This window comes from Kitasatospora sp. NPDC004615, from assembly GCF_042873545.1.
GTDB lineage: Bacteria > Actinomycetota > Actinomycetes > Streptomycetales > Streptomycetaceae > Kitasatospora.
On record NZ_JBIALQ010000003.1, the window covers coordinates 662,320 to 717,823 of the forward strand.

A 55,504-nucleotide genomic window follows, 5' to 3' on the forward strand; every position below is an offset into this window, starting at 1 on the left:
TGGGTCCGGCTGGACGGCCGGGGCAACCGGAACGGCGCGGACGGGCACTTCGCCACCACCCCCGCCACCGAGCGCCCCGCCTGGGCCAACGACCCGGCGCTCGGCCGGTACCACTACTCCACGCTGTACGCCGCCCCGCCGCCGGTGCTGCTGGACGGCCTGCGCCGGGCCCGGCCGGGCGCCGCCGGGTTCGGCTACCTGCCGCTCGAACTCCCGGGCGTGGCATAGCGGTTGGCGGTGCGCAGCGCGGCGAGCTTCGGGGCGCGGCTCTTCGGCGAGTCCAGGCCGAAGCTCCGCGCGTCGCCCAGCTCCTCGCGGACGAAGGTCTCGACGGCGTCGATGGTGGCGCGCAGCGCGGCGTCCATCGGCACGAACAACTGGTGCACCAGCTCCCGCTGTTCGGGGTCGTACTCCCAGAAGCCGACGATCCGGCCGCGGTCCACCACCAGGTGGGTCGACGGGTCGGCCTCGCTGCCGAAGCTCCGCCCCGTCCGGGACGCCGGGGCGTGGCGGTTGGCGTCCCGTTCGTCGATCAGCCGCGGCAGGTCGCGGTGCAGCAGGTGCAGGCCGTCGATGCTTGCCACCAGGGCGTACGCGGGCTGCTCCGGGACGGTGAACTCGTGGAACTCGTCGGCGAGTTCGGCCGGCATCAGCAGCATTTCGGAGCCGGGAAGCTCGACCAGGTGCAGCGGGGCCAGCGCGGCCTTCGCGGTGGCGGCGTTGAAGCCGGAGAACCAGCGGAAGTGCCGCACCGAGGCGGGCGCCGCCCAGGAGAAGTAGCGCCGGGCCAGGTCGGCGGCCTCGCCGTGCACCGCCTGGTCCCAGCGCAGATAGCCGTACCGCTGCTGGTCCAGGCGCCCGTTGACCGGCACCCGGCGGATCATCCCGCGCGACTGCAACAGGCCCAGCGCCAGCGGCAGCGTGGTCGACACGCCGCGCTTGCGGCCCGTCTTGTCCAGCGGGCGGGCCGCCGGGCCGGCCAGGGTGCGGATCTGCTGCGGGCCCAACGGCTCGGTGTCGGACAGCAGTTCGGACACCGTCAGGCAGAGCTGCTCGACCTCGTCCCTGGTCACCCCGAGATGGCGCACCGCCGCCGCGATCTCCGACTCCGCGACGCCCGCGCCCGCCGCCAGCCCCAGCGCGAAGTCCTCCGCCGGCAGCACGTACGTACAGCCCCGGGCCGCGGGCAACTCCTGCACCTCCGCGGCCGCGAGCGCCGCGTCCACCGCCGCCCGGCCCAGCCCCGCCCGCGCGAACAGCCCCAGGTACGGCGCCGCACCGCCCACCGAACGGGCCCACCCCGTCGCCGCCAGCACCTGCGCCGGGGACGCCCCTTGGTGCAGCCCGCCGTCCAGCCACTGCCGGTGCGCCCACCAGGCCCGGAGCTTCGCCGCCGGGATCTCGCCGTTCGCCATGCGCCCAGTATCGGCACGGGGCGTTGCTGGGCGGAGCACCCTCGGCCGTGTCGGAAATCGCTCGCGCGTACGGGGCGTTGCTGGGCGGAGCACCCTCGGCCGTGTCGGAAATCGCTCGCGCGTACGGGTCGTTCGGGGCGAGACTGCCGGGACGGCTCTTGTTGAGGTGATCTCCCGTGCACGTCCTGCTCTCCGGCATCGTCGGCTCCACCGCGTACGGCCTGGCCCACGCCGGCTCCGACCTCGACCGGCTCGGCCTGTTCGCCGCGCCCACCGTCGCCTTCCACGGCCTGCACCGGCCCGCCGAGTCGCACGTCACCACCGCCCCGGACCGCACCCTGCACGAGGCAGCCAAATGGTGCCGTCTCGCCCTCTCCGGCAACCCCACCGCCACCGAACTGGTCTGGCTGCCCGAAGAGTTGTACGAAGTCCGGACGCCGCTCGGGGAGGAACTTATCGGCCTCCGGGAGACCTTCCTGAGCGGCCCGGCGGTGCGCTCTGCTTACCTCGGCTACGCCCGGCAGCAGTTCCGCAAACTCGCCGCCCGCGACCGCACCGACCCGGCGGGCGCCGCCCGCGCCGCCAAGCACGCCCGGCACCTGGTCCGCCTGGTCCGCCAGGGCGTCACCCTGCACGAGACCGGCCACCTGGAGATCCGCCTCCCCGACCCGGACCGGGTCCGCGCCCTCGGCGAGCAGTACGCGCAGCGCCCCGAGGACGCCACCGCCCTGCTCGCCGACGCCGAAGCCCGCTTCGACCGCCCCGGCGTACTTCCCACCACACCCGACGAACGCCCCGCCGAGAGCTGGCTCCGCAAGGTCCGCGCCGCCCACCTGCCCACCACCTGACCGCCCGTCGGCCCCGCCCCGTCCCGCCGCCGACCCGCCCGGTAATCCGCTGGCCAACTCCCGCCGGGCACCAGGTAGGATCACCCCGGCAGGTGCTGTCCCACGAGGCCCACGCCTGCCGCCGGGCCGCTAGCTCAATTGGCAGAGCTGCGGACTTTTAATCCGTAGGTTCAGGGTTCGAGCCCCTGGCGGCCCACTTGGAAGGACGGGGTAACACCCCTTCTGACCTGCAGCGCAGTACCCCGGATGGTGTTTTTTGGCGGGGTGCTGCTGCGCTTCGGAGGGGCGCGTGCGCGTGCGCGGGATGGTTGACATGCTGTCAGAACGTGCCCTGCTTGTCCGTCGCCGAGAGGGCGGTGCGCAGCACCTGATCAGGCGTGCGGCAGTGGGTCGGCGCGAAGAGCGGTCGAAGACTCGATCAGTCCTGAGCGCTCCGATTGCAGCAGGACTTCGTCGAACGTGACGGGCGGGTTGCGGCGGCTGTCCGCAATCTCGCGGGCACACGAGTACACGACGCGCCCGTCCATGTCGATCAAGTCCATGACGAAGTCGTCGGGGGACTTTCGCTCGATGTCCCAGTCGGCGAGGTAGTCAGGTGGGAAGTCTTTGAGGTTGTTCGTGACGATGACCTGAGCGCCGGCCTTGATGGCGGCGGCGAGGACGTGCCGGTCGTCGGGGTCGGGCAGTTTGAGCCCCTCGATGAGCGGCTCGTAGTCGGTGACGAGGCAGTCGCGGACGGCATTGTTCATGCGGCGTCGCCGTTCGGCGTTCTTCTCCGGTGAGATGCCCCGCTCGATCAACGCTCGGTCGACTTCGTCCAGGATTTTTGCTCGGTCCACTTGGCTTGGCTGATGCCGGTTAACGCGAGGGGTACCAGAAGGTCGCGCAGAGTGTTCGGGTAAAGGACGCATGAGTCGTAGACGACGATGAAGGCCATGGTCAGAGGAGCCCCAGTTCCTCGTCCAGTTCGGTGAGGGCGTCTGCCGCGTCCTTGCGGCGCCGGTCGTCCGTGCGCTTGTACTCGATGACGTCGTTGAACAGGATGCGGCGATGACGGCCGACGAGCCGGTACGGGATCTCACCCTGCTCGAGGAGCCCGATGAGGAACGGCCGGGACACGTTGAGCATCTCGGCGGCGGTCTGAGTCGAGACCTCGGCGTTGACGGGCAGGAGCTGGACGCCCTGCCCGTTGGCGAGGGCGGCCAGGATCGCCGCGAACATCTCCACGGTCGGCCGAGGCAGGACGAGTGGATCGTCGGAGCCGGTCTCTCCGAGGATGGTGACGTCGTCGTTCTGGTGGGCCGTGTGCGTGAGGTAGCTGCGGACGCGGCGCAGTGCTCGCTCGGCCTGCGCTGCGTCGACATCGCCCGGAGCGATCTTCCGGCTTTCGATGGCGGGCGCCATGGCGGTACCTCCTCTTCCCCCTAATCGAAGTATCTGCAGCAATCGAAGTATTCGCAATGCTGTCATGGGCGACGGTTTCGCGACGGGGCGGGTTCGTGAAACCACCCGAATGAGTGCGTTGGGGCTGCGAGGACTGCCGTGCCCGAGGGGGGCGGCCCCGACCGCGGGATGTGAGGAGTCATCAGTTGGCGCTGGGGTCGGTCACGGGGCTGTGCCAGCGCATCTACACCCCAAAGTCACACCGAAGCCCAGCGGCGGCCGTGAGGGGCTTGTCGGAGGTCGCGGGTGCGTTCCGGCGGCATGAGTGATCACGAGGTGACGCTGGTCGAGATCTCGACCACGCCTACTGAGGCCCGTGAGCGTGCCGCAGCGGTACGGGAGTGGCTGCTCGTCGTGGGTGTGATCGTGGCGAACCCGACTCCCGGGACGCTCGCGGACCCGAGTGAGTACCTGGCCGGCCAGCACGCCGAGGGCACAGCTACCAGCGACGAGGTCGACCGTGTCCTCATGAACTCGGGCGTGGACATCCTGACCGACCGACAGGTCTTCGGCTCCGGGGAGAACTTCGAGCCTCCTGTCTGCCCCGGCTGCGCCACGCGGCTCGACGCGGACGAGTACCTGGACCTGCTGGGGTAATGGCTGCGTGCAGGCGAGCCCATGGTGCCCTGCGCCAGGTGCGGGTACTCGGTGCGACTGGGGGATTGGCCTGGGGAATGGGCCTGCCAGGTCGGGGAGCTCCGGGTGTGCTTCAACAACTGGCCCCCGCTACGGGACGGATTCGTTCGGGAGCTCGGGCAGCGCCTGGGGCCGCGTTGGCGCGTGGTTTACGGACACTACTGACGGGCCGGTGGCGCGAGGCTCACCGGCACGTCATCAGGGTGCCAAGTCGAGCCAGGTGGTGCGGTGTTCGTGGTCGTCGGGCGGCAGGCCGGTGGCGAGGCCGTTCTCGTCGAGGGCGTTGTGGATCCACAGCCCGGTGCCGCCCAAGGCCAGGGCGAGGCCGGTGAGGACCCAGGCCGGCGAGACCTTGCGATAGGACCGGTCGGTCGGGCGGACGTCGTACTCGGTGAGCCCCACTGCGTCCACCGTCCGTCCGACCGCGTCCCGCAGGGCCGGGTGGACGTCATCGCGCCACTGCAGGGTCCAGTCGCTCCACCAGGTCGGGCCGGCGGTGGTGTCGATCGGGTCGTCCCAGGTGACCGACAGGTCCTCCAGGCGGTTCACGCACACCGCGACCCGCTGTCCGCCGATCTCCAGCAGGACGGGTAGGTCGGCGAACCACTCGTCCTTCTCGACAATCCACACGCCCCAGGCCCGGGTGACCGTCCGGCCGACCAACTGCCGGAGTCGCGCGCCCTCGTGCTCTGCGAGGTCGGACGCGCTGCGGTGCCAGTGCGGTTGCCATCCCTCGATACCCCATGTCGGTTCCATGGCGTACAGCCCACACCCTTGCCAACCGGTGGCGCCACTCAAATCGGCGATCACGTCGTCACGGTGCCGCCAGCCCTGGTCGCCGCTCGGCTGCGGGCGCTGGCCGCGGTGATCGACGCCGCTGGTGGTGCGGGCGCTGCTGCGGGATGGGCGGTCACGGAATCGCCCGAGCCGTCCCCGCAACCCGCTCCCGTACCGGCGCCACGGGAGCGGGGGGCCGCAGGCGAGGCCGTAGCTGCGATGGTGGCCGAGGGCGTGGATCCGAGGCTGGTTCGGAAGTGGGCCAAGAGCCAGGGGAGGGTGATCAGCGAGCGCGGGCGGCTGGCCAGCGGGCTGATCAAGGACTACCGGCGCGCCCACGGTCTGGCCGGCGACTGACACCGCCGGGGTGGGTGTCGGCGGCGAGTGGGCCCCTCGTCCCGGAGCCTGGACCGGAGGGGGTGGGCCCCGGTGACGATCGTTGAGCGGAAAGCGCTTGGCGCGTCGTAATACGCGTAATAAACTAACGACATGGCCAAGACCAGGATCAGCATCAGTCTCGACAGCGATCATGCCGAGCGCATTCGGGAGCATGCCGAGCGCGCGGGTCTGGATGTTTCGGCTTATCTCGTCAACGCCGCTACCCGGCAAATGGCCGAGGCGGAAGCCGCTGAGGCGCAGTTCGCGCGGATCGACGCGGTGATTGCCGCAGCGGAGGCAGAGGCCGCCGAACTGCCTCCGCTGCCTGACGTCGCTGATGAAGACCTTACGGAGGAGGAGCGCCGGGAGGTCGCGGAGGCCATGGAACTTATCTATGGTGCGGATGCTCCTGTGGCCCGTCCGGGCAACGCCGCGTGACCGCGCGGGTGCCGGTCTATGACACTGGCATGCTGATCGCGCTCGCTGATCGAAAGCCCAAGGCGGTACGGCTGCACGCCGGCCTCAAGGAGACGCCGCATCGCGCGGTCGTGCTCGGGCCGGTACTGGCCCAGGTATGGCGGCCCAGTCCTGCCACTGTGCACGCCATGGCCGCGGCCCTCAAGGACTGTACGGTGCCGCAGGCGCGGAGCTCGGCCCTGGCGATGCGTCCCACTACTGCTGGACAGACGGTCTGCATCATGTGTGTGACCGGGCCGGATCTGGCGGAGTGGCAGCGCATCGGTAGCGCGCTTGCTGTGGCCGAGCTGCCTCCGAAGAAGCGTCCGGACGCCGTGGATGCCTTGGTCGCGCTGACTGCGGCCCGACATGGCAGCGCTGTTGTTTTCACCAGTGACCCGACTGACCTCACGGCTTACCTGAAGGCGTTGGACGCCCAGGACGTCCATGTGGTCCAGGTCTGATCCCGAGCTCGGACCGGAACAGTGGAGGGAACGCGTCAGACCCTTCGCCCGGCCGCGTCATCGGTGGCTTCAGGGGTCTGGGCCCGCTGCGAGTGCGTGAGCTATGCGTGAGCGGACCGCGCGTCAGAGCCACTTCACAGGCGGATCAAGCGGCACGCCACAACCTGCCAGCCTGCAGAAGTAGCACGTAATGACGATGACAGCTGTGCGGGGCACGAACGGTGTTGATCTTTTAATCCGTAGGTTCAGGGTTCGATCCCCTGGCGGCCCACCGGATTCGAGGCCAGGTCGGAGACTTTCTGACCTGGCCTCGAGCGTTTCCGAGGTGGCTCAGGGGCGGGGAGGGGAGGGGACGGATGAACGCCGCCGAGGAGTTGATCTCGCTGGCCCGTCGGGGCCGGTTCGAGGTGGTGTTGCCCGAGCTGCTGGAGATGGCGCGGCGGGTGGGCGGTCCGCGGGACGAGGGGTGGGAGTCCGTTGCCGCCGCGGTTCAGATTCTCTGCTGGCGCGACCGGTTCGGCGAGGCGGCGGAGTTGGCCGAGCAGCTGATCGTCCGGGACGGGCCGCTCGGAGGGGAGTTGTGCGATCAGGACGTGCCGTTCCGGGAGGCCCTGCTGGCGGCCCAGCTGTACGCCGGGCGGCCGGCCGGGCCGCGGCTGGCGGCGCTGGTGGGGCGGCTTCCGGCCGGTCGGAATCTGACTGAGGATCTGGCGTGGGTGGCCGAGGAGTTGCCCGGGCGCCCGGTCGAGGAGCTGCTGCCCTGCCACTGCGAGTGGGGCGGTCCGGCCAGGCCGCTGGACGGGGCGACGGAGCGCATGCTGGCGAAGGGATTTGCCGAACTGGCGGTGGCGGAGCGGCAATTGCTCTGGCAGGACCTGTTCAGTGCGAATGCCTTCGACCGCGCCCACGCACTGGTCGAGAGCACCGGTGAGACGCCGGACCGCTTCGCCGCGTGCCTCTGGATGGCCGGCTGGTACGCGGTGCGCGGCGAGACCGCCCGGGGCGAGCGGCTACTCCTTGCCGCCCATGGCCGGTGGTGGCCCTACATGAAGTGGGATGCGATCCCCGAGGCCCCGGTGCTGCAGCCGACCCTGCGTCTGGTGCTCACCGAGCGGGTGCGGGAGTACTACCTGACCAGGCCGATCGGTCCGGAGGCGGAGCGGAACGCCTGAGGCAGCTACGGGGTGGGGGTGACTCCGGGGACGGGCGCGTAGGGCTGGGTGTCGAAGTCGACGATCACCGGTTGGGGGTCGGAGGCGAGGGCGGCCTGGACGCGGTACATGGTGCCGTCGGGGTCGATCCAGTACCGGACGGTGTCCGAAGTGGTGGTGGTGCCACGGGCGTTGGGGCCGGTGATGACGTCGGTGGGGTGGCCGTTCAGGGTGGTTCGGGAGAGCCAGGTGGCGCCGTTCTGGGGGAGGAGCTGGGGGTTGTCGGGGCGGTCGGCGGCCAGGTTCAGGGCGATGGCGAGTGAGGTGTCGAGGGAGCTGCCGGTGGTCTGGAGCGGGCGGGTGGACCAGCCGGAGGCGGGGGGTGTGGCGGGGGCGGTGGCCGGGGCGTCGGGCATGGGGAGGACGCGGACGGTGGTGGGCGTCCACTGGATCAGGCCGGTGGTGGAGCTGTCGCGGCCGGTTCCGTGCAGGACTCCGTAGCCGGTTCTGGTGCGGAAGTCGACGGATCCGGTGACGGTCAGCCGGCCGGCGGTGCCGGGCACGGTGATGGTCAGCGCGCGGCCGCCGGCCTCGTAGTTGCGGAACCGGGTGAGCGCCAGCCGGTTCGCCTCGTCCGTGGTCGGCGGGCGCGGGCCGGTGGGGTCGTCGCCTGTGCCGAGCAGGGCGAAGGTGCTGATCGCGGTGGCCGCGACGGCGAGCAGGGCGACCAGCACCCAGCGCGTACGGCCCCGAACGATCCTGATGTTCCCCACGATGCTCCCCACGCGGCGGGAGGCCGACAGACCTCCGTCAGGCTATCCGAAATCCATCGTTCCGATTGTGTAAGTTTTCGTCAACTTGTGGGAAACTGCCGCAAGTTGCCGGGCCAAGGCCCGGTGTGGGGCGAGGCGAAGGAGCACGATGCCAACTACCAAACTGGCGCGAGTGGGGCTGTGCGGCCTGTTACTGGTGGGCGGAACCGCCGGTGCGGTCGTGGCGGGCGCCGGGCAGGCCGGTGCGACGGCCACCGATGGGACGCTGACGGTGCAGGTGCTGCGCGACTTCTTCGGCACCGGCGTGATCAACACGGCCATGGACGTCCCACAGCGCGGCATGAAGATCAGCGTCACCGACCCGGCCGGCCGGCGGGTGACCGGCACCACGGACGTCACCGGAAAGGTCGTGGTGGCCCCGTCGGGCGCGCTGACCGGTGGCCGGTACCGGGTGGACGTCACAGTCCCGGCGCCGTTCGACGGCTACCTGCGGGCGGCGCCCGCCTCGACCGCGCCGAACCACTTCGACAGCTTCACCTCGTTCGTGGACGTCTCGGCCGGCAAGGACGCCTCGGTGATCACCGGGGTCTGGGACGCGGCGGACTACACGGAGCCGGACGTCCGCTACTTCGTGCCGGTCCAGACCGACAGGGTGATGGGGAGCGACACCCGGGCGCTGGTGTCGTTCGGCAAGGACGTCCGCGGTACCTGCCCGACCGGACCGGCCTGTCCGACCGTGCTCGACACCCAGCAGCAGGTGGGGACGACCTCGGGGCTGGCGTACGACAAGTACCGCGGCCGGCTGTTCCAGGCGGCGTTCGCCCGGCGGTTCACCGCGTACGGGCCGGAGGGCGGCGACGCGATCTACGCCGTGCCGGCCGACGGCGGGAGCGCGCCGACGCTGTTCGCGAGGGTGCCGGGCTCTACCGAGACCGCGCACGGCACCAACATGATCAAGGACGCCGAGTTCGTCGACGCGCCGGGCAAGGAGAGCATCGGCGGGCTGGCCCTGTCCGAGGACGGCTCGACGCTGTACGCGGTGAACATGCTCACCCGCAGCCTGGTCAGCTTCGACGCGACCGGGTCGGAGGCCACCGGTCCCGAGAACACGGTGGCGATTCCCGACCCCGGCTGCGCGGCGTCCGGCGACTGGCGTCCGGCCGGCCTCGCCGTCCACGACAACACCCTGTACGTCGGCGGCGTGTGTTCCGCCGAGAGCACCCAGAAGCGCGCCGACCTGAAGGCCGTCGTCTACGGCTACGACGGCAAGCGGTTCACCAAGGTGCTGAGCCAGGCGCTGGACTTCGAGCGCAGCTACGTCAGCACCGGCGGGGCCGAGTTCGACCAGACCCACTACTGGAACCCGTGGCACGCCGGGCTGGACAACTGGGACAGCTACCAGCTGGGCAACTGGATGGTCTACCCGGAGCCGGAGTTGGCCAGCATGGCCTTCGCCCGCGACGGCTCGATGATCCTCGGCTTCCGCGACCGGTTCATGGACGTCGCCTCCGTCGGGCTCGACCCGCGGCCCGGCAACAACAAGACCGAATCCGGGTACGCCGGCGGCGACATCAACATGGCCTGCGCCGTCCCCACCGGCGGGTACGCGTGGGAGGGCACCGGAAACTGCCCCAACCACGCCGCCACCAACACGCCCCCGCTGCCCCGGCCCAGCGGCGTCGTCTCGTACTTCGCGGGTGACTTCGCCGTTTTCTACCACCAGGAGACCTCGCTCGGCGGCGTCGCCTTCATCCCGCAGCAGCAGTGGGTGATCAGCACCCAGATGGACCCGACCGTCAACTACTTCACCAGCGGCACGGGTTACTACGACATCGACACCGGCGCCGGCCCCGGCAACAAGCCGGACGCCAACGGCTACGAGTTCGTCCAGAAGAACGGCTTCGGCAAGGCCGGCGGCCTCGGCGACATCGCGTACACCGCCGCCAACGCGCCCGTCCAGATCGGCAACCGGGTCTGGTTCGACGGCGACCACAACGGCATCCAGGACGCCGGGGAGGCATCGCTGCCGGGCGTGACCGTCAACCTGCTCGACGCCGAGGGCAAGGTGGTCGCGACGACCAAGACCGACGCCAACGGCGAGTACTACTTCGGCGGGGTGGGCGCCGCCTACCAGCTGACGCCGGGCGCGGACTACACCGTGGAGTTCGACGTTTCGACGGCGGACACCAGCGGGGTGCCGGGCAAACCGGCCGCCGCCGACCTCCGGTACACCCTCCCGACGGCCGGCGACGACCGGGTTCACGACTCCAACGTGATCCCGCCGACCGAGGGCCCGCCCGGCCTCGGGCACGCGCAGGTCACCGCACCGTCCGAGCCCGGCGGCGTCGACCACACCATCGACGCCGGCGTGTACGTCCCGGAGGCCACGCCGTCGAGCTCCGCGTCGCCGAGTCCCAGCCCGTCGGACTCCGCCTCGCCGAGTCCCGAGCCGTCGGGATCCGGGTCGCAGAGCCCGAGTTCGAGCCCCAGCCCGAGCGCGAGCCCCAGCGAGAGCTCGAGCCCGACGGCGTCCGTGCCGCCGGCCGGAACGACGCCCGCAGGCCCCGCCCCGACCAGTACTCCGAAGGGATCGCTCGCCTTCACCGGCAGCTCCGGCACGGGCCGGATCGTGCTCCTCGGCGCCTTGCTGGTGGGTGCGGGCGCTGCGCTCGTGCTGCTGAGCCGGAAGCGTCACGCCAGGCGCCACTGACGCCTCGAACCACCCGACGGGCCGGTGCCGCACGCACCGGCCCGTCGGCATTCCGGCCCGGTGACGGGCCTTCAGCGCTCCGAACTACCCTGGCGGGCATGGATTGGCTCGAGCGGGTGGCGAAGCTGAGACGGTGGACGAGCAACGGCGCGCGGGCTCCGCACAAGCCGTTGCTGCTGCTGTACGCGCTCGGGAGTCACCAGCGGGACGCCGACCGTGAACTCCGGTACAGCGAGGTCGAGGAGGAGCTGAAGAGGCTGCTCGCCGAGTACGGACCGTCGAATCCGACGACCCCCGCCTACCCGTTCCACCACCTGGTCAACGACGGGGTGTGGGAGGTGCGGACCGACGGGGGAACGGGGAGTCCGGGCAGCGGCATCGGGGTGCTCCGCTCCAGTGGGGCCGCCGGCCGGCTCGCGCCGGAGCTGCGGTCCGCGCTGCGCCGGGAGCCGTTGCTGCTCGGGCGGCTGGTGCGGGTGCTGCTGGACACCCACTTCGCGCCGTCGCTGCACCTGGAGCTGTGCGAAGCCGTCGGGCTCGATCTGGAGCTCGCGGAGAGCGGGGCGGTGGCCGGCGCCGAGGCCGCGGCTCGGCGGCAGCGGGACCGGCGGATGCGTGAACTGATACTCACCGCCTACGAGTTCCAGTGCGCGTTCTGCGGCTACGACGGGATGCTCGGCGGCACCTCGGTCGGCCTGGAGGCCGCGCACGTGCGCTGGTGGTCGCACGACGGGCCGGACGAGGTCGACAACGGCCTGTGCCTGTGCTCGCTGCACCACAAGCTCCTGGACAAGGGCGTCCTCGGCCTCGGGGACGACCACCGGATCCTGGTCTCCCGGCGCTTCGTCGGCCGCAGCGAGGCCAGTCGGCAGCACGTCCTCGCCCTGGCGGGACGTCCGGTCATCGGCCCGCAGGCGGGTACCGCGTCCGTTGCGGCGCAGCATCGTGCGTGGCACACCCGGCAGGTTTTCCGCGGTGAGGCCCGGGAGCCGGTGGGTGTCGGCTGACCGACGGGTGCTCAACGGTCGTGCGGGAGAGGGACGTTCGTCACCTCGTTCGGAAGATTGCACCCCCGCGTGCAACATCTGCGCCCCCTTGTGCATCTATTAGGGGGAGAAAAGCTCGGAGGGGCCGGGCGGCGGGGGTGCGATGTGGTAAGCGGACAGTCCGGAACCGTCGAGCCGGTGTCGGAGGGGGAAGAGGGACAGGTTCCCCGGCAACGGTCGGGGAACGGGGGACGGGCCGGGGGCCGGCGGGCGTCCAAGCAGGGGCGCGGGCGGCGCGGGCTGAAGATCGCCGCCTGGAGCGTCGCCGGGCTGGTGGTGCTGACCGTCGGCACGGGCGGCTACCTGTACATGCGCTACAACGGCAACATCAAGTCCGCGCCGCTGTACGCCGGTGAGAGCGGGGACGCCGGGCACGAGGTGCCGGACGAGTTCGGGCGGACCCCGATCAACGTGCTGGTGATCGGCTCCGACGGGCGCGACACCCAGGAGGACTGCGACATCGGCGGCAGCGAGTGCGGCGCCGGCGCCAACGCCGACGTCCAACTGCTGCTGCACGTCTCGGCGGACCGTTCCAACGCCACCGTGATGAGCATCCCGCGCGACCTGGTGACCGACCTGCCGGGCTGCATAGACAGCAAGAACAACACCAAGTCCAAGGCCCACCGCGAGCGGATCAACTCGACGCTGGCGTACGGCCCCGGCTGCACGGTGGCCGCCGTGCACCAGCTCACCGACATACCCATCGACCACTTCGTGAAGGTCGACTTCGTCGGTGTGATCAAGATGTCGGACGCGGTGGGCGGTGTCCCGGTGTGCGTCAGCGACAATGTCTACGACCCGTACTCGCACCTCAAGCTGACCAAGGGCAAGCACACCCTGAAGGGAATGGCGGCGCTCCAGTTCGTCCGCACCCGGCACGGGTTCGGGGACGGCGGCGACCTCGGGCGGGCGGCCGCCCAGCACGCCTTCCTCGGATCGATGATCCGTGAGCTGAAGAACGCCGGGACGCTCACCGACCCGGGCAAGGTGCTGTCGCTGGCCGATGCCGCGACCAAGGCGCTCACCGTCGACCCGGAACTCGACGGGATCACCAAGCTGGTCGGCCTGGCCAACGACCTGAACAAGGTGCCGCCGTCCCGGGTCACCTTCACCACCATGCAGACCGATCCGGATCCCAAGGACGACAACCGGCTGGTGACCGGCCCCGACGCGAAGAAGCTGTTCGCGTCGATCAAGAACGACCAGCCGCTGAGCGCCGACCCGAACGGCGCGAGCAGCGCGCCGCCCTCCTCGGCGCCGCCCGCCGAGGCCACCACCGCCCCGCCCGCGAACAGCACGCCCCGCAAGAACATCGCCGTGACGGTGCGGAACGGCAGCGGTGCCCAGCGCCGGGCCACCGAGCTGGCCCAGGCGCTGCAAGCGGCCGGGTTCTCCAAGGACACCGCCGCGGGCACGAACCTGTCCGCCGAGCAGAGCACCGTCCGCTACCCGGCCGGGAAGGAGGGCGACGCCAAGCAGGTGGCCGCCGCGCTCGGTATGCCCGAGAGCGCCGTCCAGGCCGGCAGCGGCAGTTCGATCGAGCTGGTGATCGGCACCGACTGGAAGTCGGGCACCACCTACCCTGGCGGGCAGGGCGGTTCGAGCGCCCCCGTGGACCCGGCCGCTGCGCTCAAGGGCGCCGAGGCCAGCACCGCCGACAACGAGGACACCTGCGTCAAGGTCAGCCACGACTACACCGCCTACCTTCCCGGCCTCGGCGGCATGACCCCGATCAAGGCGTTCGACAAGAGCCCGGACATCCCGCTCTCCGCGCCCTGACGTCGCGTCAGCGCCGCCTCCGGTGGAGTAACTGGCCCGCCAGCAGCACCACCGGGGCGGCGAACGCCGCCACGTGCAGCAGCCACCAGCCCGGGCCGTAGCCGACGTGCAGGTGGGACGCGACCTCCGGCGGCAGGGCGTGCACGAGGCGTTCGAGGTGCGTGTCCGCATCCCACAGGCCGGCGACACCCAGGCGAACGGGCAGCACCAGCGTCAGCAGGAACCCGGCGGTCCGGACTGCGGCCGGAACCCGGGGCGGGTACCAGGCGGTGGCCAGAAGGGCGATCGCCGTCGGCAGCAGCCACAGCCAGGACAGCCCCACGGCGCTGCTGTCGAAGTTCAGGCTGAGCGCCTCGAACAGGGGGGTGTGTGCCAGCTTCATCAAGGCGGCGCCGGACGGCGGCAGTTGACTGTCCGGGTGGAACGAGAACACGTTCAGCAGCAGCGCCGCACCGAGTGCGGCGAGCGCCAGCAGCGGCGGCAGCACCGTCGCCACCGAACGGCGGGCGGCCCGCGGCACCGCGGGCGGCAGCGCGTTCGGGACGGTGGCCGCGGCGGTCGGCGCGGCGGCCGCCGTCGAGTGCGCGCCCAAGTGCGGGGCGAGCATCGCCGCGGCGCGGGCGCCGGTGAGGCGGGCGGCCGGGTCCTTCGCCAGCAGCCCGTCGATCAGCGGCGCCAGCGGACCGGCCAGCACGCACGGCGCGGGCGGCTCGAACAGGACGGCGGTGAGGGTGCCCACCGGGGTGTCGCGGCGGAACGGCAGCCGCCCCTCGACGGCCTGGTAGAGCGTCGCGCCCAGCGAGAACAGGTCGCCGGCCGGGTCGGCGGGCCCGCCCTGGGCGCGCTCCGGCGCGATGTAGTCCACCGACCCGACGAACATGCCGGAGGCGGTCAGCGCGGTCTGGTCCTGCTGGACGGCGATCCCGAAGTCGGCGAGCAGCACCCGGCCGTCGTCCGCCAGCAGGATGTTGGCCGGTTTGACGTCCCGGTGGACGATCCCGGCGCGGTGCGCGGCGTCCAGCGCGGCCAGCACGGCGGACGCCACCCGGGCCGCCTCCGGGACGGGCAGCGGGCCGCCCTCCGCTATCCGTTCGTGCAGCGACCGTCCGACGATCAGCTGCATCACCGTCCACGGCGCGCCGCCGTCCAGCACCACGTCGTGCACCCCGACCACGTGCGGATGGTCGCGCAGCCGGGCCGCGTGCCGGGCCTCGCGCTGCGCCCGCTCCAGCAGTTCGGCGTGCTCGGCGGCCGTCCCGGTCGGGGGCAGCCGCACCTCCTTGACGGCGACGTCCACCCGCAGCGTCTCGTCGTGCGCCAGCCATACGCTGCCGAACCCGCCCGCGCCGAGCGCCCGCACCAGCCGGTACCGGCCGCCGACCAGCCGACCCTCCGTCATCCCGCCCCCGTTCCTCGCCGCTGCCCGGCAGTCTCGCAGAACTCCCGCTCCGGCCAAGGGTGTTCGGTGGCCGAAAAGTTTTCGTCGAAACCGCCGAACCGGGCCCCGGCGAGATGGCAATAGAGGGTGGAAGCGCCGGAGGAGCCGGCGCGAAGGAGAACCCATGCGCAGCACCGACCAGGTAATGGTGACCGGCCGGCGGGGGGCGGGCCGGTGACGGCGGTACTCGGCACGGACACGCCCCTGCGGGAAGGAGTGGACGACGACGCGGCGGTCATCGGGGCGTCGCTCGCCGAACCCGACCGGTTCGGCGAGATATACGACCGGCACGCCGTCGCGGTGCACCACTACCTGGCCCGGCGGATCGGGGCCTCGGTGGCCGACGACCTCACCTCCGAGACCTTCCTGTCGGCGTTCCGGATCCGCGGCCGCTACGACCGGGACCGGTCCGACGCCAGGCCCTGGCTGTACGGAATCGCCACCAACCTGCTGCACCGCCACCAGCGCACCGAACGCTCCGGCTACCGCGCGCTGGCCCGCAGCGGCGTCGACCCGCTCGACACCGGCGACCACGCCGACACGGTCGCCGCCAGAGTGACGGCCGGCGCCCAGGCCCAGGAGATCGCCGGCGTACTGGCCCGGCTGACGGCGAAGGAACGCGACGTTCTGCTGCTGTTCGCCTGGGCCGAGCTGAGCTACCAGGAGATCGCCGAGGCCCTGCGGATCCCGGACGGCACGGTCCGCTCGCGCCTCAACCGCGCCCGCCGACGGCTGCACACCGCACTCGACCGACCCACCCACTGACGGAGGAGTCCCCATGGACGAGATCACCCGGCTCGCCGAATTCCGAGCCGACACCGAACCGATGACCACCCACGCCCGCCTCCGCGGCCGCCTGCAACTGGCCGACGCCATCGCCGGGAAGCCCACGGCACGATGGGACCGACGGCTCACCACCCGCCGAGTGCTGGTCGCCGCGGCCCTGACGACGGCGCTCACCGCGGGCTTGGTCAGCACCCAGATCGCCGGACCGGGTGCGACCGAATCCAGCGCCCATGCGGTCTCGGTGCTGAACCTCGCGGCCGACGCGCTCGCCGCCGACAGGACCCCGGCACCGCGGCCGGACCAGTTCGTGTACCTGGATTTCATCCACACCACCAGCGACCCGAACGCCATCACCACCGTCCAGCGCTGGCTCTCCGTCGACGGATCGAAGCCCGGCCTGGTCCGGTGGTCTGGCCCCGGGGTCACCGACGCCTCCACCGTGGAACCCCCGTCCGGCGGGCTCACCGACGGCTCCGTCGTGGAACGCCCGTCCGGCGGGCTCTCCTCCCACGACTCCGTCGTGAAACCCCAGCAGGCAAGCCCCAGCCTCTACGCGGACCCTCCCTACGACAAGCTGGCCAAACTGCCGACCGACCCCGACGCGTTGCTGGAGATCCTCTACGCGGACCCGTTCGTGCGCACGGTGACGGACGCCAAGAACATGACCCGCGAGGTCGCGGTCTGGACGATTCTGCGCTCTCTCATGAGGGGCCCCTGCCCCGCCCCGCAAAAGGCCGCGCTGTTCCGGGCCGCCGCCAAGATCCCGCACATCTCCTACCACGAGGAGGCCACCGACGCCCTCGGCCGGACCGGCGAGGCGGTGTCCCTTCTCGACCCCAAGGTGGGCATCATCCAGCTCATCCTGGACCGGAAAACCCACGCTTTCCTCGGCGAACGCATCCTCGGCCGCCCCGGCGAGGGCCACGACGGCACGGTCCAGTTCATCAGCGCGGTGCGGAAGACCGCGTTGGTCGACGCGGTGGGGCAGATTCCGTCCTGACCGGGCGCGGCGCCTGTGGCGCGCCGTATTGCAGTGCAATACGCTGGTGGAATGAAGACCATCACGCAGCGAGAACTCGCCGCCCGGTCCAAGGCCGTGCTGGACGATGTGGAAGCCGGCGAGACCTACCACATCACCCGGAACGGCACGGAGATCGCCGAGGTACGTCCGCTGGGGACGCGTCGCCGTTTCGTGCCGGTCGACGAGCTCCAGCGCAAGTGGCGTGGTGCCTCGGTGATCGACGCGGAACGGATGCGTGCGGAAGCGGACGAGTTCTTCGGCGACGAGGACCGGATCGGTGACGAGCCGCAGGGGCGGGAATGAGCGGCCGCCGACTGCGGGGGATGCTGGACACCTGCGTGGTGATCGACCTCCCCTCGATCGACCCTGGTTCGCTGCCGCTGGAGGCCGCCGTCTCCACCGTGGTGCTCGCGGAGCTCGCCCAAGGGGTGGCCGTAGCGGGCGATCCGGTCGAGATGATGGCCCGCGCGCAGCGGTTGGCGGATGCCGAGGCGGAGTTCGCGGCACTGCCGTTCGACCGGGAGGCGGCCCGCCGGTTCGGCACGCTGGTCGCGCTCACTGTCAAGGCGAACCGCAACCCGCGGCCGCGCCGGATGGACCTGATGATCGCGGCCACCGCCGCCGCCCACGGGCTGCCGCTCTACACCCGCAACGCGGACGACTTCCGGGGGCTGGAGACCGGAGTGGAGATCATCCCGGTCTGACGCCCCTGACCGGACGCGGTGTCACGGGCTCTCCGTGGCACCGCGTTCGGCGTGCCGGGCCGGCTGCCGTTTCGGGCGCAGGTTCAGAGCCCGACGACCAGGACGCGGGGGCCGCAGAGCAGGGTGAGGTCCTCCGGGTCCGAGGTGAGGACGGTGACCGGGCCGGGTGCCGAGCGCGCGATCACAGCGAATGCGGCGTCGATCGCGTACTTGTGGCCGTGCAGCCGGTGTTCGCGAAGCAGCGCCGCCGCCTGGCTGCCGATCTCGCGGGTGACGTCGTGGACGTCGATGCGGGAGAGGGCCCAGCGGATCCGGGCCGGATGGGCGCGGGCGTGGTCCGCCTCGATCACGGTCATCGCGGTGGTGCCGACCCGCACACCCTCCGCGGCGGCGGCTTGGAGGAAGGCGGCGACCTGTCGGTCGTTCAGGTAGAGGCGGGACAGGCCCTCGCTGTCCAGGAGGAGGGTGCCGGGCATCAGGCGGCGGCGTCGCCGGTCGCAGCGGGCCGGTCGTGGCGCAGCAGCGCGCGGGCGGCGTCGATCTCCTCGGGGGTGAGTGGCTCGTTGTCCGTTTCGAAGTCGGCGACGATCTCGCGGAGCTTGTCCATCGCCACGCGGTGCTCCAGTGCCTCGGCGACGTAGGCCGAGAAGCCGCCCGGGCCTACCTGGCTGCGGATGCTCTCCGCAAGGTCCTCGGGCAGGCTGACCGAATACTTCTTGCTACCGCTCATGCCCCCGATCCTACCGGTGGTGGCAAGAGGCTGTGTGGAGTGCTGCGGGTCCCGGGATAGGGGTCCGATAGCCGGGTCGGTTCGGGGCGATAGGGGTGGCCGGGAGAGTAGTGCTCACAAGAGGCGAACCTCCGCCGAATCGTGAGGACTCGGATGATGATCGATTACCAGAACCGTACGGCGTCGAGGGGGACGGCGTCCCCCCTGGCGGCTGAATTGTCCAGTGTGGTCAAGCGGTTCACCAACGCCAAGGGCGAGGTGTTCACCGCCGTCAACGGGCTGGATCTGCGGATTCGGCGGGGCGAGGTGGTGGCGTTCCTCGGGCCGAACGGCGCGGGCAAGACCACTTCGATCGACATGCTGCTGGGGCTGACCCGGCCGGACGAGGGCGAGGTGCGGCTGTTCGGGGTGAGTCCCGAGCAGGCGGTGCGGGCGGGGCGGGTGGCGGCGGTGCTGCAGTCCGGCGGTCTGCTGCCGGACCTGACGGTCGAGGCGACCGTGCACATGCTGGCGTCGCTGCACCCGGGGGCCGACCCGGAGCGGTGCATGGCGCGGGCGAACATCACCGAGCTGCGGGCCCGCCGGGTGGCGGCCTGTTCGGGGGGTGAGCAGCAGCGGCTGCGTTTCGCGCTGGCGCTGCTGTCCAAGCCGGACTTCCTGGTGCTGGACGAGCCGACGGCCGGCATGGACGTGGTGGCGCGGCGGGACTTCTGGGCGGCTGTCCGGGAGGACGCGGCGCGCGGCATGACGGTCATGTTCGCCACCCACTACATGGAGGAGGCGGACCAGTTCGCCGACCGGGTGGTCATGATCAACAAGGGTGCGGTGGTGGCCGACGGCTCGGCCTCCTCGATCCGCGCCGCGACCAGCGGCCGCACCGTCTCGGCGGTGCTCAGCCCGTACGAGGCCGGCGTGGTGTCCCGGACGCCGGGCGTGCGTTCCAGTGCCGTCCGCGGTGAGCGCACCTACTTCACCTGCACCGACTCGGACGCGCTGCTGCGGGTTCTGGTCGGTGAGACGCAGGCGCGGGACATCGAGGTGGCGCCGCGCAGCCTGGAGGAGGCCTTCATGGCCATCACCGAGAACGCCGGCCGCGCCGACAGCGCCGCGAACGCGGACCGCGCCGCCAACGCCCAGAAGGAGAACGTCTGATGGCCGCCGTCACGGCGCCCGCCGCCGCCCGCACCTCGGTGTTCAACGGGGTCAACCCGACCTTCGTCCGCTACGAGCTGCGCCGCCGGTTCAACCGGCAGACCACGATCTTCACGGTGCTGCTGCCCGCGGTGCTGTACCTGGCCCTGTTCCGCACCGGCCCGTCCGGTGGCGCCACCCTGCCGCACGGCAACTTCGCCGCCTGGATGATGATCGGTCAGGCGGTGTACGGCGCGGCCACCGCCGCGGTCAGTTCGGCCGCCACCATCTCGGTGGAGAAGTCGGTCGGCTGGATGCGGACGATCGCGATGAGTCCGCTCACCCCGCCCGGCTATCTGCTGGTCAAGGTGCTCTGCTCGGTGCTGATGGCCGGTGTGCCGGTCGCCATCGTGGGAGTGCTGGGCGCGCTGACGGGGGCCGAGGCCGACGCCAACGTGTGGGTGGTCTCGCTGCTGGTGGCCTGGGTCGGGGCCGCGGTGTTCGCCGCGCTCGGCATCGGCATGGGCCTGGCGCTGAAGCCCGATGTGGTGATGCACATGCCGGGCCTGACCATGACCGCCCTGGCCTTCCTGGGCAACCTGTTCATCCCGCTCAGCGGCGTGATGCTGGAGATCTCCCGCTACACCCCGATGTACGGGGTGGCGACGCTGGCCCGGTACCCGCTGAACGACGGCTTCTCGTTCCACGGGGAGCACTCCAGCGTGGCCGGCGCGGTGTTCAACCTGCTGGCCTGGTTCGCCGGCTTCTCGTTCCTGGCGATCCGCCGCTTCCGCAAGTCCACCGGCCGCCCGTAGCGGTCCCCAACCGAAGCCCGAGGCGTGGGCGCAGGCCCCACTCGAAAGGAGGTTCGAACAAATGTTCGCATTCATTGCGCCGGGTCAGGGCTCCCAGACCCCGGGCATGCTGGCCGCCTGGCTGCGCGACCCGGCCACCGCCGAGCGGGTGCGGGCCTGGTCGGAGGCCGCCGACCTGGACCTGGTCCAGCTCGGCACCAAGGCCCCGGCCGCCGAGATCGCCCGCACCGAGAACACCCAGCCGCTGCTGGTCGCCGCCGGACTGCTCGCCCACCATGTACTGGCCGGCGCCGTCCGGCCGGGCGGGGCGGTGGCGGCCGGCCACTCGGTCGGCGAACTCACCGCCGCGGTGTACGCCGGGGTGCTGGAGCCCGCCGACGCGGTGCGGCTGGCCGCGATCCGCGGCCGGGCGATGGCCGCGGCCTGCGCCGAGGCACCCACCTCGATGGCCGCCGTGATCGGCGGCGAGCAGGACGAAGTCCTGGCACGGACAGCGGAGTTGGGCCTGACTCCGGCGACCTTCAACGGACCCGGCCAGATCGTCGCGGCCGGTCTCGAAGAGGCGCTGGGACAGCTGGCCGCCGCCCCGCCCGCCGGGGCCACCGTCAAGCGGCTCAGCGTGGCCGGCGCCTTCCACACCCCGTTCATGGAGTCGGCCCGGCAGACCTTCGAGGCCGCCGCCGAGGCGGTGCCGTTCGCCGCGCCGACGCAGCTGCTGCTGTCGAACGCGGACGGCGCGGCCGTCGAGGACCCGGCGGAGATCCGCCGCCGACTGGTCCAGCAGGTGGTCAGCCCGGTCCGCTGGGACCTCTGCCTGGACCGGCTGGGCGAACTGGCCCCGGAGGCGACGTTCTCGCTGCCGCCCGCCAAGACGCTCGCCAACCTGCTCAAGCGCCACCACCCGCAGCTGGAGGTGGTCTCCGTGAACACCGCCCGGGACGTCACCCGGGCCCAGGAGCGGCTCACCGCCGCCGGGATCAGCGAGGGAGTGGCCGTCCATGCCGGTGTCTGACCTGCTCGACTACCCGCTCGCGGAGCGGGCCGACCACCCCGCCGTCACCGACGCCGACGGCACCCTGAACTACCGTCAGCTCGGCACCGCCGTGGACCGCGCGGTCGGCTGGCTGCGCGGCCAGGGCGTCACCGCCGGCGACCGGGTGGTGTACACCGGCGGCAACGACCGCTCGTTCCTGGCCCTGTTCTGGGCCGCCCTGCGGATCGGGGCGATCTTCGTCCCGGTCCACCCGGAGCTGACGGACCAGCAGATCGACCACATCGTGGCCGACTCCGAGGCCGCGCTGGCCATCTGCCGCCCGGCGGCCGGCGCCCGCGCCGCCCGCACCGTCGAGGTCGAGGAGGCCTGGCAGCAGGTCCTCGCCACCGCCGAGGACGGCTTCCGCGCCGACTTCGACGACGACCAGGTGGCGATGCTGATCTACACCTCCGGCACCACCGGCCGCCCGAAGGGCGTGGTCTGCCCGCACCGCCAGATGCTCGCCGCCCTCGACGCCATCAACGCCTGCCTGGGCTACCGGCAGGACGACGTGGTGCTGTGCCGGCTGCCGCTCTCCTTCGACTACGGCCTCTACCAGGCCCTGCTGTCCGCGCTGGTCGGCGGCACCCTGGTGCTGGCCCGCCGCAGCGAGGACGTCGGACTGCTCCGGCTGATCGAGCGCACCGGCGTCACCGTCGTCCCGCTGGTGCCCTCGCTGGCCCAGATGCTCCACCTGCTGCAGAGCAAGCTGCACCGGCCCACCAGGGTGCGGCTGTTCACCAACACCGGCGCCCGCCCCGGCCGGGCCGTGATGGCGGACCTGCTGGAGGTCTTCCCCGGCTCCGAGTTCGCCTCGATGTACGGCATGACCGAGTGCAAGCGGATCTCCATCCTCGACCCGGCCGAGTACGCCGAGCACCCCGACTCGGTCGGCCCGCCGATCCCCGGCGACAAGGTCCGGATCGTCGCCGCCGACGGCAGCGGGCTCGGCCCCGGCGAGACCGGCGAGATCGTGGTCTGGGGACCGACCGTGATGGCCGGCTACTGGCGGATCCCGCTGGAAGCGCAGAACCGTTTCATCCGCCGCCCGGACGGCACGCTGGAGCTGCACACCGGCGACCGCGGCCGGCTCGACGAGGACGGACGGCTGTACTTCGTCGGCCGCGACGACGACGTCATCAAGCGCCGCGGCATGCGGATCGCCCTCACCGAGATCGAGGACGCCGCCGAACGCCTCCCCGGCGTCACCGCCGCCGTAGCGCTGCGCCCCGAGACCGAGGACGCGCCGCTGCTGCTGGCCGTGCACGGCACCCTCCCGCCGGAGCAGGTCCGGGCCGCGCTGGTCGGCCGGCTCGACCCCAGCCGGATGCCCGACCGGGTCGTCGCGCTGGACACCGTCCCGCTGACCGCCAACGGCAAGCCGGACCGGGCCGCCGCCAAGCGCCTGGTCGACGCGGCCGCTGCCGAAGCGGCCGAGGCAGAGCAGTACCGAATCCACCAGTCCGTCACCGCATCCCCGAGGGGCAGCCATGAACCAGTCGCAGTTTGACCAGCTCGTCGAGCGGATCTGCTCCGTGCAGGTCACCGACTCCGAGACCCCGCTCGTCGACCTGGGCGTGGACTCGCTGCACACCATCGCCCTGGTGATGGCCGTCGAGGAGGAGTTCGGCATCGAGGTCGACCCCGACGCCCTCGCCGACCCGGCGCTGGCCTCCCCGGCCGGACTGTTCCGCTACGTGCAGGCCTGGGCCGCCGACGCCGCCCCGGCCCGAGTCTGAGGACCGACAGCCATGTGGACCGACACCAGACCCGCGGCAGAAATGCCCCGGCTGTTCGAACGGGGCGGGGACGTCATCTCCCTGGCCGGCGGACTGCCCGACCTGGACGTGCTCCCGCTGGGGGACATCTCCCAGCAGCTCGCCCGGCTCGTCCGGCTCGGCGGCAAGCTCGCCCTGCAGTACACCACCCCGCACGTCGCCAAGGCCCTCGTGCCCGCCGTCTCCGACCTGATGGCCCGTGAGGACGGCCACGCCAGCGCCGAGAACCTGATCCCGACCAGCGGCTCCCAGATGGGCCTCACCGCCGTCGCCCTCGCCCTCGGCGCCCCCGGCGAGACCATCCTGGTGCAGACCCCCGCCTACCCCGGCGCCACCGCGGCCTTCCGCACCGCCGGCCTCGAACTGCACGCCGCAGGCGAGGACTCCGAAGGCCTCTGCCCGCAGCAACTGCGCAGCACCGTACGGGAGTTGCGCGAGGCCGGCCGCACCGTCCGGCTGCTGTACGTCAACCCGACCTTCCAGAACCCGACCGGCGCCACCCTCTCCGTCCCGCGCCGCGCCGCCATCCTCACCGCCTGCCGCGAACTCGACCTGCTGCTGATCGAGGACAACCCGTACGGCCTGCTCGGCTTCGACGGCACCACCACCACGCTGTTCCAGGCCCTCGACCCGCAGCAGGTGGTCTACCTCGGCACCTTCTCCAAGATCTTCGCCCCCGGCCTGCGCTCCGGCTGGATCGCCGCCCCCGAGCACCTGCGCTACGACCTCGCCCGGGTCGCCGAGATCATCTCGCTCTCCCCGTCCGCGCTCGCCCAGGGCACGCTGGCCGCCTACTACTCCCGCAACGGCTGGACCGAGCTGATCGACCGCTACCGGGACAGCTACCGCGAACGCTGCACCCAGATGGCCGACGCGCTCGACGCCGAACTCGGCACCGACAGCCCGTGGACCTGGCAGCGCCCCGGCGGCGGCTTCTACCTCTGGCTGCGCCACCGCGACGGCGCCGACGCCACCCGCTACGCGCAGGCCGCCGCCGCGCACGGCATCTCCTTCGTCCCCGGCGGCCACTTCTCCATCGACGGCGAACACAACGACGGCATCCGGCTGTGCTTCAGCAACGTGCCGCGCAAGAAGATCGCCGAAGGCATCGCCCGGCTCGCCGCCGCGCTCACCGAAACCCCCGCCGCAGCAAGCGAGTTGGCGGAGGTGTCGGGATGACCGCCCCCGCCGTCGAGGCCGCCCGCGCCGTGGACTGGGCGGACTTCGCCCCGCTCCACCCGCTGGCCGGTTCCGACTGGCAGGTCTGGGGCGTCGGACTGCTCCGCAACGCCGGCTTCCCGGTCTCCGGCCTCGACCTGATCGGCGGCACCTCCGCCCCGGCCGCCGCCGCCCGGCTCGCCGCCGGCGAGGGCACCGCCGAGGAGTTCGACACCGCCTACCGCGCCGACGTGGACGCCGAGGCCGCCCGCCTCGCCGCCCTCGCCACCGACCCCAAGCTCCGCCTGGCCATCGCCTGGCAGAACCGCACCGTCTTCCGCATCCTCGACTCGCTCGCCGCCCCCGGCGGCAAGGAGACCAAGCGCCGCCAGCGCGAACGCACCCTCGCCATGTACTGGCTGCGCTACTGCGCCAAGGCCGAGACCATCGGCTTCTTCGGCCCCGGCGCCTGGATCGGCGTCGGCCGCACCCAGGAAGCCATCGGCATCGACCACGGCCCCGCCCTGGTCGCCGCCGCCCGCACCTCGCTGGAACGCTGGACGGTCGCCGCGATCGCCGACTGGATGGCCGAACAGCCCGGCGCCCGCTGGTGGTTCCCGCCGGTGCTGCGCCCCGACGTCCACCTCGACGGCGAGCAGCTGGTGCTCGCCAACCGCAAGACCGTCCGGCTGCGCCCCGAGGACGCGCAGGTGATGCGGCTCGCCGACGGCGACCGCAGCGCCGAGCAGATCACCGACCTGCTGATCGCCGACCACGGCTGGGACGCCGCGAGCGCCCGCGGAGCCGTCGACAAGGTGCTGAACCGGCTGCTGCGGCAGCGGGTGCTCGGCTGGGACGCCAACATCCCGGTCGACGTCCGCGCCGAGGAGGTGCTGCGCCGCCGCGTCTCGGCGATCGGCGACCCCGAGATGTTCGTCCGCTACGACGCGGTGCTCGCCGAACTCGCCCGCCACAAGGGCGAGATCGACCGGGCCGGGAGCGCCGAGCAACTGGTCGAGGCACTGGACGCGCTGGACGCGTACTTCGTGGAGACCACCGGCCAGGCCGCCTCCCGCGAGGAGGGCAAGGCGTACGCCGGCCGCACCCTGGTCTACCAGGACACCCTGCGGGACTGCCGGATGGAGCTCGGCCGGGACTTCCTGGACGGCATCGCCCGCCCGCTCGCCCTGGTCGCCGACGCCGCCGACTGGTTCGGCAACCGGCTCGCCGAACTGGTCGAGACCGAGGTGGTCGCGCTGGTCCGCAAGGCCGCCGAACGGCAGCGCCCCGGCACCGCCGTCACGCTGGCCGACGTCTGGCCGCAGACCCTGGCGCTGTTCTGGGGCGAGCACAACCACCCCGTCCAGCAGGCCGTCCGGGAGCTGGCGCTGAAGTGGCGCGAGGTCATCGGCGAGGTGCCGGACGGCGCCACCCGGGTCGACCTGAGTGTCGACCAGATCATCGACTCGGCGAAAAAGGTGTTCGCCACCGGCGAGGTCCGCTCCCCGCACCTCGCCGTGCACAGCCCCGACCTGCAGGTCGTCGCCCGCTCGGTGGACGCCGTCAACGCCGGCCAACACCTGGTGGTGCTCGGCGAGTTGCACGCCTGCCTGGCCACCCTCGACCTGCCGTTCCTGGACTGGACGGCCGACACCGGCTCGCTGCGCGACAAGGTCAACCGGGCGATCGGCGGCGAGCGGCTGGTGCCGCTGCTGCCGGTCGGCTGGAAGCGCAACAGCGGCCGCATGGTGCCCGCCCCGATCGGCGCGGGCGACCGGCTGATCGGCTTCACCCGCGCCCCCTTCGACCAGCGCGAGCGGATCGAACCCGCCGTGGCCATCACCCTCACCGAGCACGACGGCACGATCACCGCGACCACCACCGACGGCCGCACCCGGACGCTCTCCGAACTGCTCGCGGTACTGATCTCGATCATCGCCTGCGACGCGTTCAAGATCGGCCTGGACCGCCCGCACGCCCCCCGGGTCACCCTCGACGACCTGGTGCTGTTCCGGGAGACCTGGCGGCTGCCCGCCACCAGCGTGGCCCTCGCGCCCAAGGCCGACCGGATGCGCGACTACCTGACGGTGCGCCGCTGGGTCACCGACAACGCGCTGCCCGACCGGGCCTTCGTCAAGTTCCCCGAGGAGACGAAGCCCTCCCTGGTCGACTTCACCAGCCCGACGCTGGTGCTCTCCTTCGCCAACCTCGTCCGCCGGGCGGTGCAGTCGGACCCCGACGCCAGGGTGACCGTCAGCGAACCGCTGCCGGCCCCCGAGGAGTCCTGGCTGCCTGACGCCGACGGTGAGCAGTACGTCAGTGAGCTTCGGCTCCAGATCAGCCGAAAGGTGCCGGAATGACCGTGCTCGTCCCCGACGGCGCCGAACTGCGGGTCCGCCCGCACCGTCCGTCGGACCCCGACATCGTCTCCACGATCGGCGGCACGCCGCTGGTGGCGCTGGACCGACTCTTCGCCACCGACCGCTTCCAGGTGTACGCCAAGTGCGAGCGGTTCAACCCCGGCGGCTCCATCAAGGACCGCGCCGCCAAGTCGATGGTCGAACAGGCCATCGCCGCCGGCCGGATCGTGCCCGGGGTCTCCACCGTGGTGGAGTCCTCCTCCGGGAACCTGGGCATCGCGCTCGCCCAGCTCTGCAACTTCTACCGGCTCGGCCTGATCATCGTGGTCGACCCGCGCACCACCCCGCAGAACCTCGCCATCATGCGGGCCTACGGCGCCCGGGTGGAGGTGGTCGAGCACCGCGACCCCGCCACCGGCGAGTTCCTGCCCGCCCGGATCGCCCGGGTCAAGCACCTGCTGGACACCGTCCCCGACTCCTGGTGGCCCAACCAGTACGCCAACGAGGACAACTCGCGCGCTCACCGCACCACCATGCGAGAGATCTTCGAGGCCCTCCCCGAGGCCCCCGACTACCTGTTCCTGGCGGCCGGCACCACCGGCACGCTGCGCGGCTGCGCCGAGTTCATCCAGGACCAGGGACTGCCCACCCGGGTGGTCGCGGTGGATGCCGTGGGCAGTGTGATCTTCGGCCCGCCGGAGCCCTGGGAGTCCTCGCACAGGCGCACCATCCCCGGCCACGGCGCGGCGGTCGTCCCCCAGCTGCTCCGCCCCGGCCTCGCCGACCGGGTGGTCAAGGTGACCGACTCCGAGTGCATCCGCGGCTGCCGCCGCCTGCTCGCCGAGGAGTCGATCCTGGCCGGCGGCTCGTCCGGCGCGGTGATCGCCGCCCTGATGCAGGCCGAGTCCTGGATCGAACCCGGCAGCACCTGCGTCGCCGTGCTCCCGGACGGCGGCGACCGCTACCTCGACACCATCTACGACGACCAGTGGGTGGAGTCCTACCTCCGGCAGTACCTGCCGCCGACCGACCAAGAAAGGGGCCAGGCATGAGGATCCTCGGCCGGGAGGACGTCCGGGCCGCGCTCGCGGACCTCGACTCCACCGTCATCGACCTGGTGCGCAACGCCTACGTGCTGCACAGCCAGGGCAAGTCCGACCTCCCGTTCTCCACCTTCCTGCGCCCGCTGCACCGCTCCGACTCGCGGATCATCGCGCTGCCCGCCTACCTTGGCGGACCGGCCCCGGTGATGGGCCTGAAGTGGATCTCGTCCTTCCCGGAGAACGTCAAGCGGGGTATGCAGCGCGCCAGTTCGCTGTGCATCCTGAACGACCTGGAGTCCGGCTACCCGCTCGCCCTGATGGAGGGCAGCCAGATCTCCGCGGTCCGCACCGCGGCCGGTGCGGCGCTCGCCTCCGGGCTGCTGAACGCGGACCGCGAGGTCCGCACGGTCGGCCTGGTCGGCTGCGGCACCATCAACAACCAGGTGGTGCACTTCCTCACCCAGGTGCACGACGGGCTGCGGACCGTCCTGCTGCAGGACGCCTTCCCGGAGCGGGCCAAGGTGTTCGCCGCGGAGCTCGCCGCCGAGTACCCGGACGTCGAGTTCAGGGCGGCGACGCTCGGTCAGGTGCTGACCGCCGACACGGTCTCGATCGCCACCACCGACTCCTCGTACTGGCTGGACCTGGCCGACCACCCGAACCGCCCCGACGGGCAGGTCATCCTGCACCTGTCGCTGCGCGACCTGTCGGTCGCCTCGGTGCTGGGCGCGGTCAACGTCACCGACGACGCGGACCACGCGATCCGCGAGCAGACCTCGCTGCACAAGGCGGAGCAGCAGGTGGGCCACCGCCGGTTCGTCACCGCCGAGATCGGCGCGCTGCTCGACGGCACCGCCGAACTGCCCGCCGCCCGCACCGTGGTGTTCGCCCCGTTCGGCCTCGGCGTGCTGGACCTGGCCGTCGCCGAGGCGGTGCTGAACCACGCCGAGCGGCACGGTCTGGGCACCGAGGTCGACGGCTTCGACCCGGGCAGCCACAAGGTCACCTCCAACCTCGCCGGGAGCACGGCATGAGTCAGCTGTTCACCGAAGGCACCAGGGCTGTCGTCACCGGGGCCTCCCGGGGCATCGGCGCGGCGATCGCGCTGCACCTGGCCGAGCACGGCTGCGACGTCGCGCTCAACTACCGCTCCAGCGCCGGCAAGGCCGAGCAGCTGGCGGAGAAGATCGAGGGCCTCGGCCGCAAGGCGCTGCTGGTGCGGGCCGACGTGTCCGACGAGGCGCAGGTCACCGCGATGTACAAGGAGATCCGCACCGCCTGGGGCGGCGTGGACGTCGCGGTCCTCAACTCGGGCATCACCGCCGACGGTCACCTCGCGGCGATGAGCGCCGCCAAGTGGCAGGAGGTGATCTCCACCAACCTGACGGGTGCGTTCCTGACGGCCCGTGAGGCCACCAAGCAGATGTACGCGAGCGGCGGGTCGATCGTCTTCATCGCCTCCACCTCGGGCATCGCCGGCCGGGTCGGCCAGGCCAACTACGCCGCCTCCAAGGGCGGGGTGATCGCGATGGCGAAGACCCTGGCCTACGAGGGCGCCCCCAAGGGCATCCGGGTCAACGTGGTGGCGCCGGGCTTCATCGACACCGACATGGTGAAGAAGGTGCCGCGGGCCCAGCTGAAGGAGGCCGCGGCGGCGATCCCGCTGGGCCGGATGGGCACCCCGGAGGAGGTCGCGCAGGCGGCGGTCTTCCTGGCCAGCCCGGCGGCCTCGTACATCACCGCCAAGGTGCTCACGGTCGACGGCGGGATGCTCTACAGCTGACCCGCCCTCCTCTGAAATCGAACTGACGTTCCATCAACCCTCCCCAACGGAAAGGCAGCACCATGTCCACCGCCACCTTCGAGGACGTCCGGACCCAGGCCGAGCAGCGCCTGGAGAAGAACCTCAAGATCAAGTCGATGATCATCGACCGCCTGGGCCTGGACGCCGAGGCCGAGGTCGTCTCCGACAACCAGCCGCTGTTCGGCCGCGGCCTGGAGATGGACTCGCTGGACACCCTCGAGATCGTCGTCATGATCAACAACGAGTACGACGTGCTGATCAGCGACGACGACTTCGAGGCCTTCGGCTCCATCAACGCCCTGGTCGACTTCATCGAAGCCCGCGAGGTCTGACCATGGCCACCGCCGTCGCACCCACCCGGCCGGTCGCCAAGGAGAAGCCGAGCAAGGGCTTCGCCTACTCCTCCGACGACATCAAGCGGATGCTCCCGCACCGCTGGCCGATGCTGATGATCGACCGCGCCTACGACGTGGTCCCCGGCGTCTCCGGACGCGGCATCAAGAGCGTCTCGGTGAACGAGCCGTTCTTCGCCGGCCACTACCCCGACCACTCGATCATGCCCGGCGTGATGATCGTCGAGGCGATGGCCCAGCTGGTGGCCGTGGTCTACGTCGCCGAACTGCTGGAGTCTCCGGCCCCCGCCGAGGGAGACCCGTCGGCCAGCGTCGGCTACCTCGGCTCGATCAGCTCGATGAAGTTCTCCCGGCTGGTCGTCCCCGGCGACCAGCTCACCCTGGAGGCCAAGCTCGGCCAGAAGCTCGGCGGCCTGCGCTCCGTCTCCGTCCGCGCCACCGTCGGCACCGAACTCGCCGCCGCCGGCTCGTTGATCGTCACCACCGAACGCAAGGGCTGACCTGCCCTCAGGGAGCAGACAAGGAGGTGTGGAATGTCCATCACGATCCGCCCGTACCAGGAGGGCGACGCGCATGACATCGCCGAGCTCTACAACCGTCACCGCGACAACCCCAACCCGGTGGCGGGCGGAATCACCGGCGGCGAACTGGAACGCGAACTCGCCGAGCGCGACACCGCGACGTTCCTGATCGCCGTCGACGACGACCGGGTGGTGGGCACCTTCGGGCTGTTCCACAGCACCGGACGCCGCTCCGCCCGGGCCGGCGAACTCATCGCCGACATGTTCTTCGTCGCCCCGGCCTACCGCAACGGCGTCATCACCGGACGGCTGTTCACCGAAGCCGTCGAATGGATGATGCGCTGCGGTTGCCTGGTGCTCCGACTGACCGTCAACCCGGCCAACACCGTCGCCTTCAAGCTCTACCGGCGGGTCGGCTGCGTGTCGGTCGGCGAGACCGTCCCCGGCGAGGACGGCAACGTCGAGCTGCACAACTACATCCCGCTGATCCTGCGCAGCGTCTTCCACGACCTCGACCCCGAGGCGCTGGCCGCACTCGGCCAGCTCAGCAGCTTCGGCAACGTCGCCGGCGGCCGCGACGACGAACTCCGGTCCGACGTACGGGTGGTGGACGGAATCCGCACCGTCGCCTACGCTCTGGCCCTCGGCGAGTTCAAGCTCACCGCCACCATCGACGTGGACCGCGGCCTGATGCTGGAAGCGGCCCTCACCACCCCCGAGGGCGCCACCCGGCCGCTGAAGATCGCCGAACCGCCGTACGAGGTCCGGATCCAGCAGCCGGCCGAGCCGCACCGCTTCGGCGACAGCGGCCTCACCGCCGAGCTGGACGCCGCCGAAGGCACCCTCACCGTGCACGCCGAGGGCCACCACGGGCCGGTGTTCGTCTCCACCTGGCCCAGCGCCGAGGCCGACCGCTCGGCCGGCTGGCGCGAAGGCCAGGCCCGCGACCTGGAGATCCACCCCGTCGAGCACGGCGTGCAGGTCCGCGAGAGGTCCGGCGGCAACCAGGTCACCGGCACCCTCACGCTCCACCAGGGCGTGCTGGACCAGCAGTTCACGTACACCACCCGGCCCGGCCGGATCTTCCAGACCGTCGGACTCCGCCAGGGCGACTTCACCCTGACCGGCCCCGACACCGACGCCGCCCAGCACCTGATCGGCACCGGCATCGGCGTCCGCGACACCTCCGAGGTGGTCGCGGCCGCGCAGACCGCACCCGCCGGATCCACCCTCGACTGGACCGACGGCAGCACCCGGATCACCCTCCCGGCCGGCCGCCCGGTCCGGCTGATCCACACCACCCTGGTCGAACGCCACCTGGAGCCCGACGCCGACGGCACCGCCCGGCTGCGCACCGAACTCCGCACCGGCGCCGACCACGACACCACCCCCCGCAGCACCGCAACGGCCGAACCCGCCACCGGCGAACGGAAGTTGACCGTCAAGGCGAACGCCGGCGGCATCACCTCCTGGACCGAGAACGGCAAGAAGGTGCTGCGCAGCCCCGCCCCCCGCACCCGCGCCTTCGGCTGCAACCCGCGCTGGAGCGCAGGCGCCTGGGTCACCCTGGAGCACCACCGGCACAGCCTCGCCACCGGCCTCGGCTGGGGCGTCCCGACCGTCCGCGAGTGGGAGCAGAAGCACCCGCTCGGCCTGGCCGCCCCGCAGGAGCGGATCAGCTGGGAGGTCACCGCCCCCGAGCAGGCCGCCGAGCCGGTCCGGATCGACATCCACGCCCCCGGCGCGGACGAGGAGACGGTGCTCTGGCTCACCCCGGACACCCCGGCCGGCACCCCCGTGGTGCTGCACTCCGCCGGACAGCGCCACGAGCTCGACTCCACCGCCTTCCGACAGGTCTGGGCCTCCGCCGCGGCGATCCGCCTCACCAGCGGCCACTGGCTGCACCTCGCACCCGCCGCCGGCGGGCCCGGAGCGCCGGAAATCGTCCTGCGCACCACCTCCTCCGGACTGCTGATCGGCTGCGCGACGGCCGCCACCGAGGCCGCCTGGCAGCTGTCCGTCCACCCCGCACCCGCGATCTGACACCCGTCGAAAACCCTCGAAAGGACCACCAGAGCCATGACCACCACCGTTGCCGTGCGCACCGCGCAGGACGACTACACCACCGTCCGCACCGCCATCGGCGTCTACCCGATCACCGCCCCGCTGGTCCGGATCTCCGGCGGCGACCGCTACGAGTTCCTCGACCTGTTCCTCGCCAAGTCCAGCGAGTACGTCGAGCCGGACACCGTCCGCGAGGCGCTGGCGCTGAACCAGGACGGCTCGCCGTTCGCGATCCTGCTGCACTTCGAGATCGGCGACGACTCCTGGCTGCTGCCCCGCACCCCCGTCTCCGCCGAGGCCCTGACCGGCTACCTGGAGGCCCTGGAGGCCCCGGCCGACGTCACCGTCGAGGTCGCCCCCGAGGGCTGGGGCGCCACCGCGTTCGAGGGCCCGACCGCCTGGGCCGCGGCCGCCGCGTTCGTCGAGTTCGACATCTCCGGCCTGACCCTGCACGGCGTCACCGAGTCCGCCGTCCCCGGCGAGCCCGCCGCGCTCGCCCACCTCGCCCGGGTCGGCACCACCGGCGAGTACGGCTACCTGCTGCTGTCCAACGCCCCCGAGGCCGGCCACGCCGCCGCCGTCGAGGCGGTGCTCGCCCAGGGCGGCGCCGAGGTCGGCGACGAGGGCCTGGCCCGCGTCCAGGCCGAGGCCGGCATGGCCGTCTACGCCGCGGGCTTCGCCGGCCTGCCGGTGCACGAGGCCGACCTGGCCTGGATGGTCGACTGGAACCGCATCGGCGAGTTCCTCGGCTCCGAGGAGCTGGTCAAGCCCACCGCCGAGAACGCCAAGATCACCGCCCTGGCCGCCCCGGCCGGCGCCGCCTTCACCGTCGGCACCCCCGTCACCGCCGGCGGGCAGCAGATCGGCACCGTCATCTGGCAGGCCCCGTCCGCCAACGCCGACGAGGAACTGATCGTCGCCAAGCTGGACGCCCCGTTCTGGGTCCCCGGCCTGGAGCTCACCGCCGCCAACGAGGACGGCGCCGACACCCCGGTGCGCACCGTCACCCAGCCCCGCGTCATCGCCCGCTCGCTCACCACCCGGATCCACTGATGACCAAGACCACCGAACGCATCGCCCTCACGGGCCTCGGGCTGATCACCGGCGCCGGCGATGACGTGGAGAAGAGCTGGGCGTCGATCTCCCAGGGCGTCTCCGGCATCCGCACCAACACCCTCTTCCCTACCACCGAGCTGCTCACCGACTGGGCCGGCATGGTCACCGCCGAGCAGCCCGCCGACCTGGACCGCTGCTACGCGCTGGCGGCCACCGCGATCCGCGAGGCACTGCGCAGCTCCAGCCTCGACCTGGACACCGTGGACCGCGACCGGGTCGCCGTGGTGGTCGGCTCCAGCCTCGGCGCGATGCCCACCTTGGAGACCGTGCACCGCGGCCTGGTGAAGGACGGCGTGCTGGACGCCGTCCAGGCCGCCGCCTCCCAACTCCCCTGCGTGGGCGACTACATCGCCGCCGAGTTCGACCTGCGCGGCCCCCGCGTGGTCCTCTCCAACGCCTGCGCCGCCAGCGCGGTCGCCCTCGGCTACGCGGCCGAACTGCTCTGGAAGGGCGAGGTCGACTACGTCATCTGCGGCGGCGTCGACCCGCTGGCCCAGCTCTCCGCGTACGGCTTCTCCGCCCTCGGCGCGCTCGACCCCGAGCCGTGCGCGCCGATGTCCGCCTCCACCGGGCTCACCCTCGGCGAGGGCGCCGGCTTCATGGTGCTGGAGTCCGCCGAACGGGCCGCCGAACGCGGCGCCGCCCCGCTCGCCGAACTCGGCGGCTACGGCCTCTCCTGCGACGGCTACCACCAGACCGCCCCCGACCCGAGCGGCAAGGGCGCGGCCGCGGCGATGGCCCAGGCCCTGCAGACCGCCGGCCTGGCGCCCGAGGACGTCGACTACGTCAACCTGCACGGCACCGGCACCCCCGCCAACGACGTGTCCGAGCCCAAGGCCGTGAAGCTGCTCTTCGGCGCCGAGGTGCCGCCCGCCAGCTCCACCAAGTCGATGCTCGGCCACACCCTGGGCGCGGCCGGCGCGGTGGAGGCGATCGTCTCCACCATGGCGATCGACCGGGGCGTCATCCCGCCGACGCTCAGCACCCGCGGCGTCGACTCCCCGTTCGGGCTGGACATTGTCCCGAACACCGGGCGGCCCGCCCCGCTCGAGGTGGTCGCCTCCAACTCCTTCGCGTTCGGCGGCAACAACGCCACCGTCGTCCTCAACAAGCCCGGCCGGCCCGCCCGTTCGGCCCGGCGCACGCAGCCCGTGCACCACGTCGTGGTCACCGGCGTCGCGGGACTGGCCGGCTCGTCCGCCTCCACCGAGGAACTGACCGCCGCGCTCGCCGCCGGAAAGGTCGGCTTCGACACCCTGGAGCAGGTCGCCGGCATCGGCGAGCGCCCGATCGGCCGGATCGACGTCAAGGCCGTCGCCAAGCGCCTCAACCCCAGCAAGGCCCGCCGGATGGACCCGCTGGGCGTGCTCGCCGCCGGCGCCGTCGGCGACCTGTACGAGCGGCACGGCAAGCCGTCCCGCGCCGAGGCCGAAGGCACCGGCATCGTGTTCGCCACCGGCTACGGCCCCGTCACCTCGGTGCTCGACTTCCACCGCGGCGTCATCGAGAAGGGCATCACCGGCGCCAACCCGGCGACCTTCGCCAACACCGTCGTCAACGCCGCCGCCGGACACGTCGGCATGCTGCACCGCTACCGCGGCTACACCGCCACCATCGCCAACGGCGGCACCTCCTCCGTCCTCGCGCTCCAGCTGGCCGCCCGGGTGATCGCCCGCGGCATGGCCGACCGGATCATGGTCGTGGTCGCCGACGAGTTCCCCGAGCAGGCCCTGGCCACCCAGGCCCGACTGCCCGGATACGCCAAGACCGCGCACATCGAGCCCGGCCGCGGCACCGGCACCGTGCTCTCCGAGGGCGCGGCCGCGATCCTGCTGGAGTCCGAGGCCTCCGCCGCCGCCCGCGGCGCGAACGTCCTGGCCGACGTCCGGGGCTTCGGAGCCTCCGGCGAACCGGCCGGCATCGGACGGATCGGCCGCGACGGCGAAGCCTGGGCCCGCGCCCTGCGCGGCGCCCTCGCCGAGGCCGACTCCACGCCCGAGCAGATCGACACCGTGGTCTCCGCCGCCTCCGGCTACCGCCTGGTCGACGTCGCCCAGTCCCGCGCCCTGGCCCTGGCCGGCCTCTCCGACCGCCCCACGGTCACCCCCAAGGCGCTGCTCGGCGAGACCTACGGCTCGGCCGGCGCCCTCGGCCTGGTCGCCGCCCTCGCCGGGGACGCCCCCGCCGGACGCCTGCTGCTCTCCAGCTTCGCCTACGGCGGCTCCTACGCAGCCGCGGTGTTCGACGCGAGGCCGTGATGGGCACCGTGCGCACGGCCCTGCGGGCCGCCGGGGACTGGCTGACGGAGGAACAGCGTCCGGAGACGGACCTGGTGACGCTCGGCTGGGCCGGCCGACTGGGCCCGGTACTCGCCGCGGCGGGGCCGGTGGCCGGCCCGGGCACCGGCCCCGTGCCGGCCGCCCGGGCCGCCGGGGACTGGCTGACCGAGGAACAGCGCCCGGAGACCGACCTGGCGCCGACGGACGGCCGGTTCAGGACGCCGGACTCGGGGCCCGGCGGGGCACCGAACTCCGGCCGGGTGCCGGGCGGCGGCCCGGCACCCACCCCGGCACACCGCCCGCAGGCCCGGGCGGCGACGGAGATCACGGCCGGCGCGCCCGCCCCGCAGATCAGCCAGGACGACGAGGCAACCATCGACTGCCTCGTCACCCACCACCCCAACCTGCCGCGCGACCGGATGGGCAACCGCCTGAACGACGCCGGCCGGTGGCTGATCACCGAGGCGGTGGCCAGCCTGTACGGGGTCCGGCTGCGGCCCCGCGAACTGGCCCGCGACGAGCACCGGCGGTGGAGCGTCCCGGCCCTCGGCCTGACCGCCTCGGTCGCGCACTGCGCCACCTACTCCACGGTGGCACTGGTCTCCGACCAGACCGTCGGCGTGGACCTGCAGGACCACCGGGACCGCCCGTACGCGATGCAGTGGCTGGGCGCGCTGCTCGGCCGCCCCGACGGCGAACCCGCCACCATGCGGGACTTCGCCGAGTGCGAGGCCCTGATCAAGGCCTCCCACCTGCGCAAGGAGACCTTCGCGGGCGTCCGGCTCCCGGACTGGCGACCGGGCTGGCGGCCCACCAACACCGGCCACCTGATCCGCTCCGCCGACCTCGGCCACGGCCTGCACCTCGCCCTCGCCACCGACGCCCCCGCCGCCGTCCGCTGGTGGTGGCAGCCGAACCCGACCGCCCCCGCCACCCGCACCGAAGCACTCACCCCGGAGGCCGCCGCATGACCGCCACGGCCCACCCCCGGCCCGGGGCGGAAGCCGTCGTGGCCCGCACCTGCCCGCGATGGGACTGCTCGGCCGAACCCGTCGACCCGCAGACGGACTCCGGCCCGGCCCCGACGCCGGCCGAACCCGGCAGCGCGCGGCGCCAGGTCGTGGCACGCACCTGCGCCCAGTGGGACTGCCTGCCCGAACCCGCCGAGGGCGTCGTCGCCCCGGCCCTGGAGCTCGTCGCATGACCGCCACCGCGACCCGCAGCCGGCGGTCCGAACTCGGTGGCGCGCAGCGCGGCTTCGGCACCGTCGCCGCGACCCGCACTCGGCGGCCCGAGCTCGGTGGCGCGCAGCGCGGCTTCGGCGCCGTCGCCGCGGCCTGCACTCGGCGGCCCGAACTCGGTGGCGCACAGCGCGGCTTCGGGACCGTCGCCGCGACCCGCGCCCGGCGGCCCGAACTCGGTGGCGCGCAGCGCGGCTTCGGCACCGTCCCCGACGCCCGCAGCCGCTCGCGGCGAGGCGGACCAGCGTCGAAGCTCGAACTCGCCACCTCGGCACCGGAGTTCGCCGCAGTCCACGCCCCGCAGTTCGAACCCGCCCGCGCGCAACGCGACTTCATCGCCGTCCCCGACGCCCGCAGCCGCTCGCGGCGAGGCGGACCAGCGTCGAAGCTCGAACTCGCCACCTCGGCACCGGAGTTCGCCGCAGCCCGCGCCGAGCAGTTCGAACCCGCCTGCGCGCAACGCGACTTCGGCACCGTCGCCGCCGCCCGCAGCCGCTCGCGGCGAGGCCGCCCGGCCGCACCGCAGCGCCGTTCCGTCGACCGCCCGGCGCCGAAGTTCGTACTCCCCGCCGTCCGCACCGAAGCCCTCACTCTGGAGCCTGCCGCATGACCGCCACGGCCACCGCCACCGCCGCCCCGGCCCGGGCCTACACCCGGCGGATCTCCCAGATCGAGCGCGGCTACCTGAACGCCAATGCCACCGGCACCCCGCAGCTGATCCAGATGGTGATCGAGGGCGAGGGCCGCATCGACCCGGAGCAACTCGCCGACGCGGTACGGCAGTCCACCGCCGTCAACCCCGGTCTCGCGGTCCGTCGCAAGGGTCCCAACTGGCGGGCCGAGGACACCCTCCCGCCGATCACCGAGCTGCCCGCCGACGCCGGGTTCGAGCACCCGTTCTTCCACCGCGACCTGGACGTGGTGGCGGGGCCGGTCTGCGAACTGGGCCTCGCCAACGGGCCGGTGACCACCCGACTGGTGGTGCGGGCCAGCCACATCGTCACCGACGGCCGCGGCCTGCGCTACTGGATCGAGGACCTGTTCCGCGCGCTGCGCGGCGAGAGCCTGCTCGGCGCGGACTCCACCGTCGACGACACCCACTTCCGCACCGCCGCCGCCCCCGTCCCGGCCGCCCCCGTCCCGGCCCGGGTGGAGGGGTACCCGGCGATCCTCGGGCAGGGGCCCGCCGACGGGACGGCGCTCTGGCTGCGCCGCTCGGTCGCGGCCACGCCGTCCGCCGCCACCGCCCGGATCGGTGCCGCGGTGTCCCGCCTGCTGGCCGCCGAATCCGGTCGCCTGATCATCCCGGTGGACCTGCGCCGGCACGACCGCGAGGTGCGCTCCACCGCCAACCTGACTTCCCAGCTGGTGCTCGATCTGCACCGTGAGGACCGCTGGAACCGGCTGCACAGCCAGCTGCTCGCAGCCATGCTCCGCAAGCGCGAAGTCGCCGCCCTGGAACGGGACTTCCTGCGCAGCAACCCGTTCGCGAACTCGCTGCGGGAGGCCCAGGAACTGGACGGCACCCGCTTCCCGTGCACCGCGATCCTCACCGACCACGGCCGGATCGACACCGAGCTGTACCGCACCGCGCAGTTCCGTCCCACCGAGTACTACACGCTGCCGATGCTCGTCCCGTACGCCGAGATGTTCCTGAGCACCTGCCAGCTCGACGGCCGCACCGAACTCACGCTGTCCTGCCGCAACCGGCCCGACGCCCGTCCGGCCGCCGAGGCCGTCCTCGACGAGGTCGAACGCGCCCTGCTCGCCACCGACTGACCCGGCACCCCTCCTCCCTCCCGCTGATGAAGGACCTGCGAAGATGCCCACCAAGCAGCCCGCCCGCACCACGGTGAACGCGGTCAAGGGCACGGCCCGCCGCAAGCCGGGTCCGGCGCGCAAGCCCGCCGCGAAGCCCACCGCCGCCGCGAAGCCCACCGCCGCGAAGCCGACCACTGCCGCCGCCCCGAAGCCCGCCGAGTCCAAGCCGGTGGTCGAGGAGACCGTCGCGGTCGCCGCGGCCGAGCCCGAGACGCCGGCCACCACCGCGCAGACCGAGGCCCCGAAGGCCGACGCCGCCCCGCCCCAGGCCGGCCCGCCCCAGGACGCCCCGCCCCAGGACGCCCCGTCCAAGGCCGCGCTGATCACCATGGCCGCCGCCATCGCCGGCGGGTTCATCGCGCTGCTGGACACCACCATCGTCAACGTCTCCATGCAGGAGACCACCGCCCGGTTCGGCGGCATCAACCAGGTGCAGTGGGTGGTGACGGCCTACCTGCTGGCGCTGGCGGCGACGATGCCCGCCACCGGCTGGCTGGCCACCCGGTTCGGCACCAAGCGGGTGTTCGCCGCGGCGACGGCGCTGTTCGCGCTGGGTTCGCTGGGCTGCGCCGCCGCCCAGTCGCTGGACCAGCTGATCGCGGCCCGCGGCCTGTCCGGTGCGGCGGCGGGCATCCTGACCCCGGCGTCGACGATCCTGCTGACCCGCGGTGTGCCGCGCGAGCACCTGGCCAAGATCCAGGGCCTGAACGGTTCGGTGATGCTGATCAGTCCGCTGCTCGGCCCGACCATCGGCGGTCTGCTGGTCGCCTGGGGCGGCTGGTCCGCGGTGTACGTGGTGAACATCCCGTTCTGCGCGATCCTGCTGGCCGCCACCCTGCGCTGGGTCCGCAAGGACGCCCCGCCGGCCGGCAGCGCCAAGCCGCTGGACCTGCTGGGCCTGGTCTCCTCGGCGACCGCGACCGTCTCTCTGGTGCTGGCCATCCACGCGTACGCCGAGCGCGGCGCCGAGGTGAGCGCCTCGCTGCTGGTGCCGCTGGGCCTGGCGGTGGTCGGTGCGGCGGTGTTCGTGGTGCGTGAGCTGAAGGCGAAGTTCCCGCTGCTCGACCTGCGGCTGTTCCGCATCCCGGTGTACGCGACCGCGGTGGTGAACATCTTCTGCCTGGGCTTCGTCCTGTACTCGCCGATGATGCTGATCCCGCTGTACTTCGAGGACGCCCGCGGCGAGTCCGCGGTGACCACCGGCCTGCTGATGTCCGTCGGCGGCCTGGGCGTGGTGACCGCCGCCTGGCTGTCCCGGGTGCTGCTGCGGAAGATCGGCGGCGGCGCGACGGTGCTGATCGGCATCTGCCTGACGATGATCGCCACCGTTCCGATGACCGGCCTGACCGGCACCACCCCGTACTGGCTGATCTGCGGCAGCCTGGTGGTCCGCGGCCTGGGCACCGGCCTGACCATCGTGCCGACCATGACGCGGGCGTTCCAGTCGATCCGTCAGGAGTCCATCCCGGACGCCTCCGCGCAGCTCAACCTGACCCAGCGGATCGGCGGCGCGCTGGCCATCGCGGTGGTCACCGTGGTGCTCACCGACTCCGCCCGCAGCCACCACGGCATGGTGCCGGCCGCGTTCGCGCATTCCTTCGGCTGGCTGCTCGGGGTGTACGGGGTGACGCTGCTGCCCGCACTGGCGCTCCTCCTCGCGGACCGCCGGGAGAAGAAGCGCCAAGCCGCGACGGCGTGACGAACCGCCAAGCCGCGACGGCGTGACGAACCGCCAGCGCGACGCCCACAAGGCCTGTCCGGCCGATCCCGCCGGACAGGCCTAGCGCGTGGCGGGGAGCCAGCCGTCCTGGACGGCGTGCACCCCGGCCTCGAAGCGGCTGCGGGCGTCCAGACGTTCCATCAGGTTGGCGGCGAACCGGCGGGCGGTGCGCGGGGAGACGCCCATCCGCTTGGCTATCGCCTCGTCGGTGTGGCCCTGGGCGAGCATCTTCAGCACCGCCAGCTCGTGCGGCGGCATCTCGTTCTCGTCGCACTTGGGCGCGTCGCCGACCGGGATCGCACTGGCCCACACGCCCTCGAACAGCGCGCACAGCGCGGCCACCGTGCCGGCGCCGCGCAGTACCACCGCGCCGGCCCGGGCGTTGTCGGTGTCGATCGGCAGGACCGCCTGCTGGCGGTCGAAGATGATCATGCGGATGGGGAGTTCGGGCACCGTCCGGACCTGGCCGCCCTGCAGGTTCAGCCAGGTGACGTGGTCCAGGGTGGGCCGGTGGTTGCGGACGCTGTCCAGGTAGACGGTGCGCATCTGCACCCCGCGCTCCAGCAGCGCCGCGTTCGGCTGCCGGCTGGCCCGCAGGTCCTCCTCGGTGTGGGCGCCGCCGGGGGCGAAGGTCGCCACCTCGCAGCGCACCGATCCGGCCAGTTCGGCCAGCCGCTCGCGGATCGTCTCCGGGCCGTCCAGCTGCTCGGACGCCGCGTCGGTGGCGGTCGGCCGGAACGCCGAGCACTCCGCGATCAGTTGGGCCGCCGCGGCCCGCGATGCCTCTATCCGCAACTGTTGGGCCGCCAGCTCGGCCTGCTGGCGGGCCAGCAGCACCTCCATCGCGGTCTCCGGGCCGACCGCCCGGAACCCGATTCCCTCGCGGGCGGACGGCTGGATCAGGGCCAGTTCGCTGAGCCGGTCGAGTCCGGTGCGCACTCTGTCCTCGGTGAGGCACAGGGCTGTGGCCAGCGCCATGACCCCGGCCCGCGGGTCGGCGAGCATCCGGCGGTAGATGGACTCGGCCTCCGCGTCGAGCCCCAGAACGTCCAGCATGGATCGGTCCCCGTTCGATCAGCGCCAGTAAGTAGGTCTACATGATTTCCTGAGCTTACTGACACCGGGCAACCACACCCTGACCCGCACATTCCGGAAACGTGTCCGGACAACAACGGCCCGGACACGGCCCGTGAAACGTTCGGAAATCCACCCGTCCTCAGGCTGTCACCAGCAGCTGACGGTCCGCCGGTGCGGCCGGGGCACCGGCCCCGTCCGACGGCTCGGGCAGCAGCCGCGAGCAGTCCCGGACCAGGCTGTGGAACGAGAACAGCGCCGCCCCCTCCTGCCGGATCAGGTTGTTCTCGAACAGCGCGTCCAGGCAGCACTCCACCTCGTCCGCGCTCAGCCCGGTCACCGCCGCCGCCCGGTCCACGTCGAACGACCCGGCGGGCTGACGGCTCATCAAGCAGCTGAACCGCTGCTGGGCCCGGTCCAGGTACTGGTAGGACGCGCGCAGCAGCGCCATCAGGTCGCGGTCCCCGGTGCGCAGGCAGCGCGCCCGCCGCTCCGGGTCGGCCAGCCGCTCCACCAGGTCGGCCACCGACCACGCCGGACGGTCCCGCAGGCGGGTCGCGGCGATCCGCACCGCCAGGGGCAGGTAGCCGCACAGTGCCGCTGCCTCCGCCGCCCGGACCGGCTCCCGCGCCACCCGGCGCTCCCCGGCGATCCGGGCGATCAGCTCCACCGCGTCACCCGGCGGCAGCACGTCCAGCGGCAGCGCCACCGAGCCGTCCAGCGCGCTCAGTTTGCGCCGGCTGGTCACCAGCACCAGGGTCTCGCCGGCGCCGGGCAGCAGCGGGCGCACCTGGGCGGTCGCCGCCGCGTCGTCCAGCACCAGCAGGCAGCGCCGGCCGGCCAGCCGGGAGCGCCACAGCGCGGAGCGCTCCTCCAGCGAGGCCGGGATCCGCTCGGGCCGCACGCCGTCGGCGCGCAGCAGCGAGGCCAGCGCCTGGGCGGGCGGTACCGGCGGCTTGGACTCGTCGAAGCCGTCCAGCGCGGCGAAGAACTGGCCGTCGGGGAAGTCGCTGGTCACCCGGTGCGCCAGGCGCACCGCGAGGGTGGTCTTGCCGACACCGCCCATGCCGTCGATGGACAGCATCAGCGGAGCTCCGGCCGTCCGCTGGGACACCGCCTCCTGGAGCAGGACGAGTTCGCCGGTCCGGCCGGTGAAGTCGGAGAGGTCGTGCGGCAGGCAGTTCGGCCGCTGGCCGGGCGCCGGGTCGCTGCCGGCCGGCGGCCGCGTCGTGACCGGTTCGCCGACCTGGCCGGGGGTGTCGTGCACGCCGGGCGCGTCCGCGAGGATCTCCGCCTGCAGCGCCCGCAGTTGGGGGCTCGGCTCCAGGCCGAGTTCGTCCGCCAGGAAGCGGCGGCCCTCGTCGTACACGGCGAGCGCGTGCGCCTGCCGGCCGCTGCGGCACAGTGCCGTCATCAGGCTCCGCCGCAGCGAGTCGCGCAGCGGGTACTCGGCCAGCAGCGCCGTCAACTCGCCGACCAGCGAGGAGGTTTCGCCGACCTTCAGGCGCAGCGCCATCAGGTCCTCGAGTGCGGTCAGCCGCTGCTCGTTCAGCTTCACGGCGGCGCTGGTCACCGCGGGGCAGTGGATGCCGGCGAAGGCGTCGCCGCGCCACAGGTCCACCGCGGACTGCAGCAGCCGGATCGCCTCCAGGACCTGCCCGTCGCGTTCGGCGGCCCGGGCCTCGCGGACCTTGCGGGTGAAGCGGTGCGCGTCCACCGCGTCCTCGGGCACGGCCAGCCGGTACCCGACGTCGACCGTCACCAGCCGGTGCTCGCCGGCGGCCAGCACCCGTCTCAGGTCGCGGATCGCGTTGTGCACCTGCGGTCTGGCCGACGGCGGCGGGTCCTCCCACAGCTCGTCCACCAGGAAGTCCATCGGCACCACCCGGCCGGCGTTCAGGAGCAACAGCGCCAGGAGTCTCTGCTGCCGCATGCCCCGGACGTCCACCAGGACGCCGCCCTGACGCGTCTCCAGCGCGCCCAGGACCAGGTATTCCATCGTCTTCACCCCCGTGAGTGTCGGTCGGATGTGTGCTCGTCGGTGTCGTGCGGGGGCTCAGCCGCCCCAGGTGACGTCGCCGTTCGGGGCGGCGCCCGGGCCCGGGGTGGCCGTCGCGGTCTGCGCGACCTGACCGGCGCCGGTGCCGTCGGCGAGATTTCCGGAGTGTTCCACCGTTGTCGCGGAAAAGGCCAGGGTGGCAATTGCGGCGAGCGAGAAAGCGAGGAACTTGGAGACGCGGGCGACCGGCACTGGAATTCTCCTCGTAAGTGGTGGGATTTCTTCGGGATTGCTTTCCCGGGTTTTCTGCCGGCGTCCGCGCTCTGCCGACACCGCTACTGTGCTCCGCCCCCGCCCCGGTGGGAACGGGTCGCGCCTGGACGGAACATGCACTGTCCTAAGCCGTCCACGCGGCGGCTAGTCGAAGTCCCACCAGGGCCCGGGAGCCAGTGCGGTGCCCACCGAGAGGACGGCGAAGCCGACCAGCGCGGACTCCTTCCGTACCGCCCGCCGCACCAGCCCGGCCGCCCGGTCCTCCGCCTCCAGCAGGGTGGATGCCAGGCTGAACACACCCACGGTGACCTCGTCGGATCCGGTCAGATGGACGCTCACGTGCTCCAGCGCGTCCGGGACTTCCGCGTGAGAACGAATCAATTCCGCCAGGTCGGGAGGAGCGCCTCGACCGACCGGCGAGCGTAGTCGCGCGTGGACCAGATACATACTCTTATCTTCGACCCCCTCACTAGGGGCCCGGTCGATTCCGGCCTGGTCGATTTAGGTCATGACATAAACCGACCAGGCCCGGCATCGGGCCATTTCGGGCCGAAGGGCGACAGCGCCCCGGGAGCGGCCGGCGCTCCCGGGGTCGCGTCAAGTCGTTGTCCACAGGTCTGTGGACAAGCTTGCGAGTGGAACGTCAGCGGCCCTGGAGCGTTTTGACGTTGTCGCCGAAGCTCCAGCCCTTCGAGCCGTCCCAGTTGATCGACCAGTCCATCAGACCCTTCAGCTGGCCGTTGAAGGCGCCCCAGGACTGGCTGACCAGGCTCGGCGCCATGTACCCGCCGCCCGCGCCCGGCTGGGCCGGCAGGCCCGGGACCTGCTTGTCGTACGGGACCTTGATGGTGGTGCCCTGGATGGTGATGCCGTTGTTCAGGCAGGTGGTCTGCGCGGTGAAGCCCTGGACGGTCCCGGCCGAGTAGGAGTCGCCGGAGCAGCCGTACATCGAGCCGTTGTAGTACTGCATGTTCAGCCACCACAGCCGGCCGTTGTCCACATACTTCTTGATGACCGGCAGGTAGGCGCCCCAGATCGAGCCGTAGGTGACGCTGCCGCCGGTGACGTACGCGGTCTCGGGGGCCATCGTCAGGCCGAAACCGGCCGGCATCTGGGCCAGCACGCCGTCGATGATGCGGATCAGGTTGGACTGCGAGGGGGACAGCGTGCCGATGCTGCCGCTGCCGGACAGGCCGGTCTCGATGTCGATGTCGATGCCGTCGAAGTTGTACTTCTTCAGGATCGGCACGACGGTCGCCACGAACCGGTCCGCGACGGCGCTGGAGCTCAGGTCGATGCCCGCGGCGGCGCCGCCGATCGACATCAGGATGGTCGCGCCGGCCGCCTTGGCCTGGCACATCTCGGCGGGCGTGGAGACCTTGACGCCGGTGTCCATGCCGTCCTGCCACAGCACGGTGCCGTCCGAGAGGATCACCGGGAACGCGGCGTTGATGACGTTGTACCCGTGCGCGGCCATCCGGCTGTCCGTGATCGGCGTCCACCCCATCCCGGGGTGCACGCCGTTGGACGCGCCGTCCCAGTTCTCCCAGTACCCCTGCAGCACCTTGCCGGCCGGCCGCGGCTTGGTCGGACAGGTCGCGTCACCCGAACTCGGGCTCGACGACGGGCTGCTGGACGCACTGCCGGACGGGCTGCTCGACGGGCTCGACGACGGGCTGCCGGACGGGCTTGAGGACGGGTTCGACGAGGCGCTGCCGGACGGGCTTCCGCTCGGCGAGGGGCTGCTGCCGCCGGGACCGGAGAGCGTGACGTCGTCCGCGTAGTACGCGGGCTGCCCGTACCAGCCGTGCACGAAGACGGTCACCGACGTGGTGTTCGCGCCGGTGCTGAAGGAGACGCTGAGCTGCCCGTACGAGGCGTTGTCGGCCGTCCAGGTGGACGGGGATCCGGTCAGCCCGGTGCCGGTGGCGCCGAGGTAGACGTAGCTGCCCTGCACGTACGCGCTCAGCGTGTACTGCGAGTTGGGCTGCACGCTGATGGTCTGGCTGCACTGCGCGGTGTCCTGGCCGCCGGGGGTGGCCTGGAGCGCGGAGCTGCCGGAGTGGACGGGGCTGCCGACGGTGCCGGCGCCGGAGCAGGTCCAGCCGGAAAGGCCGTTCTCGAAGCCGGAGTTGACCACCAGGTTGGTGGTGTCGGCGGCGGCCGTGACGGTGCCGGCGACGGCGAGGCCGGTGCCGACCACGGCGGTCGCGCAGATCCCGGCGAGCGAGCGCTTCAGCATGCTCGGTCCGGCGTCCGGCCGGATCACCTGCGTTGCGCGTTCCACGCCGGCCCGGTGCGGGCGTGGCATGCGTGAGCTCCGACGGAACATGTGGTGCTCCCTTCCCGCCGAGCGCCATGGTGGGGACCGTGCGCGTGGGGGCGTGACGCCCGGCTCTGGGTGAGGTGGGGGACATGTGGGGCTGTGCCGACCGGATCGTAAAAGTGCTGGCAGAGCCCGTCAATAGGTCTGGACCAAAGGCAAGGGTGGTCTGGACCATCGGCGAGGGGCGGCCGGTCCTGGGAGCGCCGCGGCCCCGAATTCCCTTACCGCATAAGCAGGGTGAACACTGACCCGGTGCGCCCTTCCGGTGCTCCGGAGCGCCGCGTCATGCCGGTCGCGGCCCCGGACGTCGAGTGGAACGAGCCCTGGACGTGGACTGCCGAAACCCCGCCGCCCTGCTGGCCGAGGCCTGCGCCGCCGCCGGTCGCCCGAGCGTCGGCGCGGAACTCATCCGGGCCGGCGAGAACACCCTGTGGCGACTGCCCGGCGGGGTCGTCGTCCGGATCGGCCGCCCCGGCCAAACCGCCGTCGCCGCCCGCGAGTTGACGGTGGCCCGCTGGCTGCGCGCCCACCGCGTCCCGGCCGTCCGCCCGCTCGCCGACCCGCCCGAACCGCTCGTGGTCCGCGGCCGCCCCGTCACCTTCTGGCACGAACTGCCCCCGCACCGCCACGCCACCGCCCCCGAACTCGCGGCCGCGCTCCGCCGGCTCCACCAACTGCCGCCCCCCGAACCCGGGTTGGAGGCCATCGACCCGTTCGTCCGACTCCCCGCCCGGATCGACGGCGCCACCACCCTCGACACCCCGCAGCGCGCCTGGCTGCACGCCCGGCTCGCCGACCTGCGCACCGCCTGGGCCGAACTCGACCACCCCGCCCACCGGTTGACCGTCGTCCACGGCGACGCCTGGAGCGGCAACCTCGCGGTCACCGCCACCGCCGCCCACCTACTGGACTTCGAACGCACCGCCCTCGGCCCACCCGCCTGGGACCTCACCTCCACCGCCGTCGCCCACGACTCCTTCGGCAGCCTCTCCACCCCCGGCTACGCGGCCTTCTGCACCGCGTACGGCGCGGACGTCACCGAGTGGCCCGGCTACCCGGTCCTCCGCGCCATCCGCGAACTGCGCCTCGCCCTCTACGCCTTGCAGCAGGCCGCCACCGACCCCGCCCGTCACCGCGCCCAGGCCCACTACCGACTGGCCTGCCTGCGCGGCGAACACGGGCCCCGGCCCTGGCGGTGGACGGCCATCGACTGACCAGCCGTCAGTCCACGCAGGGCACCCCGTCCAGCTTCACCGGCGCCTGCCCGGAGTTCCCCGAATACGCCTCCCCGGTCTCCTCGGAGATGTTCGGCGAGACCGACGGCACCGGCCCGCTGCCCAGCAGGATCTGCTTGGCCGCCCCGTCCGCCGTGCGCACGTGAGTCCCCTCGAACGCGATCGGCAGCGTCGTGGCGGTGCCCCGCCCGGCCGCCAGCGCCGGCACCTGGCGGACGAAGTCCACCGGGCTCCACCCCTTGTCGGTCACCAACTGGTCGGAGAACGCGTCGTACAGCGCCGACAGCTTCGCCGGATCCGCCAGCACCCCGCCGGTGCGCAGCTTCGTCAGCACCCCGGCCAGGAGCGCCTGGGCCCGGGTGGTCCGCTGCACGTCCGAGCCGTCGCCGATGCCGTGCCGCTGCCGGACGAACGCCAACGCCTGCGCCGGGCCCAACTCCTGCTTCCCGGCCGGCAGTCGGACCCCGCTCCAGGAGTCCTTCACCGCCTCGTTCAGACAGACCGGCACTCCGCCGAGGGCATGCACCACCCGGTCGAAGCCGGCCATCGAGATCTCGGCGAAGTGGTCCACCGGCATCTCCGCGACCTGCTCCACGGCCGTGATCAACGCGGCCCGCCCGGCCTCCCGGCCACGGCGCCGCAGCTCGTCCGCGGCCAGGCCCTGCCCGCGCAGCCGGTTCATCTCGGCGAGTTCCGCCTTCGGGTACAGGTCGCTGATGACGGCGTTCCCGTCGTGTCCGTCCGGCACCAACAGGTCCCGTGGTACGGACAGTTGCCGGACCTCGCCACCGTCCTTCGGGACGTGCACCAGGATCAACGTGTCGGGGCTGTCCGGGCCGGTGTCCACCGGCCCGCCCAGCGCGCCGAGGCCGGACCCCAGGCCCACCAGCAGGATCGTCACGCCCTGCTCCGGCGGCGCCGAAGGCGGCGGCGTCGCCGAATTGGCCAGCTCGATGGCGTTCGACCGCACCCCCGGCACACCGTGCGGCACCGTCAGCACCCCCGCCCCGACCACCACGGCCGCTGCCAGCGCACCCCCCAGCAGCGCCGCCCGCCGCCGCCGGGCCCGCTTGAGCCGCCGCCCCACCGCCAGCCCACCGTCCACCAGTCTCGCCGTCACCTCCGGACCGGGCCCCCCGCCCGCCTGCCCGAACGCCGCCCCCAAGTGCACCTCGAACTCCCCGTTCCCGTCCGTCACTTCACCACTCCCTCGACCGAAATCCCCGCTCACCGCGCCACCAGCTCCGCCAGATCCGCGCCCAACAACCCCCGCAACTTGACCAGCGCCCTCGAACACCGGGTGCGCACGGCAGCCGAACTGTCCTTCACCATCGCCGCGGTCTCCTCCACACTGCGGTCCTCCCAGTACCGCAGCACCACCACCGCCCGGTCCCGCGGCGGCAGTTGACCGAGCGCATCGACCAGCGCCAGCCGCAACGCCGAGTCCGGCCCGTGCTCCACCAGCTCCGGCAGCACCTGACTCGGCCGCTCACTGCTGCTGCGCCGCCGCTGGTGCGTCAGATACGCCCGCACCAGCACGGTCTGCGCGTACCCGGCCGGATTGTCGATCCGCCCCGCCCAGCTCGGCCGGTACAGCCGGTGCCACTGGGTGTACATCTGACCGAGCGTCTCCTGCACCAGATCCTCGGACAGATGCGCGTCCCCGCCGGTGAGGAAGTACGCCGAGCGGTAGAGCTGCCCGGACCGGGCCGCCGCGAACGCGACGAACTCCTCCTCCAGGGCCGCCCGCCGTCGAGCTGTGGCCACGTTTCCTCTCCCTCCACCGGATCCGCCCTATGACGGCCCGGCATGGCCAGGATGTTTCATCCGGCTCGCGAGAAGATTCCTGTCCGGTAGCGGACGGCTCCCGCGACCCCACCTGCTGGAAGGACGGAAAAGCCCCACCGATCGCCGACTGTGCGGGTGCGAGGACAGGGGCGCGGGGAACTGCGCGAAGCGGAAGGATCCGACCGCGAGATCGCGACGCAGGACAGTGACTTGCACGTGCTCGCGACCTAACGGACAGGCCTTGCGCTTCGCGCAGTTCTCCCCCAGCCCTGGCGGGCCGGGAGGTACCCCCACGCGCCCCTGTCCTCGCACTCCCTAGTTCCGGAACGCCCCCACCCCGTTCGGCGTCCCCAGCCCCGTCGGCCCGTCATACCCCGGCCCCGCCGTGCACAGGTACGCCGGCCGGCACGAGGCCGTCGAACCGCTGACCACGTCGTTGAGCGCGTCCGGGTGTGCGTACGGGAAGCTCGCCGGCCGGCTCCCGACCGCCGGCTCGCCCGCCAGCGCGTACGTCGCGGCGATGATCGGCGCCGCCGCGGAGGTCCCGCCGTAGGTGTACCAGCCGCTGCCGCCGTAGGTCTGGTAGACGGCGACGCCGGTCTCGGGGTCGGCGACGGCCGCGACGTCGGCGACCGTGCGCCGGGTGCAGCCGGTGTCCGTCTGCCACTTGGGCTTGGTGAGCTTGGTGGAGCACCCGCTGCCGGTCCCTTCGGTGGAGCTCGTGGACCAGACGTCCTCCGCCCAGCCGCGCGGCGAACTGTCGTTGCGGAGCGAGGTGCCCCCGACGGCCGTGACGTGCGGCGAGGAGGCCGGGAAGATCACGCCGTAGCCGCCGTCCCCGGAGGCGACGGCGATGGCCACGCCGGGGTGGTCGAAGTACCGGGTGTCGTAGGAGGCGGCGTTGCCGTTCTCGGGTGCGCCCCAGCTGATCGAGACGATCTTGGCGCCCATCGCGACGGCGGTGTTGACGGCGGCCCCGAGGTCGGCGACGCCGGCGCTGTCGGCCTCCACGAGGAGCAGGTGGGCGCGCGGGGCGATCGCGGAGACCATGGCGAGGTCGAGCGCCGTCTCGCCGGCCCACGCGCTGTCCGCGCGCGGGATCCGGGTGCCGCCGCGCTGGTCGGTCTTGCGGAAGCAGCCGCTGTCGGTGGTGCAGGCGGGCAGCCCGTAGTGGGCGCGGTAGACGCCGAGGTCGGCCTCGGCGTTGGGGTTGTCGTAGGCGTCGATGATCGCCACGGTGGTGCCTTCGCCGCCGTCGGCGGGCAGCCCGTACGCGGCGAGCAGGTCGGCGGGGCCGTAGCCCTCCCGATCGGTGGCGGCGCTGACGACCCGCAGGGCCTGGCAGGCGGCGGTGTCGGTGTGGGCGGGGCGGGCGCAGTTGTGCACCCAGCGGGTGCCGCGGTGGGTGGTGTCGGCGTGCGTGGGGGTGGCGGCGGTGAGGGTGGTGAGCAGGACGGCGGCGGTGAGGGCGAAGGTGCGCACGGACTTGCCTCCGGTCGGGACTGCGGACCGGTGGCGCGCGTGAAGCTCCCTGCACGACCGGTCACGGTTCGTACAGGGAGTGTTGACGCCGCGTCAACGATTTATGCGTGCATCACTCGGCCGGTAGATGGTCGACGGCGCCGACCTGGACGCCGGCCTGGCTGTGCCGGCGGGCCGGTTCGCGGCCGGGCGGCTGGGTGGGCCGCTCGGCGGGGGTGCCGATCTTCTTGGTGGGGCGGCTGACGGGCTTGCCGGCTTCCACGTGCAGCGGTTCCTCGTCGTGCAGGACGGCCAGCACGCTGCCGCGGCGGAGGGTGTAGGTGGTGGTGGCGTGGGTGATGTCGACCCGCAGCAGGTGTTCGCGGACGCTCATGGAGAAGCACAGCCGCTGCAGTCCGGCGGGCAGCCGGGGGCGGAACGACAGGTGTTCGCTGTGGTCGCGCAGGCCGCCGAAGCCGGCCACCAGGGCGATGCAGGCGCCGGCCAGCGAGGCCATGTGCAGGCCGTCGCGGGTGTTGCCGCCGAGGTCGTGCAGGTCCATCAGGGCGGCTTCGGCGGTGTAGTCGTACGCCAGGTCGAGCTGGCCGACCTCGGCGGCGATGACGGCCTGGGTGCAGGCGGACAGCGAGGAGTCGCGGACGGTCAGGCGCTCGTAGTAGGCGAAGTTCCGGGCCTTCTGCTCGGGGGTGAAGAGGTCGCCGCGGGTCTGCATGGCGAGCACCAGGTCGGCCTGTTTGACGACCTGCTTCCGGTACAGGTCGAAGTACGGGTAGTGCAGCAGCAGCGGGTACTTCTCGGGCGGGGTGGCCTCGAAGTCCCACATCTGGTGGTCGGTGAAGCCGTCGGCCTGCGGGTGAACGCCGATCTGCTCGTCGTACGGGATGAACATCTTGTCGGCGGCGTCGCGCCAGGCGGCGGCCTCCTCGGTGTCCACCCCGAACGCCGACGCCTCGTGCAGGTACTTCAGCGCGGCGTCGGCGGCGTTCCACAGGTTGGACTGCGCCATCACGTTGGTGAAGACGTTGTTGTCGGCGACCGCGCTGTACTCGTCGGGGCCGGTGACGCCCTCGATCCGGAAGTTGCCCTTGGCGTCGTGGTGGCCCAGCGAACGCCACATCCGGGCGGTCTCCACCAGCAGTTCCAGGCCGTGGGTGCGTTCGAACTCGGCGTCGCCGGTGGCCCGGACGTAGCGGACCACGGCGGCCGCGATGTCGGCGCCGATGTGGAACGCGGCGGTGCCGGCCGGCCAGTACCCGGAGCACTCCTCGCCGCGGATCGTCCGCCACGGGAACACCGCACCCGCCAGGCCCAGTTGGGCGGCTCGCTCACGGGCCATCGGCAGCGTGGTGTGCCGCCAGCGCAGCGCCTGCTTGACGGCCTCCGGCAGGCAGTAGGTGAGCACCGGCAGCACGAAGGTCTCGGTGTCCCAGAACGAGTGCCCGTCGTACCCGGGGCCGGTCAACCCCTTTGCGGGGATGGCCCGTTCCTCGCTGCGGGCACCCGCCTGCAACACGTGGAACAGCGCGAACCGGACGGCCTGCTGGAGTTCGACGTCGCCCTCGATCTCGACGTCGTTGTCGCCCCAGAACCGGCCCAGGAACTCCTTCTGCTCGTCCACCAGGCCGTCCCAGCCGGTGTACCGGGCGGCGGTCAGCGCCGCCTCCACCTGGTCGCGGACGGCGGGCAGCGAACGGGTCGCCGACCAGCCGTACGCCACGAACTTCACCAGGCGCAGCTTCTGACCGGCGTTCAGCACCGTGGTGATGGTGATCCGGGCCTGGTCCTCCGAGGACTCGGCGGCGGTGTCGATCCGCTCCGGCCCGTCGATCACGTGGTCGATCCCGGCGGCGACCCGCAGCCCGGAGAACCGGGTGCGGTGCACCAGCACGCCCTTCGTCCCGTCGGCGTGCCGCAGTTCGGCCGTCAGCGGGGCCTCCAGCACGGCCGCCGCCCGCGGGTCGCCGTCCCCGCCGCCCGGCATCTGCTCGTTGGCGACCAGCTCGGACTGCAGCACGATCCGGACCGGGCTGTCCACGGCCTCCACCGAGTAGTCGATCGCGCACACCGCCCGCTGGGTCAGCGACACCAGCCGGCGGGAGCTGACCCGCACCGTCCGCCCGGCCGGCGAGGTCCACTCGGCCACCCGGCGCAGGATGCCGTCCCGGAAGTCCAGGCTGCGCCGGTGGCTGCGCAGTTCGCCGTACCGCAGGTCGAACGGCTCGTCGTCGACCAGCAGCCGGATCAGCTTGCCGTTGGTGACGTTGATGACGCTCTGCCCGGACTCCGGGAAGCCGTAGCCGCTCTCCGCGTACGGCAGCGGACGCAGCTCGAACACGCCGTTCAGGTAGGTGCCGGGCAGGCCGTGCGGCTCGCCCTCGTCCAGGTTGCCGCGCAGCCCGATGTGGCCGTTGGACAGCGCGAACACCGACTCCGCGCGGGCCTGTCCGGGCAGGTCCAGACCGTGCTCGCTGATCCCCCACGGATCGACCGTGAACGCCTCGGACGGGCTCATCCGCGCTCCCCGAGCAGCTCCGACAGGTCATCCACCACCACGTCCGCGCCGTGCTCGCGCAGTGCCTCCGCCTGCCCGGTGCGGTTCACCCCCACCACCGTGCCGAAACCGCCGGCCCGGCCCGCCGCGACGCCCGCCAGCGCGTCCTCGAACACCGCCGCGTGCTCCGGTTCCACCCCCAGTCGCTTCGCGGCGGCCAGGAAGGTGTCCGGCGCGGGCTTGCCCGCCAGGTGGTCGCGGGCCGCGGTGATCCCGTCCACCACCACGTCGAAAAGGCCGTCGATCCCGGCGGCCTTCAGCACATCCCGGCAGTTCGCACTGGACGAGACCACCGCCCGTGGCAGCCCCGACTCCCGCAGCCGGTGCAGGTACGCCACCGAACCCTGGTACGGCTGCACGCCCTGCTCGCGGATCATCCGCAGAACGGTCTCGTTCTTCGCCGCCGACAACCCGTTGACCGTCCGCGCCCCCGGCGGATCCTCCGGGGTGCCCTCCGGCAGCTCGATCCCGCGCGACGCCAGGAACTGCCGGGTGCCGTCCAACCGGGGCCGGCCGTCCACGTACCGGTCGTACTCGCCGACCGGATCGAACGGGACGAACGGGGCGCCGGTGCGCTCCGCCTCCGACCGCAGAAACCCGTCGAACATGTGCTTCCACGCGGCCGCGTGCACCTTCGCGGTCTGGGTCAGCACCCCGTCCAGGTCGAACAGGAAAGCGTTGATTCGGTCCGGAAGTCCCAACATGCTGCCAGTCTCACCCGCCGTCGCCACTCCATGCAGGTCATCACCCGGAACGGCGCGTCGTGGTCAGTCCGCGGCCGCGTGCACCCCCGGATGCGAGTGGCCGTCCGGCACGAAAAGCGGCTGCGGACGCCCGCTCTGCGCGTAGTCCTTCAACCGGACGATCGCCTCCGCCCACCCGCCCGCCGCCGCCGGGACCGACGCCACCGTGTCCGGCCCCCACCCGAGATGGCGCAGCAGCAACAGCGTGTGCCGCGACCCGTCCGGATGATCGAACAGGTCCCACGTCACCGTCGTGCCCTGCCACGTCGGCGGATACATCCCCACACTGCGCCACCCCACCCGGTCCAGGTCCGCACGCTCACGCCGGAGCCGAAGCGGCTCCGGCGCATCCGGCACCGTGACCAGCAGATCCTCCCCGTCCCGCTCGATCCCGGTGCTCCACCACGACGTCAACCCCACCCGGGTGTCCAACGCCGCCAGCAACCGCTCCCGGGACGCCGCGACGTCGACCTGCAAGGCGATCTCGGCCATCGCACTCACCTCACCACCCACCATCGCGCGAAACGCACGCGGGCGCGAAACGCAGACGGACGCGAAACGCAGACGGACGCGAAACCAGGGGCGCGGGGAACTGCGCGAAGGGGAACGCACCCGACCGCAAGATCGCGGCGCAGGACGATGACTTGCACTTGATCGCGACCCAACGGACGGGCGTGCGCTTGTCGCCCAGTCATCGCTGCGCAGGGGACATCCGGGTCGAGACGCCCACGCGGTTGAGCGCGTTGATGGTGGTGATCATGCCGATCAGGTGGGCGAGTTCGGTCTCGGAGAAGTGCTTCGCGGCCTCGTCGAAGACCTCGTCGGGGACGTGCGTGGTGGCGACCAGGGTGATGGCCTCGGTGAGGGCCAGCGCAGCGCGCTCGCGAGGGGTGAAGAACGGCGTCTCGCGCCACGCGGACAGCGTGTGCAGGCGGTGTTCGGCTTCGCCGTTCTCGCGGGCGTCCTGGGAGTGGATGTCGAGGCAGAACGCGCAGCCGTTGATCTGGGAGGCGCGCAGGTCGACCAGGTGGGCGATGACGGGGTCGCCGAGGCCGGCCTGGGCGAGGCGGTCGAGGGCGATCAGGTTGCGGTGGAACTCGGGGGCGACGCGGGCGAGGGCGAGGCGCTGGGCGGGGGCGGGGGCGGGGGCGGGGGTCTGGTCAGTCATGAACCCCACGCTAGGCGGGGGTTGGACCGGTGGTGTGGTTCATTGGGGGGATGAGTTCCTGGGCCACTTTCGG

At 72.3% G+C, this 55,504-nt stretch carries 55 protein-coding genes, 1 tRNA gene and 2 pseudogenes (2 of these 58 running past the window's edge); 37 read left to right on the forward strand and 21 right to left on the reverse strand.

Going from position 1 to position 55,504, the window contains the following annotated elements; all coding sequences use genetic code 11:
* Positions 1-228, forward strand: the 3' end of a protein-coding gene (locus ACFYS8_RS14390) for a transglutaminase domain-containing protein (RefSeq protein ID WP_387640464.1). The gene continues 438 nt to the left of window position 1, outside the view; only the last 228 of its 666 coding nucleotides appear in the window; the start codon falls outside the window, past its left edge; its stop codon occupies positions 226-228.
* Here ACFYS8_RS14390 and ACFYS8_RS14395 read toward each other — a convergent pair.
* Entirely contained in the window at positions 195-1,415 is a 1,221-nt protein-coding gene (locus ACFYS8_RS14395; RefSeq protein WP_387640466.1) for a DNA glycosylase AlkZ-like family protein, read from the reverse strand. The two genes, ACFYS8_RS14390 and ACFYS8_RS14395, sit on opposite strands and share 34 nt — an antisense overlap.
* Positions 1,416-1,591: 176 nt before the next feature.
* On the opposite strand from ACFYS8_RS14395, the gene ACFYS8_RS14400 reads away from it, so the two are divergent.
* Together ACFYS8_RS14400 and ACFYS8_RS14405 are read left to right on the forward strand one after the other, a co-directional pair.
* Complete coding sequence (locus ACFYS8_RS14400) at positions 1,592-2,263, forward strand: DNA polymerase beta superfamily protein (protein ID WP_387640468.1); 672 nt, start codon at positions 1,592-1,594, stop codon at positions 2,261-2,263.
* A gap of 123 nt (positions 2,264-2,386) precedes the next feature.
* Positions 2,387-2,459, forward strand: a tRNA-Lys gene (locus ACFYS8_RS14405).
* Positions 2,460-2,634: 175 nt separating this feature from the next.
* Here the strand turns inward: ACFYS8_RS14405 and ACFYS8_RS14410 are convergent.
* Both ACFYS8_RS14410 and ACFYS8_RS14415 read right to left on the reverse strand, forming a co-directional pair.
* On the reverse strand, positions 2,635-3,102 hold the full coding sequence (locus tag ACFYS8_RS14410; protein WP_387640471.1) for a PIN domain-containing protein: 468 nt from the start codon (positions 3,100-3,102) through the stop codon (positions 2,635-2,637).
* A 100-nt stretch (positions 3,103-3,202) separates the two neighbouring features.
* Positions 3,203-3,667 (reverse strand): excisionase family DNA-binding protein, encoded by a 465-nt coding sequence (locus tag ACFYS8_RS14415; RefSeq protein ID WP_387640474.1) that lies wholly within the window; start codon positions 3,665-3,667, stop codon positions 3,203-3,205.
* A 300-nt stretch (positions 3,668-3,967) separates the two neighbouring features.
* Between ACFYS8_RS14415 and ACFYS8_RS14420 the strand changes: the two genes are divergently transcribed.
* The gene (locus ACFYS8_RS14420; protein ID WP_387640476.1) at positions 3,968-4,303 is read left to right on the forward strand and encodes a hypothetical protein; all 336 of its coding nucleotides are present in this window, start codon (positions 3,968-3,970) and stop codon (positions 4,301-4,303) included.
* Positions 4,304-4,540: 237 nt separating this feature from the next.
* Here the strand turns inward: ACFYS8_RS14420 and ACFYS8_RS14425 are convergent, their stop codons facing one another.
* Positions 4,541-5,098 carry a hypothetical protein gene (locus ACFYS8_RS14425; RefSeq protein ID WP_387640479.1) on the reverse strand — a complete coding sequence of 186 codons (558 nt, stop codon included), beginning with the start codon at positions 5,096-5,098 and terminating at the stop codon, positions 4,541-4,543.
* A 255-nt stretch (positions 5,099-5,353) separates the two neighbouring features.
* Here ACFYS8_RS14425 and ACFYS8_RS14430 point away from each other — a divergent pair, with 255 nt between their 5' ends.
* From ACFYS8_RS14430 to ACFYS8_RS14445, 4 genes are all read left to right on the forward strand, one after another.
* Positions 5,354-5,476, forward strand: a complete 123-nt coding sequence (locus ACFYS8_RS14430; protein ID WP_387640480.1) for a hypothetical protein — start codon at positions 5,354-5,356, stop codon at positions 5,474-5,476.
* 132 nt (positions 5,477-5,608) lie between these two features.
* Positions 5,609-5,935 carry a ribbon-helix-helix protein, CopG family gene (locus ACFYS8_RS14435; RefSeq protein WP_387640482.1) on the forward strand — a complete coding sequence of 109 codons (327 nt, stop codon included), beginning with the start codon at positions 5,609-5,611 and terminating at the stop codon, positions 5,933-5,935.
* Positions 5,936-5,964: 29 nt separating this feature from the next.
* Positions 5,965-6,417: a hypothetical protein gene (locus tag ACFYS8_RS14440; RefSeq protein ID WP_387640484.1), complete on the forward strand. Its 453-nt coding sequence runs from the start codon at positions 5,965-5,967 to the stop codon at positions 6,415-6,417.
* 356 nt (positions 6,418-6,773) lie between these two features.
* Positions 6,774-7,589 (forward strand): hypothetical protein, encoded by an 816-nt coding sequence (locus tag ACFYS8_RS14445; protein ID WP_387640486.1) that lies wholly within the window; start codon positions 6,774-6,776, stop codon positions 7,587-7,589.
* 5 nt (positions 7,590-7,594) lie between these two features.
* Here ACFYS8_RS14445 and ACFYS8_RS14450 read toward each other — a convergent pair whose 3' ends face one another.
* Positions 7,595-8,266, reverse strand: a complete 672-nt coding sequence (locus tag ACFYS8_RS14450; protein ID WP_387640731.1) for a hypothetical protein — start codon at positions 8,264-8,266, stop codon at positions 7,595-7,597.
* Between the two features lie 223 nt (positions 8,267-8,489).
* Between ACFYS8_RS14450 and ACFYS8_RS14455 the strand changes: the two genes are divergently transcribed.
* The 3 genes from ACFYS8_RS14455 (at position 8,490) to ACFYS8_RS14465 (ending at position 13,876) form a co-directional block, all read left to right on the forward strand.
* Positions 8,490-11,051 (forward strand): SdrD B-like domain-containing protein, encoded by a 2,562-nt coding sequence (locus ACFYS8_RS14455; protein ID WP_387640489.1) that lies wholly within the window; start codon positions 8,490-8,492, stop codon positions 11,049-11,051.
* A 98-nt stretch (positions 11,052-11,149) separates the two neighbouring features.
* On the forward strand, positions 11,150-12,058 hold the full coding sequence (locus tag ACFYS8_RS14460) for a phosphorothioated DNA-binding restriction endonuclease (protein WP_387640491.1): 909 nt from the start codon (positions 11,150-11,152) through the stop codon (positions 12,056-12,058).
* A 177-nt stretch (positions 12,059-12,235) separates the two neighbouring features.
* Positions 12,236-13,876: an LCP family protein gene (locus tag ACFYS8_RS14465; RefSeq protein WP_387640494.1), complete on the forward strand. Its 1,641-nt coding sequence runs from the start codon at positions 12,236-12,238 to the stop codon at positions 13,874-13,876.
* 7 nt (positions 13,877-13,883) lie between these two features.
* Here the strand turns inward: ACFYS8_RS14465 and ACFYS8_RS14470 are convergent, their stop codons facing one another.
* Complete coding sequence (locus ACFYS8_RS14470) at positions 13,884-15,275, reverse strand: serine/threonine-protein kinase (RefSeq protein ID WP_387640496.1); 1,392 nt, start codon at positions 15,273-15,275, stop codon at positions 13,884-13,886.
* A 213-nt stretch (positions 15,276-15,488) separates the two neighbouring features.
* Here ACFYS8_RS14470 and ACFYS8_RS14475 point away from each other — a divergent pair, with 213 nt between their 5' ends.
* The 4 genes from ACFYS8_RS14475 to ACFYS8_RS14490 are packed head-to-tail and all read left to right on the forward strand — an operon-like array spanning position 15,489 to position 17,825.
* Positions 15,489-16,079: an RNA polymerase sigma factor gene (locus ACFYS8_RS14475; protein ID WP_387640498.1), complete on the forward strand. Its 591-nt coding sequence runs from the start codon at positions 15,489-15,491 to the stop codon at positions 16,077-16,079.
* 13 nt (positions 16,080-16,092) lie between these two features.
* A complete protein-coding gene (locus ACFYS8_RS14480) occupies positions 16,093-17,100 on the forward strand; it encodes a CU044_5270 family protein (RefSeq protein WP_387640501.1) in 1,008 nt (335 codons plus the stop codon).
* A gap of 51 nt (positions 17,101-17,151) precedes the next feature.
* Positions 17,152-17,424, forward strand: a complete 273-nt coding sequence (locus tag ACFYS8_RS14485) for a type II toxin-antitoxin system Phd/YefM family antitoxin (protein WP_387640504.1) — start codon at positions 17,152-17,154, stop codon at positions 17,422-17,424.
* Positions 17,421-17,825: a type II toxin-antitoxin system VapC family toxin gene (locus ACFYS8_RS14490; RefSeq protein WP_387640506.1), complete on the forward strand. Its 405-nt coding sequence runs from the start codon at positions 17,421-17,423 to the stop codon at positions 17,823-17,825. Before ACFYS8_RS14485 ends, ACFYS8_RS14490 begins: the two co-directional genes overlap by 4 nt.
* Positions 17,826-17,908: 83 nt before the next feature.
* Here ACFYS8_RS14490 and ACFYS8_RS14495 read toward each other — a convergent pair whose 3' ends face one another.
* On the reverse strand, positions 17,909-18,301 hold the full coding sequence (locus ACFYS8_RS14495) for a DNA-binding protein (protein WP_387640509.1): 393 nt from the start codon (positions 18,299-18,301) through the stop codon (positions 17,909-17,911).
* Entirely contained in the window at positions 18,301-18,555 is a 255-nt protein-coding gene (locus tag ACFYS8_RS14500; protein ID WP_387640512.1) for a hypothetical protein, read from the reverse strand. The genes ACFYS8_RS14495 and ACFYS8_RS14500 overlap by 1 nt, the downstream gene beginning before the upstream one ends.
* 225 nt (positions 18,556-18,780) lie before the next feature.
* On the opposite strand from ACFYS8_RS14500, the gene ACFYS8_RS14505 reads away from it, so the two are divergent.
* From ACFYS8_RS14505 to ACFYS8_RS14600, 20 genes are all read left to right on the forward strand, one after another.
* Positions 18,781-19,707: an ABC transporter ATP-binding protein gene (locus tag ACFYS8_RS14505; protein WP_387640734.1), complete on the forward strand. Its 927-nt coding sequence runs from the start codon at positions 18,781-18,783 to the stop codon at positions 19,705-19,707.
* Entirely contained in the window at positions 19,707-20,501 is a 795-nt protein-coding gene (locus ACFYS8_RS14510; protein WP_387640515.1) for an ABC transporter permease, read from the forward strand. The genes ACFYS8_RS14505 and ACFYS8_RS14510 overlap by 1 nt, the downstream gene beginning before the upstream one ends.
* Positions 20,502-20,562: 61 nt before the next feature.
* Positions 20,563-21,513, forward strand: a complete 951-nt coding sequence (locus ACFYS8_RS14515; protein ID WP_387640518.1) for an ACP S-malonyltransferase — start codon at positions 20,563-20,565, stop codon at positions 21,511-21,513.
* The gene (locus ACFYS8_RS14520; RefSeq protein ID WP_387640521.1) at positions 21,500-23,044 is read left to right on the forward strand and encodes a class I adenylate-forming enzyme family protein; all 1,545 of its coding nucleotides are present in this window, start codon (positions 21,500-21,502) and stop codon (positions 23,042-23,044) included. Before ACFYS8_RS14515 ends, ACFYS8_RS14520 begins: the two co-directional genes overlap by 14 nt.
* Positions 23,025-23,273, forward strand: a complete 249-nt coding sequence (locus ACFYS8_RS14525) for an acyl carrier protein (RefSeq protein WP_035864761.1) — start codon at positions 23,025-23,027, stop codon at positions 23,271-23,273. Before ACFYS8_RS14520 ends, ACFYS8_RS14525 begins: the two co-directional genes overlap by 20 nt.
* Before the next feature lie 12 nt (positions 23,274-23,285).
* Positions 23,286-24,491, forward strand: coding sequence for a PLP-dependent aminotransferase family protein (locus ACFYS8_RS14530; RefSeq protein WP_387640524.1), 1,206 nt, complete (start codon positions 23,286-23,288; stop codon positions 24,489-24,491).
* On the forward strand, positions 24,488-26,830 hold the full coding sequence (locus tag ACFYS8_RS14535; protein ID WP_387640526.1) for a lantibiotic dehydratase: 2,343 nt from the start codon (positions 24,488-24,490) through the stop codon (positions 26,828-26,830). The genes ACFYS8_RS14530 and ACFYS8_RS14535 overlap by 4 nt, the downstream gene beginning before the upstream one ends.
* Positions 26,827-27,882 carry a 2,3-diaminopropionate biosynthesis protein SbnA gene (gene sbnA / locus ACFYS8_RS14540; RefSeq protein WP_387640529.1) on the forward strand — a complete coding sequence of 352 codons (1,056 nt, stop codon included), beginning with the start codon at positions 26,827-26,829 and terminating at the stop codon, positions 27,880-27,882. Before ACFYS8_RS14535 ends, sbnA begins: the two co-directional genes overlap by 4 nt.
* Positions 27,879-28,907, forward strand: coding sequence for a 2,3-diaminopropionate biosynthesis protein SbnB (sbnB, locus tag ACFYS8_RS14545; RefSeq protein ID WP_387640531.1), 1,029 nt, complete (start codon positions 27,879-27,881; stop codon positions 28,905-28,907). Before sbnA ends, sbnB begins: the two co-directional genes overlap by 4 nt.
* Positions 28,904-29,656 (forward strand): 3-oxoacyl-ACP reductase FabG, encoded by a 753-nt coding sequence (fabG, locus tag ACFYS8_RS14550; protein ID WP_387640534.1) that lies wholly within the window; start codon positions 28,904-28,906, stop codon positions 29,654-29,656. The genes sbnB and fabG overlap by 4 nt, the downstream gene beginning before the upstream one ends.
* Positions 29,657-29,718: 62 nt before the next feature.
* Positions 29,719-30,009, forward strand: coding sequence for an acyl carrier protein (locus tag ACFYS8_RS14555; RefSeq protein WP_035864774.1), 291 nt, complete (start codon positions 29,719-29,721; stop codon positions 30,007-30,009).
* A gap of 2 nt (positions 30,010-30,011) precedes the next feature.
* Positions 30,012-30,530 carry a 3-hydroxyacyl-ACP dehydratase FabZ gene (gene fabZ, locus ACFYS8_RS14560; protein WP_387640537.1) on the forward strand — a complete coding sequence of 173 codons (519 nt, stop codon included), beginning with the start codon at positions 30,012-30,014 and terminating at the stop codon, positions 30,528-30,530.
* Between the two features lie 33 nt (positions 30,531-30,563).
* Positions 30,564-32,594, forward strand: a complete 2,031-nt coding sequence (locus ACFYS8_RS14565; RefSeq protein WP_387640540.1) for a GNAT family N-acetyltransferase — start codon at positions 30,564-30,566, stop codon at positions 32,592-32,594.
* Between the two features lie 36 nt (positions 32,595-32,630).
* On the forward strand, positions 32,631-33,668 hold the full coding sequence (locus ACFYS8_RS14570) for an aminomethyl transferase family protein (RefSeq protein WP_387640542.1): 1,038 nt from the start codon (positions 32,631-32,633) through the stop codon (positions 33,666-33,668).
* Entirely contained in the window at positions 33,668-35,989 is a 2,322-nt protein-coding gene (locus ACFYS8_RS14575; RefSeq protein ID WP_387640544.1) for a beta-ketoacyl synthase N-terminal-like domain-containing protein, read from the forward strand. Before ACFYS8_RS14570 ends, ACFYS8_RS14575 begins: the two co-directional genes overlap by 1 nt.
* Positions 35,990-35,997: 8 nt before the next feature.
* Positions 35,998-36,981, forward strand: a complete 984-nt coding sequence (locus ACFYS8_RS14580) for a hypothetical protein (RefSeq protein ID WP_387640546.1) — start codon at positions 35,998-36,000, stop codon at positions 36,979-36,981.
* Positions 36,978-37,214: a hypothetical protein gene (locus ACFYS8_RS14585; RefSeq protein WP_387640548.1), complete on the forward strand. Its 237-nt coding sequence runs from the start codon at positions 36,978-36,980 to the stop codon at positions 37,212-37,214. The genes ACFYS8_RS14580 and ACFYS8_RS14585 overlap by 4 nt, the downstream gene beginning before the upstream one ends.
* The gene (locus ACFYS8_RS14590) at positions 37,211-37,861 is read left to right on the forward strand and encodes a hypothetical protein (RefSeq protein ID WP_387640549.1); all 651 of its coding nucleotides are present in this window, start codon (positions 37,211-37,213) and stop codon (positions 37,859-37,861) included. Before ACFYS8_RS14585 ends, ACFYS8_RS14590 begins: the two co-directional genes overlap by 4 nt.
* On the forward strand, positions 37,858-39,030 hold the full coding sequence (locus ACFYS8_RS14595; RefSeq protein WP_387640551.1) for a hypothetical protein: 1,173 nt from the start codon (positions 37,858-37,860) through the stop codon (positions 39,028-39,030). Before ACFYS8_RS14590 ends, ACFYS8_RS14595 begins: the two co-directional genes overlap by 4 nt.
* A 43-nt stretch (positions 39,031-39,073) precedes the next feature.
* Positions 39,074-40,771: a DHA2 family efflux MFS transporter permease subunit gene (locus ACFYS8_RS14600; protein WP_387640554.1), complete on the forward strand. Its 1,698-nt coding sequence runs from the start codon at positions 39,074-39,076 to the stop codon at positions 40,769-40,771.
* 81 nt (positions 40,772-40,852) lie between these two features.
* Here the strand turns inward: ACFYS8_RS14600 and ACFYS8_RS14605 are convergent, their stop codons facing one another.
* From ACFYS8_RS14605 to ACFYS8_RS14630, 6 genes and pseudogenes are all read right to left on the reverse strand, one after another.
* Positions 40,853-41,848 (reverse strand): LuxR C-terminal-related transcriptional regulator, encoded by a 996-nt coding sequence (locus ACFYS8_RS14605; RefSeq protein ID WP_387640557.1) that lies wholly within the window; start codon positions 41,846-41,848, stop codon positions 40,853-40,855.
* A gap of 160 nt (positions 41,849-42,008) precedes the next feature.
* On the reverse strand, positions 42,009-43,865 hold the full coding sequence (locus ACFYS8_RS14610) for a BTAD domain-containing putative transcriptional regulator (RefSeq protein ID WP_387640736.1): 1,857 nt from the start codon (positions 43,863-43,865) through the stop codon (positions 42,009-42,011).
* A 57-nt stretch (positions 43,866-43,922) separates the two neighbouring features.
* A complete protein-coding gene (locus ACFYS8_RS14615; RefSeq protein WP_387640560.1) occupies positions 43,923-44,117 on the reverse strand; it encodes a hypothetical protein in 195 nt (64 codons plus the stop codon).
* Between the two features lie 165 nt (positions 44,118-44,282).
* The gene (locus tag ACFYS8_RS14620) at positions 44,283-44,519 is read right to left on the reverse strand and encodes a hypothetical protein (RefSeq protein ID WP_387640563.1); all 237 of its coding nucleotides are present in this window, start codon (positions 44,517-44,519) and stop codon (positions 44,283-44,285) included.
* 262 nt (positions 44,520-44,781) lie between these two features.
* Positions 44,782-45,738, reverse strand: a pseudogene (locus ACFYS8_RS14625) (chitinase); the annotation flags it as partial.
* A 261-nt stretch (positions 45,739-45,999) separates the two neighbouring features.
* Positions 46,000-46,470: pseudogene (locus ACFYS8_RS14630) on the reverse strand (carbohydrate binding domain-containing protein); the annotation flags it as partial.
* A 305-nt stretch (positions 46,471-46,775) separates the two neighbouring features.
* Here ACFYS8_RS14630 and ACFYS8_RS14635 point away from each other — a divergent pair.
* The gene (locus ACFYS8_RS14635) at positions 46,776-47,678 is read left to right on the forward strand and encodes a phosphotransferase enzyme family protein (protein ID WP_387640566.1); all 903 of its coding nucleotides are present in this window, start codon (positions 46,776-46,778) and stop codon (positions 47,676-47,678) included.
* Positions 47,679-47,685: 7 nt separating this feature from the next.
* Here the strand turns inward: ACFYS8_RS14635 and ACFYS8_RS14640 are convergent, their stop codons facing one another.
* The 7 genes from ACFYS8_RS14640 to ACFYS8_RS14670 form a co-directional block, all read right to left on the reverse strand.
* A complete protein-coding gene (locus tag ACFYS8_RS14640) occupies positions 47,686-48,897 on the reverse strand; it encodes an LCP family protein (protein WP_387640568.1) in 1,212 nt (403 codons plus the stop codon).
* A gap of 29 nt (positions 48,898-48,926) precedes the next feature.
* Entirely contained in the window at positions 48,927-49,466 is a 540-nt protein-coding gene (locus ACFYS8_RS14645) for a SigE family RNA polymerase sigma factor (protein ID WP_387640569.1), read from the reverse strand.
* A 336-nt stretch (positions 49,467-49,802) separates the two neighbouring features.
* Positions 49,803-50,969, reverse strand: coding sequence for a S8 family serine peptidase (locus tag ACFYS8_RS14650; protein WP_387640572.1), 1,167 nt, complete (start codon positions 50,967-50,969; stop codon positions 49,803-49,805).
* A gap of 112 nt (positions 50,970-51,081) precedes the next feature.
* A complete protein-coding gene (locus tag ACFYS8_RS14655) occupies positions 51,082-53,481 on the reverse strand; it encodes a glycoside hydrolase family 65 protein (protein ID WP_387640574.1) in 2,400 nt (799 codons plus the stop codon).
* Positions 53,478-54,224 carry an HAD family hydrolase gene (locus ACFYS8_RS14660; RefSeq protein WP_387640577.1) on the reverse strand — a complete coding sequence of 249 codons (747 nt, stop codon included), beginning with the start codon at positions 54,222-54,224 and terminating at the stop codon, positions 53,478-53,480. The genes ACFYS8_RS14655 and ACFYS8_RS14660 overlap by 4 nt, the downstream gene beginning before the upstream one ends.
* A gap of 63 nt (positions 54,225-54,287) precedes the next feature.
* Complete coding sequence (locus ACFYS8_RS14665) at positions 54,288-54,755, reverse strand: SRPBCC domain-containing protein (RefSeq protein WP_387640579.1); 468 nt, start codon at positions 54,753-54,755, stop codon at positions 54,288-54,290.
* A 199-nt stretch (positions 54,756-54,954) separates the two neighbouring features.
* A complete protein-coding gene (locus ACFYS8_RS14670) occupies positions 54,955-55,431 on the reverse strand; it encodes a carboxymuconolactone decarboxylase family protein (RefSeq protein WP_387640582.1) in 477 nt (158 codons plus the stop codon).
* A 50-nt stretch (positions 55,432-55,481) separates the two neighbouring features.
* Here ACFYS8_RS14670 and ACFYS8_RS14675 point away from each other — a divergent pair, with 50 nt between their 5' ends.
* A protein-coding gene (locus ACFYS8_RS14675) for a PLP-dependent aminotransferase family protein (protein WP_387640585.1) crosses the window boundary here: on the forward strand, positions 55,482-55,504 show its 5' end (the start). 1,402 nt of this gene lie beyond the right edge of the window; only the first 23 of its 1,425 coding nucleotides appear in the window; it begins with the start codon at positions 55,482-55,484; its stop codon lies off the right edge, out of view.

Coding starts and splice junctions, on each gene's coding strand:
- ACFYS8_RS14395 (WP_387640466.1), bottom strand. CDS start 1,415: ATGGCGAACGGCGAGATCCCGGCGGCGAAGCTCCGGGCCTGGTGGGCG.
- ACFYS8_RS14415 (WP_387640474.1), bottom strand. CDS start 3,667: ATGGCGCCCGCCATCGAAAGCCGGAAGATCGCTCCGGGCGATGTCGAC.
- ACFYS8_RS14420 (WP_387640476.1), top strand. CDS start 3,968: ATGAGTGATCACGAGGTGACGCTGGTCGAGATCTCGACCACGCCTACT.
- ACFYS8_RS14425 (WP_387640479.1), bottom strand. CDS start 5,098: ATGGAACCGACATGGGGTATCGAGGGATGGCAACCGCACTGGCACCGC.
- ACFYS8_RS14435 (WP_387640482.1), top strand. CDS start 5,609: ATGGCCAAGACCAGGATCAGCATCAGTCTCGACAGCGATCATGCCGAG.
- ACFYS8_RS14440 (WP_387640484.1), top strand. CDS start 5,965: ATGCTGATCGCGCTCGCTGATCGAAAGCCCAAGGCGGTACGGCTGCAC.
- ACFYS8_RS14445 (WP_387640486.1), top strand. CDS start 6,774: ATGAACGCCGCCGAGGAGTTGATCTCGCTGGCCCGTCGGGGCCGGTTC.
- ACFYS8_RS14455 (WP_387640489.1), top strand. CDS start 8,490: ATGCCAACTACCAAACTGGCGCGAGTGGGGCTGTGCGGCCTGTTACTG.
- ACFYS8_RS14460 (WP_387640491.1), top strand. CDS start 11,150: ATGGATTGGCTCGAGCGGGTGGCGAAGCTGAGACGGTGGACGAGCAAC.
- ACFYS8_RS14470 (WP_387640496.1), bottom strand. CDS start 15,275: ATGACGGAGGGTCGGCTGGTCGGCGGCCGGTACCGGCTGGTGCGGGCG.
- ACFYS8_RS14480 (WP_387640501.1), top strand. CDS start 16,093: ATGGACGAGATCACCCGGCTCGCCGAATTCCGAGCCGACACCGAACCG.
- ACFYS8_RS14485 (WP_387640504.1), top strand. CDS start 17,152: ATGAAGACCATCACGCAGCGAGAACTCGCCGCCCGGTCCAAGGCCGTG.
- ACFYS8_RS14490 (WP_387640506.1), top strand. CDS start 17,421: ATGAGCGGCCGCCGACTGCGGGGGATGCTGGACACCTGCGTGGTGATC.
- ACFYS8_RS14495 (WP_387640509.1), bottom strand. CDS start 18,301: ATGCCCGGCACCCTCCTCCTGGACAGCGAGGGCCTGTCCCGCCTCTAC.
- ACFYS8_RS14500 (WP_387640512.1), bottom strand. CDS start 18,555: ATGAGCGGTAGCAAGAAGTATTCGGTCAGCCTGCCCGAGGACCTTGCG.
- ACFYS8_RS14510 (WP_387640515.1), top strand. CDS start 19,707: ATGGCCGCCGTCACGGCGCCCGCCGCCGCCCGCACCTCGGTGTTCAAC.
- ACFYS8_RS14515 (WP_387640518.1), top strand. CDS start 20,563: ATGTTCGCATTCATTGCGCCGGGTCAGGGCTCCCAGACCCCGGGCATG.
- ACFYS8_RS14520 (WP_387640521.1), top strand. CDS start 21,500: ATGCCGGTGTCTGACCTGCTCGACTACCCGCTCGCGGAGCGGGCCGAC.
- ACFYS8_RS14525 (WP_035864761.1), top strand. CDS start 23,025: ATGAACCAGTCGCAGTTTGACCAGCTCGTCGAGCGGATCTGCTCCGTG.
- ACFYS8_RS14530 (WP_387640524.1), top strand. CDS start 23,286: ATGTGGACCGACACCAGACCCGCGGCAGAAATGCCCCGGCTGTTCGAA.
- ACFYS8_RS14535 (WP_387640526.1), top strand. CDS start 24,488: ATGACCGCCCCCGCCGTCGAGGCCGCCCGCGCCGTGGACTGGGCGGAC.
- sbnA (WP_387640529.1), top strand. CDS start 26,827: ATGACCGTGCTCGTCCCCGACGGCGCCGAACTGCGGGTCCGCCCGCAC.
- sbnB (WP_387640531.1), top strand. CDS start 27,879: ATGAGGATCCTCGGCCGGGAGGACGTCCGGGCCGCGCTCGCGGACCTC.
- fabG (WP_387640534.1), top strand. CDS start 28,904: ATGAGTCAGCTGTTCACCGAAGGCACCAGGGCTGTCGTCACCGGGGCC.
- ACFYS8_RS14555 (WP_035864774.1), top strand. CDS start 29,719: ATGTCCACCGCCACCTTCGAGGACGTCCGGACCCAGGCCGAGCAGCGC.
- fabZ (WP_387640537.1), top strand. CDS start 30,012: ATGGCCACCGCCGTCGCACCCACCCGGCCGGTCGCCAAGGAGAAGCCG.
- ACFYS8_RS14565 (WP_387640540.1), top strand. CDS start 30,564: ATGTCCATCACGATCCGCCCGTACCAGGAGGGCGACGCGCATGACATC.
- ACFYS8_RS14570 (WP_387640542.1), top strand. CDS start 32,631: ATGACCACCACCGTTGCCGTGCGCACCGCGCAGGACGACTACACCACC.
- ACFYS8_RS14575 (WP_387640544.1), top strand. CDS start 33,668: ATGACCAAGACCACCGAACGCATCGCCCTCACGGGCCTCGGGCTGATC.
- ACFYS8_RS14585 (WP_387640548.1), top strand. CDS start 36,978: ATGACCGCCACGGCCCACCCCCGGCCCGGGGCGGAAGCCGTCGTGGCC.
- ACFYS8_RS14590 (WP_387640549.1), top strand. CDS start 37,211: ATGACCGCCACCGCGACCCGCAGCCGGCGGTCCGAACTCGGTGGCGCG.
- ACFYS8_RS14595 (WP_387640551.1), top strand. CDS start 37,858: ATGACCGCCACGGCCACCGCCACCGCCGCCCCGGCCCGGGCCTACACC.
- ACFYS8_RS14600 (WP_387640554.1), top strand. CDS start 39,074: ATGCCCACCAAGCAGCCCGCCCGCACCACGGTGAACGCGGTCAAGGGC.
- ACFYS8_RS14605 (WP_387640557.1), bottom strand. CDS start 41,848: ATGCTGGACGTTCTGGGGCTCGACGCGGAGGCCGAGTCCATCTACCGC.
- ACFYS8_RS14610 (WP_387640736.1), bottom strand. CDS start 43,865: ATGGAATACCTGGTCCTGGGCGCGCTGGAGACGCGTCAGGGCGGCGTC.
- ACFYS8_RS14655 (WP_387640574.1), bottom strand. CDS start 53,481: ATGAGCCCGTCCGAGGCGTTCACGGTCGATCCGTGGGGGATCAGCGAG.
- ACFYS8_RS14660 (WP_387640577.1), bottom strand. CDS start 54,224: ATGTTGGGACTTCCGGACCGAATCAACGCTTTCCTGTTCGACCTGGAC.
- ACFYS8_RS14665 (WP_387640579.1), bottom strand. CDS start 54,755: ATGGCCGAGATCGCCTTGCAGGTCGACGTCGCGGCGTCCCGGGAGCGG.
- ACFYS8_RS14670 (WP_387640582.1), bottom strand. CDS start 55,431: ATGACTGACCAGACCCCCGCCCCCGCCCCCGCCCCCGCCCAGCGCCTC.